Annotated in this window: 61 protein-coding genes, 1 tRNA gene, 5 pseudogenes and 1 riboswitch (2 of these 68 running past the window's edge); of the genes and pseudogenes, 24 read left to right on the forward strand and 43 right to left on the reverse strand. The window is 38.4% G+C overall.

The window, feature by feature from the left end; translation table 11 throughout:
- The 4 genes from D0466_RS21995 to D0466_RS00825 all read right to left on the reverse strand — a co-directional run.
- A protein-coding gene (locus D0466_RS21995; RefSeq protein ID WP_158555766.1) for a hypothetical protein crosses the window boundary here: on the reverse strand, positions 1-549 show its 5' portion. It extends 66 nt beyond the left edge of the window; 549 of the gene's 615 nt are visible here — the first part of the coding sequence; its start codon is at positions 547-549; its stop codon lies off the left edge, out of view.
- 866 nt (positions 550-1,415) lie between these two features.
- Positions 1,416-2,234 carry a histidinol-phosphatase gene (locus D0466_RS00820; RefSeq protein ID WP_117320661.1) on the reverse strand — a complete coding sequence of 273 codons (819 nt, stop codon included), beginning with the start codon at positions 2,232-2,234 and terminating at the stop codon, positions 1,416-1,418.
- A gap of 183 nt (positions 2,235-2,417) precedes the next feature.
- On the reverse strand, positions 2,418-2,591 hold the full coding sequence (locus D0466_RS22000; protein ID WP_158555767.1) for a hypothetical protein: 174 nt from the start codon (positions 2,589-2,591) through the stop codon (positions 2,418-2,420).
- 106 nt (positions 2,592-2,697) lie between these two features.
- Positions 2,698-3,939 carry an MFS transporter gene (locus D0466_RS00825; RefSeq protein WP_117320735.1) on the reverse strand — a complete coding sequence of 414 codons (1,242 nt, stop codon included), beginning with the start codon at positions 3,937-3,939 and terminating at the stop codon, positions 2,698-2,700.
- A 740-nt stretch (positions 3,940-4,679) separates the two neighbouring features.
- Here D0466_RS00825 and D0466_RS00830 point away from each other — a divergent pair.
- Entirely contained in the window at positions 4,680-6,308 is a 1,629-nt protein-coding gene (locus tag D0466_RS00830) for a right-handed parallel beta-helix repeat-containing protein (RefSeq protein WP_117320662.1), read from the forward strand.
- Between the two features lie 527 nt (positions 6,309-6,835).
- Here D0466_RS00830 and D0466_RS23240 read toward each other — a convergent pair.
- Positions 6,836-6,961: a hypothetical protein gene (locus tag D0466_RS23240; RefSeq protein WP_267897360.1), complete on the reverse strand. Its 126-nt coding sequence runs from the start codon at positions 6,959-6,961 to the stop codon at positions 6,836-6,838.
- 59 nt (positions 6,962-7,020) lie between these two features.
- A complete protein-coding gene (locus tag D0466_RS00835; protein ID WP_117320663.1) occupies positions 7,021-7,497 on the reverse strand; it encodes a hypothetical protein in 477 nt (158 codons plus the stop codon).
- A gap of 348 nt (positions 7,498-7,845) precedes the next feature.
- Between D0466_RS00835 and D0466_RS00840 the strand changes: the two genes are divergently transcribed.
- Positions 7,846-8,403, forward strand: a complete 558-nt coding sequence (locus D0466_RS00840; protein ID WP_407675592.1) for a DUF3231 family protein — start codon at positions 7,846-7,848, stop codon at positions 8,401-8,403.
- A 125-nt stretch (positions 8,404-8,528) separates the two neighbouring features.
- Here the strand turns inward: D0466_RS00840 and D0466_RS00845 are convergent, their stop codons facing one another.
- From D0466_RS00845 to D0466_RS00860, 4 genes are read right to left on the reverse strand one after another with little or no spacing between them, the layout of a single operon-like run.
- Complete coding sequence (locus D0466_RS00845; protein ID WP_117320664.1) at positions 8,529-8,732, reverse strand: CLC_0170 family protein; 204 nt, start codon at positions 8,730-8,732, stop codon at positions 8,529-8,531.
- 35 nt (positions 8,733-8,767) lie between these two features.
- On the reverse strand, positions 8,768-9,997 hold the full coding sequence (locus tag D0466_RS00850) for a Ger(x)C family spore germination protein (RefSeq protein WP_142919863.1): 1,230 nt from the start codon (positions 9,995-9,997) through the stop codon (positions 8,768-8,770).
- A complete protein-coding gene (locus tag D0466_RS00855) occupies positions 9,978-11,087 on the reverse strand; it encodes a GerAB/ArcD/ProY family transporter (RefSeq protein WP_117320666.1) in 1,110 nt (369 codons plus the stop codon). The genes D0466_RS00850 and D0466_RS00855 overlap by 20 nt, the downstream gene beginning before the upstream one ends.
- An 18-nt stretch (positions 11,088-11,105) precedes the next feature.
- Positions 11,106-12,671 carry a spore germination protein gene (locus D0466_RS00860; protein WP_117320737.1) on the reverse strand — a complete coding sequence of 522 codons (1,566 nt, stop codon included), beginning with the start codon at positions 12,669-12,671 and terminating at the stop codon, positions 11,106-11,108.
- Between the two features lie 407 nt (positions 12,672-13,078).
- Between D0466_RS00860 and D0466_RS00865 the strand changes: the two genes are divergently transcribed.
- From D0466_RS00865 to D0466_RS00875, 3 genes are all read left to right on the forward strand, one after another.
- Positions 13,079-13,645 carry a CBO0543 family protein gene (locus D0466_RS00865; protein ID WP_233522484.1) on the forward strand — a complete coding sequence of 189 codons (567 nt, stop codon included), beginning with the start codon at positions 13,079-13,081 and terminating at the stop codon, positions 13,643-13,645.
- 85 nt (positions 13,646-13,730) lie between these two features.
- Positions 13,731-14,162, forward strand: a complete 432-nt coding sequence (locus D0466_RS23530) for a CBO0543 family protein (RefSeq protein ID WP_407675590.1) — start codon at positions 13,731-13,733, stop codon at positions 14,160-14,162.
- A 236-nt stretch (positions 14,163-14,398) separates the two neighbouring features.
- Positions 14,399-14,497, forward strand: a riboswitch (SAM riboswitch).
- 100 nt (positions 14,498-14,597) lie between these two features.
- The gene (locus D0466_RS00875) at positions 14,598-15,707 is read left to right on the forward strand and encodes a 5-methyltetrahydropteroyltriglutamate--homocysteine S-methyltransferase (protein WP_117320668.1); all 1,110 of its coding nucleotides are present in this window, start codon (positions 14,598-14,600) and stop codon (positions 15,705-15,707) included.
- A gap of 310 nt (positions 15,708-16,017) precedes the next feature.
- On the opposite strand, the gene D0466_RS00880 is transcribed toward D0466_RS00875, so the two are convergent.
- A complete protein-coding gene (locus D0466_RS00880) occupies positions 16,018-16,266 on the reverse strand; it encodes a hypothetical protein (protein ID WP_158555768.1) in 249 nt (82 codons plus the stop codon).
- A gap of 285 nt (positions 16,267-16,551) precedes the next feature.
- Between D0466_RS00880 and D0466_RS00885 the strand changes: the two genes are divergently transcribed.
- Both D0466_RS00885 and D0466_RS00890 read left to right on the forward strand, forming a co-directional pair.
- Positions 16,552-17,100: a YndM family protein gene (locus D0466_RS00885; RefSeq protein WP_117320670.1), complete on the forward strand. Its 549-nt coding sequence runs from the start codon at positions 16,552-16,554 to the stop codon at positions 17,098-17,100.
- Between the two features lie 664 nt (positions 17,101-17,764).
- Positions 17,765-19,375: a S8 family peptidase gene (locus D0466_RS00890; RefSeq protein ID WP_117320671.1), complete on the forward strand. Its 1,611-nt coding sequence runs from the start codon at positions 17,765-17,767 to the stop codon at positions 19,373-19,375.
- A 203-nt stretch (positions 19,376-19,578) separates the two neighbouring features.
- On the opposite strand, the gene D0466_RS00895 is transcribed toward D0466_RS00890, so the two are convergent.
- Complete coding sequence (locus D0466_RS00895) at positions 19,579-22,149, reverse strand: DEAD/DEAH box helicase (protein ID WP_117320739.1); 2,571 nt, start codon at positions 22,147-22,149, stop codon at positions 19,579-19,581.
- A 387-nt stretch (positions 22,150-22,536) separates the two neighbouring features.
- On the reverse strand, positions 22,537-23,127 hold the full coding sequence (locus D0466_RS00900) for a CBO0543 family protein (RefSeq protein ID WP_199484477.1): 591 nt from the start codon (positions 23,125-23,127) through the stop codon (positions 22,537-22,539).
- A gap of 614 nt (positions 23,128-23,741) precedes the next feature.
- On the opposite strand from D0466_RS00900, the gene D0466_RS21835 reads away from it, so the two are divergent.
- Positions 23,742-23,990, forward strand: a complete 249-nt coding sequence (locus D0466_RS21835; RefSeq protein WP_142919864.1) for a hypothetical protein — start codon at positions 23,742-23,744, stop codon at positions 23,988-23,990.
- Positions 23,991-24,309: 319 nt separating this feature from the next.
- On the opposite strand, the gene D0466_RS00905 is transcribed toward D0466_RS21835, so the two are convergent.
- Together D0466_RS00905 and D0466_RS00910 are read right to left on the reverse strand one after the other, a co-directional pair.
- Positions 24,310-24,654 (reverse strand): DUF2512 family protein, encoded by a 345-nt coding sequence (locus D0466_RS00905; RefSeq protein ID WP_117320673.1) that lies wholly within the window; start codon positions 24,652-24,654, stop codon positions 24,310-24,312.
- 128 nt (positions 24,655-24,782) lie between these two features.
- Positions 24,783-25,619, reverse strand: a complete 837-nt coding sequence (locus tag D0466_RS00910; RefSeq protein ID WP_117320674.1) for a manganese catalase family protein — start codon at positions 25,617-25,619, stop codon at positions 24,783-24,785.
- Positions 25,620-26,029: 410 nt separating this feature from the next.
- Between D0466_RS00910 and D0466_RS00915 the strand changes: the two genes are divergently transcribed.
- Positions 26,030-26,323 carry a KGG domain-containing protein gene (locus D0466_RS00915; protein WP_117320675.1) on the forward strand — a complete coding sequence of 98 codons (294 nt, stop codon included), beginning with the start codon at positions 26,030-26,032 and terminating at the stop codon, positions 26,321-26,323.
- Between the two features lie 555 nt (positions 26,324-26,878).
- Here the strand turns inward: D0466_RS00915 and D0466_RS00920 are convergent.
- The 5 genes and pseudogenes from D0466_RS00920 to D0466_RS00940 all read right to left on the reverse strand — a co-directional run bounded on the left by D0466_RS00920 (position 26,879) and on the right by D0466_RS00940 (position 31,451).
- On the reverse strand, positions 26,879-27,748 hold the full coding sequence (locus D0466_RS00920) for an Ig-like domain-containing protein (RefSeq protein WP_117320676.1): 870 nt from the start codon (positions 27,746-27,748) through the stop codon (positions 26,879-26,881).
- Positions 27,732-28,808, reverse strand: a pseudogene (locus D0466_RS00925) (leucine-rich repeat domain-containing protein); the annotation flags it as partial. The pseudogene D0466_RS00925 and the gene D0466_RS00920, both read right to left, overlap by 17 nt.
- A gap of 637 nt (positions 28,809-29,445) precedes the next feature.
- On the reverse strand, positions 29,446-30,693 hold the full coding sequence (locus tag D0466_RS00930; RefSeq protein WP_117320678.1) for a DUF4153 domain-containing protein: 1,248 nt from the start codon (positions 30,691-30,693) through the stop codon (positions 29,446-29,448).
- 48 nt (positions 30,694-30,741) lie between these two features.
- Entirely contained in the window at positions 30,742-30,957 is a 216-nt protein-coding gene (locus tag D0466_RS00935) for a helix-turn-helix domain-containing protein (RefSeq protein WP_117320679.1), read from the reverse strand.
- 11 nt (positions 30,958-30,968) lie between these two features.
- Positions 30,969-31,451 carry a DUF2975 domain-containing protein gene (locus D0466_RS00940; RefSeq protein WP_117320680.1) on the reverse strand — a complete coding sequence of 161 codons (483 nt, stop codon included), beginning with the start codon at positions 31,449-31,451 and terminating at the stop codon, positions 30,969-30,971.
- A 478-nt stretch (positions 31,452-31,929) separates the two neighbouring features.
- Between D0466_RS00940 and D0466_RS00945 the strand changes: the two genes are divergently transcribed.
- The gene (locus D0466_RS00945; RefSeq protein ID WP_117320681.1) at positions 31,930-32,166 is read left to right on the forward strand and encodes a hypothetical protein; all 237 of its coding nucleotides are present in this window, start codon (positions 31,930-31,932) and stop codon (positions 32,164-32,166) included.
- A 167-nt stretch (positions 32,167-32,333) separates the two neighbouring features.
- On the opposite strand, the gene D0466_RS00950 is transcribed toward D0466_RS00945, so the two are convergent.
- From D0466_RS00950 to D0466_RS21840, 3 genes are all read right to left on the reverse strand, one after another.
- A complete protein-coding gene (locus tag D0466_RS00950) occupies positions 32,334-32,876 on the reverse strand; it encodes a GNAT family N-acetyltransferase (protein ID WP_117320682.1) in 543 nt (180 codons plus the stop codon).
- 156 nt (positions 32,877-33,032) lie between these two features.
- Positions 33,033-33,362: a hypothetical protein gene (locus D0466_RS00955; protein WP_117320683.1), complete on the reverse strand. Its 330-nt coding sequence runs from the start codon at positions 33,360-33,362 to the stop codon at positions 33,033-33,035.
- Positions 33,363-33,846: 484 nt separating this feature from the next.
- Entirely contained in the window at positions 33,847-33,993 is a 147-nt protein-coding gene (locus D0466_RS21840) for a hypothetical protein (RefSeq protein ID WP_158555770.1), read from the reverse strand.
- Between the two features lie 175 nt (positions 33,994-34,168).
- On the opposite strand from D0466_RS21840, the gene D0466_RS00960 reads away from it, so the two are divergent.
- Positions 34,169-35,458 (forward strand): sensor histidine kinase, encoded by a 1,290-nt coding sequence (locus D0466_RS00960; protein WP_117320684.1) that lies wholly within the window; start codon positions 34,169-34,171, stop codon positions 35,456-35,458.
- Between the two features lie 287 nt (positions 35,459-35,745).
- Here the strand turns inward: D0466_RS00960 and D0466_RS23245 are convergent, their stop codons facing one another.
- Positions 35,746-35,880 (reverse strand): hypothetical protein, encoded by a 135-nt coding sequence (locus D0466_RS23245; RefSeq protein WP_267897362.1) that lies wholly within the window; start codon positions 35,878-35,880, stop codon positions 35,746-35,748.
- Positions 35,881-35,928: 48 nt separating this feature from the next.
- On the opposite strand from D0466_RS23245, the gene D0466_RS00965 reads away from it, so the two are divergent.
- A complete protein-coding gene (locus D0466_RS00965) occupies positions 35,929-36,510 on the forward strand; it encodes a site-specific integrase (RefSeq protein WP_233522486.1) in 582 nt (193 codons plus the stop codon).
- Between the two features lie 116 nt (positions 36,511-36,626).
- Here the strand turns inward: D0466_RS00965 and D0466_RS00970 are convergent.
- Positions 36,627-36,699: transfer RNA gene (locus D0466_RS00970), tRNA-Val, on the reverse strand.
- A 224-nt stretch (positions 36,700-36,923) separates the two neighbouring features.
- Between D0466_RS00970 and D0466_RS00975 the strand changes: the two are divergent.
- Positions 36,924-37,484, forward strand: a pseudogene (locus tag D0466_RS00975) (DsbA family oxidoreductase); the annotation flags it as partial.
- Positions 37,485-37,737: 253 nt separating this feature from the next.
- On the forward strand, positions 37,738-37,947 hold the full coding sequence (locus tag D0466_RS00980) for a hypothetical protein (protein ID WP_117320687.1): 210 nt from the start codon (positions 37,738-37,740) through the stop codon (positions 37,945-37,947).
- Positions 37,948-38,028: 81 nt separating this feature from the next.
- On the opposite strand, the gene D0466_RS23250 is transcribed toward D0466_RS00980, so the two are convergent.
- The 9 genes and pseudogenes from D0466_RS23250 to D0466_RS01025 form a co-directional block, all read right to left on the reverse strand.
- On the reverse strand, positions 38,029-38,160 hold the full coding sequence (locus D0466_RS23250) for a hypothetical protein (protein ID WP_267897363.1): 132 nt from the start codon (positions 38,158-38,160) through the stop codon (positions 38,029-38,031).
- 96 nt (positions 38,161-38,256) lie between these two features.
- Entirely contained in the window at positions 38,257-39,024 is a 768-nt protein-coding gene (locus tag D0466_RS00985; protein WP_117320688.1) for an HAD family hydrolase, read from the reverse strand.
- A 148-nt stretch (positions 39,025-39,172) separates the two neighbouring features.
- Positions 39,173-39,709 (reverse strand): tetratricopeptide repeat protein, encoded by a 537-nt coding sequence (locus tag D0466_RS00990; RefSeq protein ID WP_117320689.1) that lies wholly within the window; start codon positions 39,707-39,709, stop codon positions 39,173-39,175.
- A gap of 280 nt (positions 39,710-39,989) precedes the next feature.
- Complete coding sequence (locus D0466_RS00995; RefSeq protein WP_117320690.1) at positions 39,990-40,433, reverse strand: VOC family protein; 444 nt, start codon at positions 40,431-40,433, stop codon at positions 39,990-39,992.
- A 95-nt stretch (positions 40,434-40,528) separates the two neighbouring features.
- Positions 40,529-40,811 (reverse strand): annotated as a pseudogene (locus D0466_RS01000) (IS1595 family transposase); the annotation flags it as partial.
- A gap of 751 nt (positions 40,812-41,562) precedes the next feature.
- Entirely contained in the window at positions 41,563-41,874 is a 312-nt protein-coding gene (locus tag D0466_RS01005) for an ABC transporter permease (protein WP_117320691.1), read from the reverse strand.
- Between the two features lie 667 nt (positions 41,875-42,541).
- A complete protein-coding gene (locus tag D0466_RS01015; protein ID WP_158555771.1) occupies positions 42,542-42,886 on the reverse strand; it encodes a YolD-like family protein in 345 nt (114 codons plus the stop codon).
- Between the two features lie 82 nt (positions 42,887-42,968).
- Positions 42,969-43,706, reverse strand: a complete 738-nt coding sequence (locus tag D0466_RS01020) for an ATP-dependent DNA ligase (protein WP_117320693.1) — start codon at positions 43,704-43,706, stop codon at positions 42,969-42,971.
- Positions 43,707-43,719: 13 nt separating this feature from the next.
- A pseudogene (locus D0466_RS01025) lies at positions 43,720-44,015 on the reverse strand (GNAT family N-acetyltransferase); the annotation flags it as partial.
- A gap of 598 nt (positions 44,016-44,613) precedes the next feature.
- Between D0466_RS01025 and D0466_RS01035 the strand changes: the two are divergent.
- The 3 genes from D0466_RS01035 (at position 44,614) to D0466_RS01045 (ending at position 47,502) form a co-directional block, all read left to right on the forward strand.
- On the forward strand, positions 44,614-45,192 hold the full coding sequence (locus D0466_RS01035) for an RNA polymerase sigma factor (RefSeq protein WP_117320695.1): 579 nt from the start codon (positions 44,614-44,616) through the stop codon (positions 45,190-45,192).
- Positions 45,182-46,306, forward strand: a complete 1,125-nt coding sequence (locus D0466_RS01040) for a DUF4179 domain-containing protein (protein WP_117320696.1) — start codon at positions 45,182-45,184, stop codon at positions 46,304-46,306. Before D0466_RS01035 ends, D0466_RS01040 begins: the two co-directional genes overlap by 11 nt.
- A gap of 320 nt (positions 46,307-46,626) precedes the next feature.
- Complete coding sequence (locus D0466_RS01045; RefSeq protein ID WP_117320697.1) at positions 46,627-47,502, forward strand: DMT family transporter; 876 nt, start codon at positions 46,627-46,629, stop codon at positions 47,500-47,502.
- A gap of 277 nt (positions 47,503-47,779) precedes the next feature.
- On the opposite strand, the gene D0466_RS23535 is transcribed toward D0466_RS01045, so the two are convergent.
- The 4 genes from D0466_RS23535 to D0466_RS01065 form a co-directional block, all read right to left on the reverse strand.
- Positions 47,780-47,965 carry an STAS domain-containing protein gene (locus D0466_RS23535; RefSeq protein ID WP_407675591.1) on the reverse strand — a complete coding sequence of 62 codons (186 nt, stop codon included), beginning with the start codon at positions 47,963-47,965 and terminating at the stop codon, positions 47,780-47,782.
- A 44-nt stretch (positions 47,966-48,009) separates the two neighbouring features.
- Complete coding sequence (locus tag D0466_RS01055) at positions 48,010-48,306, reverse strand: PAS domain S-box protein (RefSeq protein WP_117320699.1); 297 nt, start codon at positions 48,304-48,306, stop codon at positions 48,010-48,012.
- Complete coding sequence (locus D0466_RS01060) at positions 48,279-48,470, reverse strand: PAS domain-containing protein (RefSeq protein ID WP_158555772.1); 192 nt, start codon at positions 48,468-48,470, stop codon at positions 48,279-48,281. Before D0466_RS01060 ends, D0466_RS01055 begins: the two co-directional genes overlap by 28 nt.
- Before the next feature lie 358 nt (positions 48,471-48,828).
- Positions 48,829-49,338: a YfiT family bacillithiol transferase gene (locus D0466_RS01065; RefSeq protein ID WP_117320701.1), complete on the reverse strand. Its 510-nt coding sequence runs from the start codon at positions 49,336-49,338 to the stop codon at positions 48,829-48,831.
- A gap of 608 nt (positions 49,339-49,946) precedes the next feature.
- Between D0466_RS01065 and D0466_RS22710 the strand changes: the two genes are divergently transcribed.
- Complete coding sequence (locus D0466_RS22710; protein WP_233522487.1) at positions 49,947-50,168, forward strand: hypothetical protein; 222 nt, start codon at positions 49,947-49,949, stop codon at positions 50,166-50,168.
- 163 nt (positions 50,169-50,331) lie between these two features.
- Here the strand turns inward: D0466_RS22710 and D0466_RS01070 are convergent.
- Positions 50,332-50,775, reverse strand: a pseudogene (locus D0466_RS01070) (phosphatidylglycerophosphatase A family protein); the annotation flags it as partial.
- A 179-nt stretch (positions 50,776-50,954) separates the two neighbouring features.
- Between D0466_RS01070 and D0466_RS01075 the strand changes: the two are divergent.
- From D0466_RS01075 to D0466_RS01095, 5 genes are all read left to right on the forward strand, one after another.
- Positions 50,955-51,680: an alpha/beta hydrolase gene (locus D0466_RS01075; protein WP_117320703.1), complete on the forward strand. Its 726-nt coding sequence runs from the start codon at positions 50,955-50,957 to the stop codon at positions 51,678-51,680.
- Positions 51,681-51,803: 123 nt separating this feature from the next.
- A complete protein-coding gene (locus D0466_RS01080; RefSeq protein ID WP_117320704.1) occupies positions 51,804-52,319 on the forward strand; it encodes a YjcG family protein in 516 nt (171 codons plus the stop codon).
- A 5-nt stretch (positions 52,320-52,324) separates the two neighbouring features.
- Positions 52,325-52,753, forward strand: coding sequence for a GNAT family N-acetyltransferase (locus D0466_RS01085; protein WP_117320705.1), 429 nt, complete (start codon positions 52,325-52,327; stop codon positions 52,751-52,753).
- A gap of 169 nt (positions 52,754-52,922) precedes the next feature.
- On the forward strand, positions 52,923-53,258 hold the full coding sequence (locus tag D0466_RS01090) for a hypothetical protein (RefSeq protein WP_142919867.1): 336 nt from the start codon (positions 52,923-52,925) through the stop codon (positions 53,256-53,258).
- Positions 53,259-53,327: 69 nt separating this feature from the next.
- Complete coding sequence (locus D0466_RS01095) at positions 53,328-53,819, forward strand: spore coat protein (protein ID WP_117320707.1); 492 nt, start codon at positions 53,328-53,330, stop codon at positions 53,817-53,819.
- 38 nt (positions 53,820-53,857) lie between these two features.
- Here the strand turns inward: D0466_RS01095 and D0466_RS01100 are convergent, their stop codons facing one another.
- Complete coding sequence (locus tag D0466_RS01100; RefSeq protein WP_142919868.1) at positions 53,858-54,172, reverse strand: hypothetical protein; 315 nt, start codon at positions 54,170-54,172, stop codon at positions 53,858-53,860.
- A 240-nt stretch (positions 54,173-54,412) separates the two neighbouring features.
- Between D0466_RS01100 and D0466_RS01105 the strand changes: the two genes are divergently transcribed.
- Positions 54,413-56,701, forward strand: a complete 2,289-nt coding sequence (locus D0466_RS01105) for a UvrD-helicase domain-containing protein (protein WP_117320709.1) — start codon at positions 54,413-54,415, stop codon at positions 56,699-56,701.
- A gap of 47 nt (positions 56,702-56,748) precedes the next feature.
- Here the strand turns inward: D0466_RS01105 and D0466_RS01110 are convergent, their stop codons facing one another.
- The 3 genes from D0466_RS01110 to spoVAE form a co-directional block, all read right to left on the reverse strand.
- Positions 56,749-57,003 carry a stage VI sporulation protein F gene (locus tag D0466_RS01110; RefSeq protein WP_117320710.1) on the reverse strand — a complete coding sequence of 85 codons (255 nt, stop codon included), beginning with the start codon at positions 57,001-57,003 and terminating at the stop codon, positions 56,749-56,751.
- 104 nt (positions 57,004-57,107) lie between these two features.
- A complete protein-coding gene (locus D0466_RS01115; RefSeq protein WP_117320711.1) occupies positions 57,108-57,248 on the reverse strand; it encodes a YjcZ family sporulation protein in 141 nt (46 codons plus the stop codon).
- A 263-nt stretch (positions 57,249-57,511) separates the two neighbouring features.
- Positions 57,512-57,671, reverse strand: the 3' end of a protein-coding gene (spoVAE, locus tag D0466_RS01120; RefSeq protein ID WP_117320712.1) for a stage V sporulation protein AE. The gene runs 197 nt beyond the window's last position; 160 of the gene's 357 nt are visible here — the last part of the coding sequence; the start codon falls outside the window, past its right edge — the gene reads right to left on this strand; the stop codon is at positions 57,512-57,514.

The raw sequence follows: 57,671 nt of genomic DNA on the forward strand, positions 1-57,671 counted from the left end.
GATCTCTGTCACGTTCCCTGTCTCGGTCTCTGTCTCGATCTCTGTCTCGGTCCCTGTCTCGATCTTGGTCTCGATCTCTGTCTCGATCTCTGTCTTGATCTCTGTCTCGGTCCCTGTCTCGATCTTGGTCTCGATCTCTGTCTCGATCTCTGTCTTGATCTCTGTCTCGGTCCCTGTCTCGGTCCCTGTCTCGGTCCCTGTCTCGGTCCCTGTCTCGGTCTCTGTCTCGATCTCTGTCTCGGTCTCTGTCTCGATCTCTGTCTCGATCTCTGTCTCGATCTCTGTCTCGATCTTTGTCTCGATCTCTGTCTCGATCTCTGTCTCGATCTCTGTCTCGATCTCTGTTTCGATCTCGGTCTCTACGGTCTTCTTCCCGTTCACGTCTACGCTCTCTACGGTCTTCTTCCCGTTCGCGTTCACGCTCCCTACGGTCTTCTTCCCGTTCACGTTCACGCTCTCTACGGTCTTCTTCCCGCTCGCGTTCACGCTCTCTGCGGTCCTCTTCCCGTTCGCGTTCACGCTCTCTACGGTCACGATCTCTGTTTCCATTGTCGCTCATATTTCCACCTCCTGAAATTTATATAGCATTATATTCATGAGTTTATTTGCAGGATTGGACAAGTAAAAAAATAGGGAGCCTATTTTATGCAAGATGAAGAAATGCTGCTTACACAATCCTTAGCGTGATTAGTTCAAGTTTTTACTTTTCGAGCTGCAGCCGCAAAAAAATCCCCTTTTAAATAGGGGATTAAATAAATGCACGCACACTACTATTTACTCTACTGTAAAGGAATTGATATCCGTTTTTGCTGTACATATGTTGAGTTGATTAAGATCAATCTGGTACCATGCCATATAATTTCCGATAACAGTAGCACCGGAATTCAAGTTGACGGCCCCAGCAGTTCCCAATGCAACACTGTTAACACAAAACTGCCTGCTATTCCATTGTCCTGTCCTTGTCCACCATTATTCCAACCATTCTCTCCCCTCTTTTCTTACTTTTGCGAGATATCAATTTACGAAAGGCAGGAAACGGTGTGGGGCTTGTACACTATTTTTTATAATTCTTTCGTCTTGACGCAGTAAACGAACAATCCCCACAGGTTTTGGGATATATATACGAAACACTTTTTGGGTTCATGTATGGACTGCTGCCTGGAACTTTCGGCTCGTCAGGATAATAGCATCCCTGTAGAAGTATCTTCTCGGTTTAAAACCTGATGTGCCTGGCTTTCCGCAAAACATTTTAGTCTTCAACACCTTTTTACAATAATCACCAATAAAGCAGTCCTGCTTATTGATTAACATATGATGAGGCGGGGACTGTGCTTAAACACTTATCCAAACACAACACAATAAAGAAGAAAAATATAAAAACAGCGGATTTACAAATACCATGGACTATTTCTTTTTTAAAGAGGGCAAAAAAACATGTTCTTTTCTTTAAAATATGCCCACTCTTTGTATCCGATCTCTTTTAGGAGCAGCCTAACCTTTTCGAAATCATCACCTACCCGGTCTGGGTCATGGGCATCTGAACCAAATGTGACATGCACTCCGTAAAACAATGCCTTTTCAAGGATATCATCGGCAGGGTACCAGCCGCCGGATTGTTTCGTTTTTCCGGACGTGTTGACTTCAATTGTAACCTCAAACTCTGCAATGATTTTTAAAGTATGCTCTACCGCTTCCGTTTCAATAGAGGAAAAAGCAGGGTAAAAGCCCTTCATTGCATCGATATGGCCGAGAATCTGATACATCCCGCTGCGGGCGGATTCTTCTATGAGTTTATAATATGTTTCTTTCGTTTTTTGTTTTTCCTTATTTGAAAGGCCCTCCCATCGGCCCTTTTTAAATATGCTGATACCATCGACATGATGTACGGAGCCTATGATGTAATCAAACGGATAACGGTCAAAATAGCGGCGGTAAATACCGACATGTTGCGGAAAAAAATCAGACTCAATTCCAAGGAGCACTTCGATTTTCCCTTTATACTCTTCTTTGAGCTGTAAAACCTCTGACACGTATTCTGCAAACTGGCTTTTACCCATGGCGATGTGAGGATACGGCTGGTCTTCTTCACTTGAAAAATATGGGGTATGATCAGCAATCCCAATCATATCCAGGCCATTGTCTATCGCCTTTTCAATATAATCCCGAATATTCCCCCTGGCATGCCCGCAGCGCTGATGATGGGTATGGAAATCAAATCTTAAGTTTGGATTCATTTGCATTCCGCCTTTTTCAAGATTTCTAATCCTTTACTAACATATTCCCTATAAAATGAATTATCCAGAAACTATGCGAAATGCAACAGGATTCCTCCCTGAAATGTCCCCAAAAAAACTGAATGGATGCTGGCACCAATTCAGTTTTTGCAATTTTGGTTTTGTTTTAATTTTCATATTTCACTAATTGGTTATATTCTTTCTTAATATCAGAGCCAGCGATTCATTGAACATCTCGCCCCACTGTTCATTCTCGGCCTGAAAAACAACGTTTCCGTTTGGGTCCATCATCCCATAGCCTCTATTGGCAATATCACCATTTCTCCCTCTCATTGCATCGATTATGTTTAAATCCAAAACGCCATACAGTTAGTTTTCATACAAGAAAAGCTCCCAATCAGCAAACAGATTTCATCTGTTCATCTGATTGAGAGCTTTAATAATTTATATCGCGGCCGTTATTCTACATTTCTTCTCTTACTTCCTGCACCTTTCCTTTTCTTATTAAAGGCACCATCGCAAGGATTCCGATCACCATGAGAAGGGCAGAAGCCTCATATATAGCCACAAGTGAAAAACTTTCCTTCAGCCAACCGGCCAAGCTCATTGTAATGACCATCGCGCCCATAAAGAGCGGATTTAAAATACCATTCACCCTCCCAATGAAGGCCTGATCGGTATTCTGCAGGATCATCGTATTGATCCCGATATGAATACAAGGCATGAATAATCCTGAGAAAAATTGGGCAGTAAGCGTGAGCCAGAACTCGGTTGAGAGGCCCATTACTAGTAAACCTGCGGAACTTGCTGCAAAACCGAGAGCGAGCAGCACCTGCGGCAGTGCCTTTTTCGCCAATGCCATGGTAAGCCCCCCACCGAGAATCATGCCGATTCCAAACGCAGCCATCAGCCATTGAAGCTGCTCTTTGGGCAATCCAAGCCTCTCTGTTATGATAAATACTCCAAGCGGCTGTGTGAGACCGATGCCGAGGCCTGCCGTTGCAAAGCAACCGCCGAGAAGGGATAATGTTCTGCTATTCCATACATATCGGAAACCATCCTTCATTTCCTGCAATAAAGTAGTTTCCAGTTTATCTTGGGCAGCCTCCCAGTCTGGTGGAAGCAGCAGCAACACTGCTGCAGAACATAAGAATGCGATCCCCATAATTCCAATCGCCGTATTGATTCCAAATTGCTGAAAAACAAAGGTTCCAATGACCGGCCCCAAAATCATGAAAAGTGCGAACATCATTTGATACATGGACATCCCAAGCTGTATCAATTCTTCAGAAACATGAAGTTTGAACAGCTTCATGCCGGACGGCTGTGAGAACTGAGAGAGAATCGAAGAAACAAGTGTCGCAAAGAAAATGACCTCCCAGCTTCCAAATATAAGCGTCAATAATACAATAAAAATGGATACAGCACTAAAAAGGTCACACCAGATCATCGTCCGCTTTGGACGCCAACGGTCCGCAAATGTTCCCCCGATAAAAGAGAACAAGAAAATCGGTCCAAATTCGGCGACTGATATTAACGATACAGCTACCGGGTTCCCATTGGTCTGTTCTATTACGTACAGCAATATGGAATAGTTCCTCACCCATATGCCAATCTGCAGGAAAAACACAGATAGCATAATGGTGCGAATGACGCGGTTCCGGAACAGCGCTCCCATTGATACCTTTTCTGTTGATTTACTCATCTCGGTCATAAAAATGCCTCCTTATCCACTTTCTGGACAGGAGGCTTGATAATCACAAAAAGACAGGGCATATCTGAGGTACCCTCAATTTTTTTGGTTACCAAAAGGCCGCATTCATCCTATCCAGAAAAAATCGTACTTATACGAATGTTTTTCTTAGAAACAGGATTAAAAAATCATCACCCTTTGGTCACCCTTTCGCTGAATGATGCGTTCATACTAACCCATTATACCCTGACATTTCATAATTATTCCAGATATTAGTAATTTATCAACACTTAAACCCGCTTATTTTGGGACGATATTGATAATAGAATAGTTACAAATCTCGGCAGTTATGGAAGTAAAATGAATAGAATGTATCTCAACGTCTTTTTCATCTTGAATACTTTGTAACTACAATAGCTTTTAAAATGCTAAAAAACGGTTTTTATTCAAAAAATCATCTGGAAATGAATTCAAGAATTCTTCCATATTTTATCTCTTTTATAAAATTATTCTGGTAAGATAAATATATGCTTATTCTTAGTCTCATCCCAAAAAGCGTATTTGAACATTTTTAAAAACCTGTAGAAATATTTAAAACTAATGATATTTCTTACCTGCATAAAACAGAACACAGGCTAAATGCGCTATATCTGCATTTGAGTGACCCGGATCCTGCAACCTGACAACGCCTCTGTCTTTTGCCTTTACAAGACTCGTTAATTGGCGAGTTTCTAACAATAGGAGGAAATTAAATGTTCTTTAAAAAAAATAAATGGATACCAATTGTATCATTTTTTTTATTTTTTACATTGTTTGGTTCAAACGTAAAAGCGGATACAGCCAAAACGTTATTAGATAAAAAATATAACGAAATACATGTTGAAATAAATAATGAAAAAGATCATACGAAAAAAATTCAAGAAGCATTAAATCAAGCATTGAATTCTAACAGTCCTATAAAAGTAATGGTTCCAGAAGGGACATTCCATCTTGATAAACCTTTGTATATCTATAAAGATACATATTTAAGGCTATCTCCTAAAACAACTTTTATTAGAGAACATAAAACTTCGTTAATAAGAAATGGGAACAAGTCGAATAAATCAGGCGGATACGAAGGCAATTCCAATATAGTAATAGATGGCGGAACTTGGGTGTTAAATGAAGAAGATAGCTTCCATGATGGGAATGGGCTATCACTTGGACATGGGCAAAACATGTTAATACAAAACACAATCATCAAAAATGTTGCAAACAGCCATGCCATCGATCTTGCGGGCGTCAAAGATATAATAATTAAAGACAATAAATTTTTGGGATATAAGGATAGCACTGTTCAAGGTTACCGTTTTTTTTCCGAGGCTGTACAAGTCGATGTGCTGAAATCGGAAACTTCCTTTCCCAGTTTCGGCCCTTACGACAAAACGCAAACAGTGAACCTCAAGGTATATAATAATTATTTCGGGTCTTCTGACACAGAAGGATTCGGAGCTTGGCCCAGAGGTGTGGGAAGTCATACCTATGTGATACAAAGGCCATATGCTAACATTGAAATCGTCGGAAATATCTTTGATAACATGGCACTGACTGGAATAAGAGCGTATGGCTGGAACAATGTAGAGATAAAGTCCAATAAGTTTATAAAGAATAAAAAGGCAATCGTGATTGACACACCTGCTATCGGCAATAATACGGAAGATGTCAATGACATACAAACAAACAAATCGGAAGCCGCTGAAAAGTTCACCATTGAAAATAATGAATTTGATGCAACCATACTTGGTTCAATCAATGTAAAAGGGCAAAGTACAGGACTTATTTCGGACGTAAAAATTCTCAACAACAAATTCCTTAATAGTTCCCTGGAAAACTTTATAATAAAAAATAGCCATACAGAAAATATAGAAACGGACGTTAAGTATTATCAAATTATTAGTTTAGACTATGAGGATTACGCAAGGGCCGCAAAGGTTGCAAAAGAAATTCAACTGAAAGAAAACTTGGAAGCCAACGTTCAAGAACAAGATAAAAAAGATACCGTATACAAAATTAAAACAGCGGTCTTCAAGAACAAAAAAGAAGCCGGCATTGCGGAGAAAAAATTAGAAAAAATCGGAAATGTGAAAGCTACGATAAAAAAGAATTACAATAAAAGATACTATTTAGAAACGGCAGAAATAAAAGGCAAAGAGAAAACAACCACCCTATACAACAAAATAAAAAAGGAAACAAAATGGACATTGTACAGAGTGGATACAAAAAAACAAATTACTTACTATAAAATAATAGTAAAGCCTTTTACTAGTGTATCAGAAGCAAAAAAGAGATATGAAAACCTAAGGAAATATGGATTGACACTGGAAAAAGCAGAAATGGAATAACAAGTATCCACGAATCTTTCATGATTCGTGGATTTTTATTTTTTGCCATTTTATGCATGTGCCTAATTCACTTCAGTTAAGTACGATTCATCCAAAAAATGTTAATTACCCAAAATAACAAGCAGTGAGCAACAGTTTTTACCCATCAAGCTAAACCCTTACAGAAGGCATACATAACCTTAACGAAACCTTGAACAAAATCTATATATATAAACCTCATGACTATACAACGCTAACACCTCTTTTCATGTCATAAAAAGAGTACGCCTGTTTATTAAATTCCAATAGTATCTGGATTTTATTATTCCGCATGCATGAATACACAGCTTGTTCATGGCAGCAATGAAGAGAATCAGTGTCGTACGAATGTAGATTTAGGATACGAAGCAGCTGAAGTTTGAAACGGAAGTCCAAAAAAGTAATGGAGTTCTACATATAGATAGGACGGGTTGCGAATTGAATCAGTAAATGTAAGTCATTTGGGACTCCATGCAAAAATACCACAAAAGGCGGTTCGTTCAAATGGCTTACAGCATTTTATCCATTAGTTTTCTTACCAATGCAAAGAAAAAAACTCCCCCGAAGCAGATAAATATTCCAACGCCCGATCCAATCAAAAAGTTGAATACAAACCACGATGTATTGTGCTCCATAAAAGAGTTCCCTCCTTGTTAAAAACCTTAATTATAAAAGCGGCCTGTTTTAAACAGCCTTACGTACTATTTATAAACCTCTCTACTATTTTTTTGATCATCACTCCCAATGCCAACCCTATTGGCAGGGATAACATAGGCAGCCACATAGGACCCAATAAGACTCCAAACACTTTTAAACATGGGGAATAAATCAGGCCCAAGGTAACAAAATATGCTCCGAAAACAAAGGGCAGAAATGAATACCGGTCTTTCCCGCCACCAGCATCTTTATATGCATCCCAGATTGCAAACATATAAATACAAGGATAAAACATAAGCCATTGGTAGTTGGTTTGTTCTATCGATTCACGTATTTTTCGGTTAAAACTTAAAATAATGATTTGATTGAAATTGGCTTGGACATTGACTAAAATCTCTAATGCGATAAAAAGGAACCCTTTGAAGAGCTTTCCATTTAAGAGTTGGCCAAAGCCAGGTAACGCTATACTCCAAAAAACTTTCTCTGCAACTTCATGCCGATTTGCATGTTTCATAATAATGTCTATTTACCTGAACGAAGACTGCAGCAGGCCCAATTGATTATCCCTGAAACTTTGAATGTATGATTGCATAAAGAATTACCTCCATTGTTTTTAGCGCCACTCCAGAGTTGGCAAAACGGTAATTCTAGTTTAACCAAAATTCAAGCGAGATATTTTATTTTTTCAGTGCGGTCTTCACTTTAAGTCATTTGGGTATAAAACCTTACTGAAATGGCAACACTCCATTATTAGAAAACTCACCGATTGCAAGCATTTGTAACGGTAAGACAAAGACCAACCGGCTTCGGCCAGGGTAAAGAAAGTTTATGCAATTTTTTGCCCGCCAAAAAAAAATGGGAGATGGAAGCCTTGTCAAATATTTTTGAAGCCCTGATGCATACCCTTAAAACGGCTATGGACAATGAACCTCAATCAAGATTGCATACAGGAGAAGTGATGATCTGCTGGCTATACTACACCGCCATGACCGAAGCCCTTCATTACGAAGAAGATGCGCTTAACATGACAACAGACGATGAAGTGATAGAAATGTTAAAAGATGCGATCAAAACTTGCGGTTCACAAGCCAGTAGACTTGAACAATTTTTAACGAAAGAAGGGGTTCCCCTTCCTACAATGCCAGCCAGCAAGCCAAAAAGCGATCCTGAGGAGGTCCCTCTTGGTGTAAAGCTAACCGACAATGAAATAGCAAACGGCGTTTCAGTTAAGATCGCTTATATGAATGTACAATGTGCAACGGCACAATCACAATCGGTAAGAACAGATGTCGGATACATGTTCATGGAATTCCAGGCAGAGTTACTTATCTTTGGGGCTATTTTAAAACCGTTAATGAAGAAAAGAGGATGGCTGCGAGTCCCGCCATATTACTATCCTCCTGGTTCACCGGATAATTAAATTATCCGGTATTTTTCATTAAAAAATTGTGCCATTAACATACTCACGCATTTGATATATACTAATCCCCAAAATATAAGATGGATTTCATTTGACACTAAAGTCAACCCGTTATAACAAACTTCTTACCAAAAAAAGTTCTCATAAACCCAGTTGGCACCAAAAGTGACAATACCGAGAACAATATTGGACCATCCTGCAAAACGTGCCCATTTTAATTCTCTTTTCATTTTTGCCACCCTATATGTGCCCGTATCATAGCGTAATAGAAAAATTCCGCTTAAAATAAAAGTACCGACAAGGTAATTTATATAACCGATTTGAGCCAATGCCCATCCTTCCTTCCTAAGTACTAAACCAAGATTTACTTTGACTTCATGCCTACCAGTCTTATATTTGTTTTACAGTCCACCTGTACCGTCATATTTTTGTATTGTTCATGCCAATCCTCCAATTTCCTCACCTTGCTTTTCCAATATTCTGGATGCTTGGCACGGAAGTGGTCCCCAAAACCGTATATATCGGATTCGTCTTTTTGGGTTTTCTTGATTAGCTGTTTTACTTTTTTCTCAACTCCCTTGCTAAATTTGCCTTCGACAGAGTTAATAGCCTTTGGATTTAGAGGTTTTTTGGCGTTTTTATCTACTTCATTTTCTGAAATCATAGCCTCGTAATGGAGAATAATCCGAACATGGGGACGGCCATTCTTTAAAGAGGTTTTTATTTTAGCGTCTCTTTTCATCGCCCTGACAAGGAGAAATCCGTCTATTTCAGGTGAGTCCACAAAAGTTCCATAGCCTCCTCTTTCCTCCCCAATAATACCCATGAACAGTCCAATTTCCAAAGGGTTGGTTGTGCCGATCATCTTATTCCCCTTGAAATAGGCCAACCCTTTAATTTGCACGTTTTCTTTATTCTTTATATCTAAATAAGGTAAAAAGGCGTCCTGGGCATTGCTCGATAGGATTGACCAGAATTTACCAATAAAATCACTCGGAAATTTCCCAAGATCAATCGCATCGTCCAATACTGTCGAAAGATAGAGAGCTGGGACCCTTTCCAGCTTTGGTGCCATTTGCATAAATCTGTCCGCCTTGCCTTTACTTACAACCATCCATGCGGTTCTTCGTATTTCCGGGTTTCGCTTAAGATAATCCGTGAATCGGTTGACTCCTATACGGGCTATTTCTTCGCTTACGACTATCACGCGCAAATGGCCAAGAAAAATCTCGTCTGCCACTTCCTGCTGTAAATTCAGCATCGCCTCGTCAATTGTATGACCAGTTACACTGACTACCCAAACGGGCGATTGCTCTGAACCTCCGCCTCCGCCTGTTTCCGGTCCAAGCGGAATCCTTCCGGGCAATGCTATTTGGGCACTTAAGCGAATGACAGGCTGATCGGCGAGATCTGACATTTTCCCTTTATGTGCTATTTTTATTTCTTCTTTTTCGCCCACTGCTTTATCTATCGAAATCGCCAAAACAACTGCCCGTTCATCTATTTCATCACTGTCCCAACACCCTGTCAAAACGATGCATATCATTACGGAAGTAAAAAAAAGTAACAACTGTCTACATGTTGGTAGGAGCACTCCTCTTCCCCCTCTTGTTGCGTATTAAATCAATTGCAAGGAGTATACATGGATAACCGATCGTGACAATCAACCCAAATCTGCCAACAAATTCTATAACTTTGTACATCTGGAGCAAGTTTCCTGGAAGCATGGACAAAACAAAAATAATCGGCAGCAGGGAAAAAGAAAATATCTTATGATCCCTTAACCGAAACAGTCCACTCAATGCATGGCAGATAAAGGTATATCCCGAAAGCAGAGTAGTGAAAACCGCTGTGACCCAAACGGTTAAGAAAACAACATCCATTCTTTGGAGCAAATCGCCCGGCAAAGTAGTGGTTCTCGCCAATTCCAATGTCGGCCAGAGCAGTTTTTTCGTTTCTTCAGCCCCAAATACAGCCACACTTGCCACGACAAGCATTAATAAAATGCCGCCTGCAATCAATAGACCTGTCATTCCTGTCCTCATGGCCCGTTTTGGATTTAACATCAACGGGATGATAATTGTCAGAACAAATGACCATTGGCATAGCGATGCTATCGTTAAAGATCCCTTAAACATATCGCCGATGTCATTTCCGAGTAACGGCTGCAAATATAGGGCGTTGGCATTTTGCAGGGACAAAACTACTATAATGACTACTGGCGATATTATGACAGGGAGATAAAAAGTATGGATATAAGCGAAAGTATTTAAATCATTTCGTGACGTGATAGCGGCTAATAAGAGCATAACAAGAACTGTCACTTCTATTGGTGTTTCCCTCAAAATAGCTGTAGTAACGACGGCACCAAATTCCCTTGATCCTAATGCAGTTAATAGTGCAAAGAAGAGAATAACAAATATGTTACAAAACCTTCCAAGCCACTTTCCAAGAATTTCTTCACTATAACCAAAAATAGTCTTATTTGGGTGCCTCATTCCCAGCACGGTTATGATAAATAGCGCAAAAAGTGAGATGGCAATGCCTATTAATGTAACAATGGGTGCTGCAGTATTCCCAGCCCTGACAGCAAAAAGCGGGAGTGGAAGAACACCTACGCCAATAATTGAACTGATCACAATCGAAGCCGTTTGTATGTCTGTTATTTTTTTGGGAGTATCCATTGTGATATCCTCCTAATGTTAATTACTGTCGTCAAATGGGCCTGGAACACGTCTGCGATCCCTTAAATCTTGTGTTTTTGCTCCCACACGGTCTATGTCTTGTGGTTGTAAAAACCTCGGCCTGCTCTTCATCTTCCAAAGAGGACTTCGGACTACTACATCCTTCATCCCTTCCTTATCAGGGGGGGAAACAGGACTCATATATGGTACTCCAAATGATTTTAACGATAGCATATGATTAAAAATCAAAATGGCGCCGATAACCACACCATACAAACCAAATGTACCTGCCAATATCAAGATAGGAAATCTAAGCATCCTGAGTGCAAATGCAGCCGTATATACGGGAGTAGCAAACGACCCAATTGTCGCGATGGCGATAACGACGACGGTAACCGGGCTTGCAAACCCTGCTTCAACCGCAGCTTGTCCAATAATGAGAACACCGACTATCGATAGAGCCCCGCCTACTTGCTGGGGCAAACGAACAGTTGCTTCCCGCAAAATCTCCATGGCCACTTCTATTACCAGCACTTCTATTACAGCCGGAAAAGGCACCCCAGCCCGTCCTCCTGAAACAGCTACAGCAAATTCCGTCGGCAAAAGTTCCGGGTTGAAAGCAATAAAAGATACATACATGGAAGGAAAAATCAACGAAAACACAAGGGCCAGAATGCGGATCATCCTTATAAAGTTGCCCATCAAAAACCGATTTGTATAGTCTTCAGTGGTTTGATAAAACTGGTTAAAAACGGTGGGCAAAATAAGAGCAAATGGAGAGCCTTGGGTTAAAATGGCTACCCTTCCTTCGATTAGGTTGCCTACAGTTCTGTCAGGTCTCTCTGTAGTTTGAATCTGCGGAAAGGGAGAATAAGGATTATCCTCGATAAACTGTTCAATAATCCCCGAATCTAAAACAGAATCAAATTCAATCTTAGAAAGTCGATCTTCGACTTCCTTTATAAGTTCAGGATCGGTTACGCTCTTTATGTAACATACCGCTACTTTCGTTTTAGTAAATTTACCAATCTTCATCGTTTTAATCACAAGATCGGAAGTAGGCAGCCGATATCGCAAAAGACCTATGTTGGTGCCTAATTGTTCAATAAATCCTTCTCTTGGCCCAAGAACAACCAGCTCGGTACGTGGTTCGTCAATACTTCTTTCCTTCAATTTACGGGTACCTATTTTTAACCCGGAATTTACGCCATCAATCAACATAATAGTGTCACCCTGAAAGAGACCTTCGATCAAAACCTCCCAATCTGTAATGGTTTTAACCTTACTTTGATAAAGAACCTCCTTGATCATGACTTCAACCAAATTAGATATATCAGGCGGGTTTTTCTCAATATGTTCTGGGGGATACATTAATGGCTTAAGAATATCCGTATTAATTTCAGATGGATTGGCATGTTCGGAAAAATAACACAAGAAAGCAGAAAAATTTCCGAAGATCCGAAAATGACGAAAAACTATATCTTCATTTTGTCCAAGAAACTTTTCCAAATAAGTAACGGAATCTTGTAAGTCATCTCTTAGCGTTATTGTTTCTTTACCGTTTTGTGCCGCTTTTTGTTCCATGGGTTTTGTCTTCAGTTTTTTTCTGTTTTTCCTAAATAAAAACAAGCCTGCACCACCTTTCCATTAGATATGGAAATATAATGAATATCTAATGGAATAGCATACCTTCTTTTGACTAATTTATTCTGCCTTTCTCTGCCTTTTAAAAAGTTTGAAGGCAGCCAAAAGTCCTTATGTATCTAGGTTATTTAACTGGGCATATTAATCATAAAAAGGAAAATTTGTTTACCAGGATTACTTTGTTGACATTGATGTTTTTAATTTTTACCGCCTTCACTTCTTGTTGTTTTACCCATGTATTACAAGACCGTTTACAACCAAAAAAAGCTTGTATAAAAGTGGAAGATGTTAGCTGACTGGGATTTTTATAATGTACTGCTACTTTTCTAACAAAGGATGATTAACCGTTGAATACGATAAACGAAAATCATTTGGTGGAAATGAGAAAAATTGAGGATCAGTTGTTTTTTTATGACATGAATCATTGGCTCGAATACGAAATATTAACATGGCAATGGTGGATGCTGGCAGTTTTTTTGATTTTACCGTGGATAATATGGTTCTTGCTTGTTAAAAGGGATAATATCATTCAAGCATTATTATTTGGAATGTTCATTATTATCATTACGAAATTACTTGATGTGGTTGGTTTACAATATGGCGTGTGGGAGTATCCAATCCAGCTGTTTCCAGTTATTCCACGTGGATTGCCATTTGACATCTCCATGGTTCCCGTAGCCTATATGCTCTTGTATCAGTATTTCAACACATGGAAGACCTTTTTCATTGCTCAGGTACTTATGGCATTACTATATGCTTTTATTGGTGAACCCTTTAGCGAGTGGGCGCATGTTGTACAATATATGAAATGGCATTATATTTTGTCTTTCTTCTATTACATACTGGTTGGTGCCGGAACAAGGTTTTTGCTTCTCAAGCTTATTTCCATGCAGAAAATCAGCTCTATAAATTAGCACTTCATAAAAAAATCAATTGGAAAGCGAGAGAACACATGCTATTTTTGATTCCAGCTGTGATTGCTATGAATCTGATTGTGTTTTGCATGCCAGAAAAAATAACAAAAATCGAAATGTACACATCAGCCTTATTTGCAACTTTATTCGCTACACTTTAGACCTCTACATGGACACTAAATACCATTTCTATTGGTACTTTGATAAAGATATTGATTGGAGGTGGCTGATTGTACTCTTAGGCGGGAAGCCGTCTTTTACTCTGATCTATTTAAATTTCTTTCCTTTTTATTCAAAAACTCAAAAAAAAGTGTTATACATCCTTGTATGGTCAATAGTTGTTACGATAATGGAGATCGGTGCAGTTTATATAGGTAAAGTGCTCCATTATGATGAATGGAAATTATTGTATTCAGCAGCCTTATACCCGCTCTTGTTATATATCCTCTATCTCAATGGTTTATTTGTCAAAAAACTGCTAAAAGCAGCAACAGCAGAAACAGATAAACTTTCTTAAAACCAAGAACGGGTTAGGATGTTTTATTGAGAGGATTTCTCCTCCTATCCTTCACCTTCGATTGAAATTAACCAACGCCCTTAGGGGATTTTCATAACTGCAAAGCGATTATGCCGAAACGTAGGTATCGTACATAGCTGCAAAATATAAAAAATATTCTCCTTTTTTAAAATTTTCTAAATTCCTCCTTGACCGCGGATACTATTAAAGGTAGAGTTATAAAAAAGTGAATATGATTCTTATCCAGAGAGGTGGAGGGACTGGCCCTTTGATGCCTCAGCAGCAGACTTTATAGTACTGTGCTAAATCCAGAAGCTTAGAGCTGAAGATAAGAAGAGATATGGAACAAGCCGCCAACAACCTCTTCTGCTTCAAGAAGGGGTTTTATTTTTTGGCTCACACTTTAGAAAACGAAAAGGAAAGAAGGTATTTGTTATGGCTATTACTTTGACAAAGGCACCATTCAGGGCAGATCATGTAGGGAGTTTATTGAGGCCCAAACACTTGCTGGAAGCAAGAGAAAGCTTTAGGAACGGTGAGATTAGCGCCGAACAACTCAGAGAGATCGAACTGGCGGAAGTAAAAAGAATTGTCGATAAGCAAATTGAGATTGGCCTAAAAGCCGTAACGGATGGTGAATTCAGACGTCATTGGTGGCATACGGATTTCATGGAGAACCTGCTGGGCATGGAAGGTTACACCCCCGAGAAAGGGTACAAATTCAGCAAGATGGAGACTGAAAAGCATGATGTTCGTGCCATAGCGAAAGTAGCATTCAACCCCGTTCACCCCTTCATTCAACATGCAAAGGAGCTTGTTGAAATTGTTGGTGACAGGGCGGTTGCCAAAGTGACGATACCAAGCCCTAACCAGTTCTTCAATGCCGGCGTAATCAACCCAGAAATCTATTCTGATTGGGAAGAGTTTGCCAAGGATATCATTGAAGCATACAAACAAACAATTAAAGCCTTCTATGAGGTGGGAGTACGCTACCTGCAGCTGGATGATGTATATATTGCCGGCCTTTCCGCCCCTGATATCCCTTTTAGTGATGCTAAATACTCACGTGAATACTTAATTGATTTGGCTTTACGTGTTGTCAATGGTGTTCTGGAAGATAAGCCAGAAGATCTATTCGTAACTACCCATTTATGCAGAGGTAACTATAAGTCTGACTATGCCTTTTCCGGAAGCTATGAAATTATTGCGCCTACCTTGCTTAATAAGGAAAAAGTAAATGGATTTTTCCTTGAGTTCGATGATGAGCGTTCAGGAACGTTTGAACCTCTAAAATATATACCGAATGGACACAACGCACCACGAGTAGTCCTAGGGGTATTTACTTCCAAGTTTCCTGAGCTGGAAGACAAGGAATCCATCAAAAAAAGAATCAAAGAAGCTTCCCATTACGTGCCATTGGAACAGCTTTGCATCAGTCCTCAATGCGGATTCGCTTCAACGCACCATGGAAACAACCTTACAGAAGAAGAGCAATGGAACAAGTTGAAGTTAGTTGTCGATGTCGCAAAAGAAATTTGGGGGTAATTGTCCGGATTTAAATCTTTTACCTGAAAGACAAAAGGATACTTTGGCATCCTTTTGTCTTTTATATAACTTTTCTCAAATGCGCACTACCCATTTGCATTGTTTGCGGGAAAGTGAAAATAATAAAAGAAACTCAACGAAGATGGGCAGTGGATTTCCGAACTGGAAACCCCACTGCTTTTTTATGGGGAATTTTTTTCAGTGAGTGAAGAACCTATCATGTAAAGAAAAAGTGTGCGGGCAATTATTACCCGCGCCTTTCATATTATAAGCACCTAAATTCCGGCATTCCATATTGAAGTTTTTTCATTTAGTCATTTTGATGTTTCCTGACCGGAAGCTCCAAACCTTGTTCCTCTAATTGGGTTTCCATTTTATCCATGATAGCCTCGGCTTTCTTCTTCGTGGCGTGATCGAGGTTGGCAAACATGTTATGCCCTCCAACGTTATTTGGAAACGTTACTCCAATCTTTGCTAATTCAGCCTTTGCATCCTCCATGATCGCATCCTTTTTTTGTTGTGGCGCTATCCAGGCTCTGACCAGTTGAAGACCAATCAAGTGCTTCGCGTAGCGGAGAAAGCAGAAATGCCTGATCCTCCCAGAATCCCGATGGATAAAACTCCTGTTAACACAAATCCATTACCTTTTTACTTTTACTAAGGAACACTTTACCTGCCAATAGTGAAAAAACGATGAAAACCAGAATCGATTATAAAAAAATTGGCTTGACTGAAAACAATTTGCCATGTTTGTAACGGGGGCTCCCTTTTCATATCGTGATTTTATGCTAAGCATATTTAAACCGCAGTGCCACACAATATATCTGAAAGGAGCAGAAAAAACATGAGAAAACATACTATGGCAATACTGGTCAAGTTTATTTCACTTTTAGTTGTTCTGGGAGTCATTCTTTGGCTGAATTTCGATTATCGTTTAACCGATGTTGTCCTGATAACCCTGATTTTAACTGCAGTAGGTTATTTATTGGGTGATTTATTCATTCTTAGAAAAACGAATAACATCGCGGCAACAATCGCCGATTTCGGCCTCACCTTCGCAGTGGTTTGGATAATGAGCAGAATGTTAGGATACGATGATGATATCATAGCTGCTTCTACACTTTCGTCAGCCGCTGTGTCTGTTGTTGAATACCTCTATCATAAAATTGTACCTGGGGTTTCATCCAGAACTGAAAATAGGCAGGAATCCAATGGAGGACAGCAAAGGAACGAAACTCATAAAATATCCTGGAACCGTACTCCCGGCCATGAACGATTACAGACAGAAGCTGGGGAAGAATTGACACCGGTCCGCCCGGGTGCCCCGTCTCCCGAAATTCAAAGAGCTAACAAAAAATCGGTAAAATTGCATATACAAAACAGGGATAAATAAACTGCAGCAGCCATCAATGAATCATTGGTAATTCACAAGAAAATACACATTGATCTTCCAATTAAGCCGCTAGTTCCAAAGCGGAAAAGGCCAGGCTAACTTCGTCAAGTTGGCCTGGTTTTTTTCTGCCAGCGCCACGACCGTATAATTTCTCCATGAGTGCTTCTCGTTGATTAATCTCTCAAAAACAAAAACTTCATACACAAATAAGAAACGCCGGCCTTTCATAATAGCACTCCGTTTGGGATTATTTTCATAAGAAATTAAAGCAGGAGTTTTGTTATCTTTTTCCTTTTTGTTTGTGAAGCTTGAATCACGTTTAATTCATATTTCAATATGGCAATACGGGCATTTATTCGTAGAGATGACCAATAGAAACGGTTCATTAAAATTTCATGCTTTCAGAAATCACAGTGCTAAATAACTATACATAAAATTGTATTTGATTTTTTTTTGCAAGGCTTTTCTTAGCTCCGTCTCTTTCTATGTATTAAAAGAAGAGTTTACTAGGTAATCATGTTTATGTCATAAGCCCGTCAAATTGAGAATAAAGTTTCAAGGAATATTTTTACAAAAAATAGAAAGGTATAAGCTGAGTAATGTTGGATATTTTTTTACTCTTTCCTGAATTGACAGAACAACAAAAAAAGATAGGAGAGAAAGTATGAAGAAATTAACCAGGTTTGCTGCGGTGATTGCCGTTTCTGCCCTTGTGCTCTCTTCCATGCCACACAGTTCAAAGGCAGATGAACTTGAAAGAAGAAAAGCAAGCAGCATCAATGCAGCTGGGACGCCAAGCCTGCTATCAAAAATTGGTTTAAAAACAGTAAAAGATCGCCAAATTCTTCTCAAAGCCGTCAAAAATGTGGAGTCTGTGGCAAAACTTTTTGGCCTTCAGCTGGAACATACACCACAAATATTGAGTGATAACAACATATTCATTGTAAGGGTTCCCGAAGCAATTGATTATGATGCGATAATCGCCAAGCTGAAAAATTCAGCGCTTGTAAAATATGCAGAGCCCAACTATATAAAAGATCAGCATGGATTCGGCTATACCCATCCGAATGACTATTATTATCCAAACCAGTGGCATTTAACAAAAATCGGTATGCCGGCGGTTTGGAGGGACGTGGAGCCTAAAAATAAATCAATTAAAGTGGCCGTAGTCGATTCCGGAGTGGCAAAGAGCCATCCGGATTTAAACGGCCAGCTGTTGAATGGCTATGATACATACGCCGAAGATAATGACCCAGAGGACACCGTAGGCCATGGTACGGCCGTATCAGGCGTAATAGCTGCAAAGACGAATAATGGCATTGGTGTTGCCGGGATTAGTCCTTTCACTAAGATTATCCCCGTCCGGGCAGCAGACTCTCAAAATATTAGTCTGGCAGATTCGGTAGCCGGCATTTATTATGCGATAAGAAGAGGTGCCAATATTATTAATCTGAGTTATGGTTCCTATCAACCGAGTGAAATGGAATTTGATGCTGTCTATGAAGCTTTCAGAAAAAAAATTATCGTAGTAGCTGCTTCCGGAAATGATAAAGGGAAATTAACGTATCCGGCTGCCTATCCGACTGTCATCAGTGTAGGTTCAACTGGAACTAGCGATAAAGTCAGTGAATTCTCCGGTTATGGCGAGTTGCTTGATTTGGTAGCTCCAGGTGAAAATATCGGAACCACCCTCCGTTCCGGCGAATATGGTCCATTGACCGGTACCTCGTTTGCAGCACCGGTTGTTTCGGGACTTGCGGCCGTAATCTTATCGGTGGCGGCAAACTTAAACCCGCTTGAAGTCCAATATCTGCTGGAAAAAGGAGCAAAAAAGCTTAGCAAAAGCGACAACGGCTGGAATACAACAGCGGGATTTGGCCGGGTGGATGCAATAGGCACCTTCAAAACGCCATTGCCAAGTCTAAAAAACGATTCGGGAAATTCAAGGTCCAAGGCAAGAACCCTGTCATTGAATAAAAAATATACCGATAAACATGATTACTCCGGAGATACAGACTGGTACAAATTGACCGTGACGAAGAAGATGAAGGTCAGAGTAGATGTGTCAGCAGTCGAAAATATTGATAGCACGATATGGATTGATAAATATAAAAACGGCAAAGCAACCGGCGAAAAGCAGTTCAATCGATCGAAACGCAGCGGAAAAGAGACCTTTACCTATTCTTTGACACCAGGTAAATACTATTTTGAAATATATGACCGGAATTATCATTGGTCACCGAAGCCTTATTCACTGAAGATAACTAAGCAATAGATTGTAAGGAGATCTTGCTCCTTAATCACCAGAGGCGGTTCCCCAGAAAAAAGGAACCACCCTCTATGTGACAGATGTCGACTATGGTGGGAACAGAGAAAGAGCTTCATAAGATTATTGCTAAAATTCCGCGGTTAGTTGCGGTATCTTTATTTTTTGAAATTCTAATAATATTCAGCCTGATTACATTGCAGGTGCGATTTTTATCTCCATCGTCTCCGGGAACTCTGCCGGCTATGAAAGCAAGCATCACAAATTGGAAACCTTGAATCATCCGGCAGTTTTTTCCCACAGCGCTTGCATTTTTTCTGATAGTTGATCACTTCATCTTTGAGATGATCATGTACATTATCACTGATTTCTTCACGGACCCTTTCCCAATAAACCGCCTCGGTCCTTCTTCCCAAACGGTATAAAAATAACAGATGAAGGCCTATGGCTTTATATGAAAGCTCCAGCTCCTCCAGATTCCCCGATTTAATGATTGGTTCCGGAAGCTCGCTCCCCTCCGCAATAGCCTCTACAGTGTCAAGCCACTGGCGAATGAGCCCGGGTTCTTTTGCAGAGAACGGGAGATGGAGAAACCCATATAAATCCATTAAAGAAAAACGAGCTTCGATTTTTGTATCACGGACCAGTTCATAAAGCTCCCGTTCCTCTGATAAGGAAGCTTTTTTCGTCCCCTTTGGGGGCTCAAATTTCTCCCACAGTTCAAAGAAAGTCCCCAGGTTGCGGTAATATCTCTGAAAGCGTTCAAATACGGCAGATGTAGGTGCAATGGCAAAAGTCTGGACAGGATCATCTGGCTGTTCCAGCAGCCTGTTCATCATTTTAATGTTGGAAGAAAATGCAACTTTCCCTATATCATAAATCCCTTTACGGCCCGCACGCCCGGCGATTTGCTTTACTTCCTGGGATGTCAATATCCTCCTTCGCGTTCCGTCAAATTTCTCATTCTCAAGAAAAACGATACGGCGGATCGGCAGGTTCAACCCCATTCCAATCGCATCTGTCGCAACTATTACGGTAGTCTCGCCACGATTGAACATTTCGATTTGCCTTTTTCTGGTCTCTGGCGGCATACTTCCATAAATCATGCTGACGGTATGCCCGTTCCGTTGCAGCCTGGAGGCTGTTTCAAGAACCTGCCGCCGTGAAAAGCATACAAGGGCATCCCCTTGCTTTGTGTACTTCAGGCTGAATTCTCTTGATTCCACCTCCAGCGGGATTTCCCGGCTATATTCATGGAGTTCAATATCGGCCTCCCCTACCAGGTTAAAAAGCATCATTCTGATATTGCGGCTGCCGATAATATGCACTTCCTTTGCATTCGCCTTCGTGATCGCCCGATACCAGGAGAAACCACGGTCCTTATCGGCTATCATTTGGGCTTCATCAATGATGATCACCTCATAATAGTCTTTTTCATGGAACATTTCGATCGTACAGGCAATATGCGCAGCACCCTCAACATTTTTTTCTTCTTCACCTGTCTTTAAAGAGCAAGAAACCCCTTCCCTATTCAGCTTTTCATAAACTTCAAGGGCGAGTAGCCTGAGCGGGGCAAGATAAATGCCACTTTCAGCATTTTTCATTTTTTGCAATGCGTGATGTGTCTTTCCCGTATTTGTGTCACCAATATGGAACACATATTTGATTCCTTTACCTGGCGAAGAGGTATAGGCTTTGCCAAAAATATCGTCAATGATCCTTTCCTCTTCTGCCTTCCTTCTCTCTTGCTCAGCCAATGCTTCCGCTTTTCTCAGTTCCCTCTCCGCTTCATCCTTTTCAAAGATTTCCTTATGCACCCCTTCATCAAAAGGAAGTTCCGATAATTTCAGCAGATCGGAAAGGTATTCCTCTTGAAGCTCTTCAAAACAGGCTTCCGAGAAATCAGCCAATTCATCCCGAATCAATTCTTTAAGCAGTCCCGCACTCATTTCTTCCCCATAAGCGTTGGAATAATCTAGAACAAGATTGTCAGGCAAAAGTTCCATGAATATTGCAGGAACACTATCAGAAATAAATTCTAAAACAAGTGTTTCATATCGATGATAATAAGTTTCATATTCATAATGGTTTTTACCCCAATCAAACAGGGAGTGTATGTCTCCTGTCAGTTCCTCAAAGAAATCCGCCAACATCACGTATTCTGTCGGTTTAAATGAACCCTGCTCCTCCAACGGTTCTTCGAGCCTATAGAGATCTGTCTTTCGGAACTTTAGCTTAGTTTCAAGATCATTTTTCAGCACCTTCGAAATATGATGGCGGACACGTAAATATAAAGGAAGAGTATTCCCTTCCAAAAAGCCGTGGGCCGCCTCTTCAAGACTGTCCCTGACTTTCCAACGCTCAACAGCCAGTCGTTGCTCTTTCTGTCTTTTAAAAAAGCTGTCCCTTGCTTTTACATATCTGTCTTCCCAATCATGCTTATTTGCAGAGAAAAAGCCCTTTAGCCAAGGAAGAACCTCAAAAGGATGGTAGTTCCTTAATTCGTTCCTGAAAAGGCTGTTGATCAGCTTTTTATCTATCCCTTCGGTAACATATCCCTTTTCATCCAGGAATTCCTTTTTTTCTTTTCTTGGAACTGCATTTGAGGCTTTATTCAACCATACATTGATCCAAATCTGTTCGATATACGATATCCTGTCTGATATATATGTATCAAAAGCGGGGAGATTATCCTGATATTCCAAGTAGCGGTCAATATCCTGAAAAATCTTTTGTTTTGTATCCTCAATTGCAATTGGGTAAATAGCTTCCAATTTGCCCATGATGCACTCCTTCATTTTACAGTGTAAATAAATAGTTGCTTTTTCCTTTATTTCTTCTATAATCTCCAAAAAGTATTTTTAAATGAGCTGTTGACCTCCTCTGTTCCTGGAGGTTGATTATTTTTATTTTATTACATGCAGAGGGGTTGTACATCTAATAATTTTTTCGAAAATGGGAAAAGGAGAACGGCTCTTTCTGATTAATGCGAAAAGAGCCGTTGTTATAAAGATGCATCAACTGCAACAGAGTAGAACAGAAGTTGAGCAAATTATTCAAGCGAAGATCCATTGGTTTGTAGAACTTTAAACCCTTCATTGAGGCTGGTTTTCTTGATTAATAAAGAGAAATTCAAATTGTCTATATGAGCTAACGCAGCCATCAACTTTTTATTTATTCACTGTTATTCCTACATAAAATCCAGCTAAGAAAATAGTCGTAATCACAATAATATGGAATACAATCCATGCCCATCCACCATATCTAAATGAATCGGATTTGATGGGTTTTCTTAATTGATTCGGGACAATCTTACCTCCTATGAGTTCCAATAATATATAATTAATCCACCATAATGTGTAACTGTCCCATAAATCCCATTCTGGTTCAAACTTAAAAATAGTCGTATTTTTTAATATAACTTCACCTAAAACTCCTATATGCACAATAGCCCAATAAAAAGGAATTTTCCAAACCCATTTTTCAGGGCTATACCTTACTCCAAACAATGCTATAAAAGGAAACACGCTTGAAACTAATCCATATGGAATTAGTAAACTGTCGTGTAACACATTATTAGGGAATGTATAAAAACCAACCAAAGTAAACATATAACACAATAAATTTGCAGAAAAAAGACTGATTAAATAGAGAAAACCAAATCGTTTCCAGTCTAATTGAATGAAATAAAAGCAACCTCTGCCTGCTAAGATTATAATAAAAAGAATTATCCACGATTCAAGATTCATTGTCTCCACCATCAAGTTTCCTTAATTTTTCGCATTGTTTCATTAATTCACACTGCCGTTTAGATCAATAGCAAAAAAAGCCGCCCGCATAGTTCCTTGAATCTCAAGTAATCACCAGTTATTCAGAAAACTTGAAAGGCATTTGGAAGTTAGATAGAACAAGATTGTAAATAAGGTCAGAAGGCAATTGGAACAAGCTATTCCTCTTCGAGTGCTTTTTAAATAGTTTGCTCCAATTACTGCTATGTATGTTTGGAATTGTTGAATAAATAAATAAATTAGCTTGTCCAATAATAATTGTTGATATCATTCCCGGGAAAGCAAAAAATAGTATGGTTGGTAAAGCCTTCCCGATTGAAGGCTTTTTTGATTCACTTGAAGTTGTTTCCATAAACTAATACAATTATGGAGCTTAAAAAAAGGTACTTTACCTACTGATGAAGAGCTTAATCATCCATTTAGCTATTATGAACACTTAAGGATTCAGAAGATGACATAACAAAATCAGAAGGAATGAATAATCCGGCTTGAATTGTTCGGGTAATTGAAGCCTTTAAAGGAGAGCTTGATGTGATTCGCGTTGCCTTTTTGTTAAATGTTGCTATGCCAATATATATCGCTGATTTTTGGAAGATGGCAGTGTAGCCCGTACTCCCGATGGAAAGATTTTAGACCCTGAACTTCGAGAGGAAGTATTACAAACGACGTTCAAAGAGACAACCGTAATCTTGGCCATTAAACATTTTCAAGACGAAAAGGAATTATGGGATGAAAGGGAGCGATTAGCAAAAGAAAAACGTGTTTATGAAAGCCGCATCCAGCTTCTTTTTCTGGACACGAATCGTAAACCTGGATTTCCGCTAAAGAAGGATTGAATAAGTGATCTGTGTAAGTCCAGGACTTTGATCAATAAACAATTTCGATTTACAACCCTTGGTATGAATAAATCGTAGTTAGGCATTACACAATCCACAGAGACTGAAAACAATTAACTTCATGACAATAGGGACTGGAAATTTCCCAGTCCCTCATATGTTCTTCTTATTTAATCTTTACCAATTCAGTTTGTGTAGTAAAGTACTTTCCGTTTCGGTACTCTCAAAGCAAGATGATACCGACGACCTTGATACAATCACTTTTTTTGAGTTTACCCTTACATACCTATGAAAAAGGAACTCGCTATGATACCTTCACTTATGATGTTGCGCTATGATGGTCTGGTTTCTCGTCAAATACGTTGTTATCAAGATATTTATGAAAGAACCATTCCCCTATGCCGACAACAATAGCAGAGAGAAGTGCTGCAGTCATTATGTCGTTATCACCTGCAAAATTATCTTGTCCCATAAAATACACGATTGCAAAGGTTAAAATTGCATCGGATACGGTTGCAATTATACTTCTTTTTGTGTAATCTGAATCATCACCGATATTACGGAAAATAAACAAATCACCAAGAACATAAGCGAGAACAGTAAGCACTAAGCTGATCCACAGAGTATCACTAAATTCTCCATCAAAAACGCCAGTAAGAATGATACCTAATACCCTGCAATTTCATAAATTAATCCATATGTCTCATATTTTTGTTATATGTATTACTAATAACATAATAAGAAATTAAAAGCCCCATTCGACCATCAAGGGATGGCTAACGGGGCTTTCCATTAGAGTAATGAATTTTTATCCATTGGCAACGTATTATGTGTACTTGGCGGCGCTGGTCGCAACTGCGGCTTAGGTGCCTCGGGCTGAGGCCTGTTTTCGTATTTGAATTCGCTGTGGCCATCTATGCTTACACCATTTGCCCATCTTCCTGTACTGCTTTCTTCCCCCTGAGAGAAATTGTATAGTGTAAAGGCTACATCTAGACGTTCCTTCTCCCTCGGGAACGTACTTGGAACAAGCAGCCCCTCTTTCTCTTCCAGCTCAGCAATGGCTGCTGCCCACTGGTTTTGATGATAAGAATCCCGGGCTATTAACACGGATAGCAAATCCTTCACTCCCCGGTCGTCCGTCATTTCGTATATTCTGACTGCTTGAAGGCGGCCCTGTGATTCTGCATTCAGATTCGCACGGAAATCTGCTAAAAGATTTCCACTTGAAGTGATGTAACTGCCCATCCATGGATTACCTACACTGTCGCCTGGTCTGGCCCCCAGACCTGATACAATGGCATGCTGTGGATTCATCCCGCCTAATATTGCACCTATCATTGGGTCTTTTGCGGCTTCTTCCTGTGCTTCCACGGGCGTATTATCCAGTAATCTGGCTACCATGGTTGCCAGCATTTCAATATGTCCAATTTCTTCTGTTCCTATATCAAGTAACAAGTCACGGTACTTCTCATTGCCTCTAGTACTCCACCCCTGGAAAAGATATTGCATCGCAACCGACATTTCACCATACTGTCCTCCAATAAGTTCCTGCATTTTTTTTGCAAGGAGAGGGTCCGGCCTATCCGGTTTGGCTTCAAATTGCAGTTCCTTTACATGATAAAACATTCTTTTCGCCTCCTGAAAGTAGAATAGTGATTTGAGCCTGCCCTCTACTTAATACCCCATACAATTGGAGGAAAACTAATTTATATCGCTTTTCCAGGAAAAGGATAACCAACACTTTCTAACTTTTGTTTTGTGGGCACTGTTTTCTCAAACTTAATTAGGGGTAAAAAGTGTTCTTCTGTACAGGAAATATCTTTGTTATTAGTGGGGATAGCATGCGTGGCTATCACGGTATTTGGCGCAGGAGGAGCCTATACTAATTGATAATAAAATGTAAATTTGAGGTCTCTACTGTTTCTTCCCTTTTAATTTAAAAATGGAATATCATTGAAAAAAACATGTTTTAAATGCAATAGAAAGGGAAATCAACAACCAGAAAGACATAAAAAAACTTTAAGGAGGAATTTTTTATGGCTAACAATGATAGAGAAAAGAATGGAAAAATGACGGTAGAAGAAGCGGGACGTAAAGGCGGAGAGGCTACAGCCGAAACTCATGGCAAGGAATTTTACCAGGAAATCGGCCGTAAAGGCGGAGAAGCTACAGCCGAAAACCACGACAAAGAATTTTATCAGGAAATCGGCGAAAAAGGTGGCAATGCACGAGCGGAGCAACGGGACGATGACAGTGATGGGAAAATGAGCAGGGAAGAAGCAGGACGTAAAGGCGGAGAAGCAAGAGCAAGACAGCGTGATGACGATTAAATATAAATAATTGATCAAATAGAAATAGAAAAAAGAGAAGACATGTCTTCTCTTTTTTCTATTATTACGAGACATGATTACAAAGTATCAGGTAAAGCATTTCAAACTAACTTTCCAGGTCTGACGAATGAAAAGCAAAATGAAAAAGCCCCAAAACGTTGCCATTTCAACGTTTTAGAGGCTTTGGTTAGTGACCTGTGAGGGGCTCGAACCCCCGACCCCCACCCTGTCAATTTTCTAAACTATCTTTTATACAGTACTTTTGCATAAATAGATTCCATTAAGTCCAATCATTCAAGACCGTAATGTTTATTTATGCAAACAGATTCTCTTAATTCCATTGTTTCTAGAAATTCTGTGCAATTTCTGTGCAATCTTTATCAATGAATCCTAATTGAGATGATGGTAGGGTCGTTTTTTATTATTTAGTTCTGCTACTCACTCTACATGTGTGGAGTGTATGTGGCAACATATGAGGTGCTTGGTGAGTTATTTGCAAAAACATCCTACATCCCACTAACGTTTAGCTTCCGGTATTTCTTTTTAACAAGAATACTATCCAGCTGTGGCATTCTTTTCTGTTTTACCTGAAACAATCTTTGAAGTTGTTCTTACTGTGTAGACAGTCGGTTGCTCTTGTGCTGTTCTATCAAGCACAGTTGTCAATTTCGTACTCGTATTTCCAGCTTTATCAGTAGCCGTTACCTTTACTTTCACGCCTGCTTTTTGTTTGCTAATTTTAAAAGTATAGGCACCTTTTTCATTGGTAGTTGTTATTTTCTGCCATTTGTCTCCAAAATATAATTTAACGGTGGACATTACTTGTGCAGTTCCAGTTACTGAGATACTCTGATCACTTATCTGATTAACTGAAATTATTGGGGCAGTTTTGTCTAGTACGGTTGTTATTTTTTCAGTTGTGTTCCCAGCATCATCCTTAGCGATTACCTTTACTTTCACACCTGCTTTTTGCTTATTTATTGTAAAAGTAAAATTACCTTTCGAATCAGCTATTATTTCTTTCTGTTTTTTTTCATTTAAATATAATGTAACTTTCGCATTTTTTTCTGTGGTTCCTGAAATTGTCGTAGATTTATCGCTTACCTGGTTAATAAAAAGCGGCGGCGGAGTCACATCCATCCATTTAGCATATATGGTCACATCTCCGGTTAGATGATCCCATACAGTGTCAAAATTTTCATCTTCATACCAATTTTCAAATTGATAGCCTGATTTTTTCATGTTCGAAAATGCATTCTTCCCTATTTTCGTTACGTTGTATGGAATTTTAACAACCGATAATTGATTACCGGCAAACGCAGAAGCACCAATACTCGAAACTCGTTCTCCAATCGTCAAACTGGTAAGTTGATTGTTGGAAAACGCATACGCCCCGATACTTCCTAAACTAAAGGGAAGAGTCAAGCTTTCGAGCTGATTCTCCTATCGACGGTAAACTTTTAGGAAAATATAAACCCTTTATTTTATTCCCCAAAAAAGTAGATTTACCAATATCTACCAGATTTTCACGGAAGACTGCATTGGTCAATTTATTATTTTCAAACACACTTGTACCCAAATCCGTAACACCAGTTGGAATCGAAATACTGGTTAATAAATTATTAGCAAATGCTGATTTTCCAAGATCAGCGACACTATCAGCTATAACAGCCTTCGTTAACTTGTAATTTGAAAACGCTGATTTTCCAATGCTAGTAACACTGTATGGAATCGCGACACTGGACAATTGATTTTTGTAAAAAGCAAAATCCTCTATACTTTTTACACCATTCGATATGGTTACACTCGTTAACATGTTATTAGAAAATGCTGATTCTCCAATACTTGTTATATAGTCCGGTATGGTTAGACTTGTTAGCTGATTATTTGAAAAAGTATTAGATTTGATACTTGAAACAAAGGACGGAATGCGAACTCTATTTAATTGATTGTTGGAGAACGCCGATTCTCCTATATTCCTCACTGTATCCGGGAGTATAATACTCGTCAGTTGATTATCTGAAAATGCTAAATTCCCTATATCTCTCACGTTATTTGGAATTATTACAGTTGTAAGTTGATTGCCAGAAAAGGCTGAATCACCAATTTTATCCACCCTATCTGGTACTGTTACATTTATAAGCTTATTACTAGAAAACACATGATCTGCTAATCCATTAATACTATTCGAAATCGAAACATTTGTTAGTTGATTATTAGAAAATGCATAAGGGCCAATGCCTGTTACACTATTGGGAATTGTCACACTTTGCAATTCATTATTTGAAAATGCAGAATCTCCAATACTTGCAATGCTATTTGGGATCGTTACGCTTGTTAATAGATTATGCGAAAACATAGAATGCCCGATACTTGTCAAACTATCTGGCAAGGATACTCCTGTAAGTTTATTGTAAGCAAATGCAGCTTCCCCTAAGCTTGTTACACCTTCCGGTATTGAAACTCTTGTCAGTTGGTTGCCAGTAAATGCCCTATATCCTTATAAAACCAACCTCCTCCTGTCAATGCCGATAGGCGGAGGTGAAAATATTCGAAGACGTGTTCAAATACGGACAGTTTCAGAAAAAAATGAGGTGACTATCATTTGAATGCAGCATCTTGTAAATCGAATCAATGTAGAGCAGCTACACTTGCCACATCGTTTACGAGCAAAGCGTGTTGAGTCATTGTTGGCAATTAAAAAATGCTGCTTTTGGTAGTATGTTTTATGAATGTAAAAAAAGCCTAAACATACAAGTAGTGCATAATAACTTGCATAATTTAGGCTCTTTTGTTTTATTCCTTATTGTGTTAAAGCACCCTTTAGTGTAAGTACATCTTTTCACATTTAATCTAAATCAAACTCAAACTTAAAACCTGCAAGTTTAGCTTTATCAAATACGTTTCATGAAGTCCCTTTTCGTTGGGCAAATGAAACTGGATATCTTAAAAAATCCAGTTGCAACAATATATTATGTTTTCTAGTTTGAATACCCTCTTTTTAACTTTAGTAATGAAAATAAGCCAAAACTATGCAACTCTGTCTAAAAAGCTGCATAATATCGGCTCTAAGGATTTTATACGTTAGAAGATTAGCTTTTCGTTACATTAACAGAGGCTTTCTAATTAAAAATTATAGGAAAAGTAAATGTAACGAAAGCTGCCCAAAGTCCGTAGACCGGCAAATACTTAGTAATGGCATCTTGGATAGTTGAAGGTCCGGATTTGTTTTGTAGAAAACGCATATAGGAGAGCATAATCCAAATTAGATTTGCCCAGATAAGTATGTTTACTCCTAAAACAGCAAGTCTATTAGGCGTAATCCCATAAGAAGAAAGTCTGAACACGATGGCTGACAAAGCCACACTGTCAATGATAAGCGCAAGAACAATTAAGGCAAAATTTATATAATCTGAAATGTTCTTTTTCTCGTCTGAGTCGCTCTCGATAATGGAAAATATGGTAACGGCCAATACACCAAGGAGTATTCCGTTGAAGGCTATCAGGAAATTGCGGTCCAAGAATGGATTTTTTCCGACCCATATAACCGTTATAAGATAGACCAACAATGTGACCAGGACAAGAGGACTAAAAATTTTAGCTATATATGGTGTAATATTCACTGCAAGTTTAAGATTCATTGATACCATGTATGCAGCCACAATCGCGAGAGCGGCAGCACCAAATAAAACGACATTACTAAAATAGAAGTCTTCTATATCCAAGCCAACAAAGCTAAATAACTGCATGGTTAATGCTGCTAGTACCATTCCGCTAACTGCCATGCTGGCGTAGAGAATACAATATTCCAAATTAAATTTAATAAAGGCTAATCTTGTACTGCCTTTTGAATATTCATTTCCTGTAAATGCAAGTCCTACCAATACCCATAAGAATATGGGAAGGTGCAAATAAGCAAGGATAATACTGTCTTTATAATTTAATGGCAGCATGTTAAGATAAAACCCGGAAATTAGGAACAACGCTGCAAGGGAATAAATAACACTTTTTTTCGGAGTATTATTGTAAACAAAATAGGCAGCAATAAAGGGAATTATACCAAAAGCCAGGTTAATTGGAGCAATTGCTTCCTGTTCGACAAAATGGAAAATGATCCTGGTGCTTATCCCGGCCAGAATGGATAAAATGCCCATGAATAAGAAACCTTTTTGAAGCAAGGAAGATTTTTCTGTATTTGCCGTCTCCTTGAAATGCAATCTTTCATACCAAACACCAAGAACCTGAGAATCGGGATTTTGTTCCCATGCTTGTGAGAATGACTTTTTAAAAGCTTTCGGGTCTTTTCTATACATTCTCTCCAGCTCATGAGGGTTAGCAATATTTTCAATAATCAAATTGTTAATGTCCATAGTTATACCTCCCCTAATAATTGTTATACTAAGTTTCCTCCACAATGTTTAACTGTCTTCGTCACTTTTGTATTCTAAAATATCTCCAGGCTGACATTCTAAAGACTTACAAATTGCCTCTAAAGTGGATAATCGAATCGCTTTTGCCTTTCCATTTTTCAATATAGAAAGGTTCGCCATTGTTATTCCAACCTTCTCCGAAAGTTCTGTTACGCTCATTTTCCTTTTTGCTAACATCACATCAATATTGATTATAATTGCCATTGTTATTCACCTCAGACCGTTAAATCATTTTCTGATTTGATATTAATTGCTTCTTGTAAAAGTTTTTGGAGAACAGCCGCAAAGACTGCGATAACCATCGAAGCAAAAGGAACAACCAATCCGACAAAGATAACTCCTGGTGCGTCGTCTACTTCCGCAAAGATATAGAAGAGCGGCCAAACTAGCACATGCAAAATACTGATTGTGATGGCACAGTATTTGATTTTCTTTAAAGCTTTTACAGATAAATCGGAGAAAGCTTTATTTTTGTCAATATAGCGTAAGAGTTTGAAAGCCTGATACAAAGCAAAGTAAAAAGGTATCGCCGATGCATCAAAAGCGATGAAAACGAGATATTTTATAAAAGCAAACTCTGAAAGCAATTTTGCTGCAAGGTTCGCCATCTCAGGTACCAAAAAGATGCACAGAGCAAGAACTGGAACTCCTAAAAGAATAACAGCTATTTTTAAAAACAACGTTGTTATTTTTTCCATAAAAAGCACCTCACTTATTTATTCTGAATTTGATTTTAATATTTATTTTATCGTTTTACAATAAATTTTTATTAATTATAATAATATTTTTATTGTATATTTTTGTTTTAAGCAAAAATAAAAAGCATTCCTCATTCAAAGAAATGCTCTATAACTTTAAACCATTAAATTTATAACTTGTACAGCTAACCTGCCCCGTTAGTGGAACAAGAAAAAATGCTGCTGTAGCAGCCTTTTTATTTAACTAACGCCCCCGCTAGCTTAAGTACATTTCTTCACAATATGTTCGAAATGTGCATCAAATGAGCTGGAATTGCTCTTTTACTAAATTGATAAGCGAATTACTCATATAAATGATTCCATATCCTACTAAGGCTTTATATGTTACACTAGTATGTGAACACAAAATATAATACTTTGGGTTATACTCGACTTTCCTTAGTCCTCTCCCTCCGTATATGGAAGGAGACGAAACTAAATGTCTAAAGTTTACCTTGAAAAGATGTTAAAAGATCTCAGTTTCTACAGCGAAGTAGAAATTACTCATACGTTCTCAAAAAATAAAAGACCACTAGTCACAGTTGATTGCTACAAGAACACCTATAAGCTAACATTTATCGCAAATAAAAATACTGAAATTTACGATAATATTGAAGATGCAGCAACAGCTATTCACAATGTATTAAATGGCACATTAGAAGAATCCACTAATTAATTAGTGGTTTTTTTATTTGCCGACTATGTCGCAAAATGTGTCAAATACGCATTATGGGTTTTTACTTCTTCCACTAAACTGCTCCTATAGTGGAACAAGAAAAGCTGCTTCAAAAGCAGCTAGGATCTTATACTCAAGCACCCGTTAGTTCATTAAGGTATGAATTACTACTTATTCCAATCCTCAGCTAACATACCGTAAACAATATGGTCAACATAATGGTCATACACCCATTCTGCTTGTCTAATACAACCTTCATTAACAAAACCCAATCTTTCAGGAATTCCTCTACTTTTCTTATTCTCCACAGCAACCTTAATTTCAACTTTATCTAGTTTCAATTCATTAAATGCATAATCAGTCAATGCCCTGGCTACTCTTGTCATAATTCCATTTCCTTGATATTCTTCTTCGAGCCAATAACCAATATATGCAGTTTTATTTGACCAATTTATTTGGTTATAACCTGCTACACCAACAATTTGTCCCTTATACATAATAACTGTATTGACACTCTTGTTTTCAGCAAAACCTTTTAAAGACATATTAATGAACCCTTTTGTATCTTCAAGTTTTGTTGTATCATCCAGCCAAGGAAGCCATTCTCGTAGATATTCTCTGGATTGATTTGTTATTTCGAAAACTCTTTCTGAATCCTTTAATTCTAACAGTTTCAATGATAACTCCTCATCAATCTTATGTAAGAACATACTCATCCCCCTAATTTTTCTATTGGTTTATTTTGTATATTACCATATATGATTAATGGATAAATCACTTGTTTATTATGGAGCTAATCTGCCACGTTTGTTTAATAAGCAAATTCAACAAAAAATGCATTAATCCTTCACGGACTAATGCACTCGTTAGCTGAACATAAGGCTGTTCTTACCAAAATACTTTTTAACCTCTTCAGTAAACCCTGTATCTTCAATCCATTCAAAGACTTCATCCTCTAGTGCCTGAATTTGCTCATTTTCTTTTTCATCCTCTGAATAAAGGTAATAATCATTTATTCTGGCAATAGCAGCTGAAAGGTTTTGTCTCATTATCATAGCTTCTTTTATTTCAACATCAGTTTCCTTCTCACTATATTTGTCCTGCATTCTTCCTAATTGATGCAAACCTTTAAACAAAAAGTAAATTGACATTAATAACTTTGTTTTTTCTTCTTCTGTCATTTGATTAAATTTCAAGAAAATCACCTCTTTATAGTCATTCCCTAGGTTCATATGTGTCATAACCTAATTAAACTAAACTGCCCCTTTAATTGAAGAAGGAAAAGCTGGCCACAAAAATAGATCCGTATTAAGAAACAGGCTCGAACTGCTCAGTTTAGAAAGTCTGAATTTACATTGCTATAAAAATTCAACAGTGTTAATCTTGATACACATAGGAATATTTTTCCTATGTAAAGGAGAGTACGCTATGGTAAGTGCCAAAGCTGATCGCTTCCTACTTTCTCTAGAACTTGGACGATTACTAATTGATTTTAACAATTGTAGCGATGTCCTAGTCCGAGACAACATTTACCAAGACATTCTCTTGCTGAGAAATGCATTAGTTTTGACTGCTATAAAATAGCAGTCTTTTTTATGAACAATTTTGCTTGTGGTGTAGCTTCTTTTCTTCCACTTTATCTGTCTTATGCAACATAAACACACCAATTCTCTTCTTCAACTAAACTGCCCCGTTAGTGGAATAAGAAATGGCACCTGAATCTCGAGCACCTGTCAGTTTGAGAATAATTGCTTCAGTAATCATAACAGGTTGAATTGATACTATTGGTATTAAGTTTTTTTCAAATAAAGCCAGTGCTAAAATCATAAACAAATGAACCCTCTTTAGCTGTACTGTCATTTAGTTTAAAAAACAGTTATTTATTGATTCTTAACGTATTTATGAACTGTTTTTTTTTTTGCATTTTTCCGAAAATGGTTGTGAACATATCGCATTTAGTTTTAAACTATCAATAAAAAGAACTGTCGGACGGTGGATTGTTATGCTGGAATTGCTGAAACACCTGCTTTTTAATCTTTCACTTATCTTGCTATTTATGTTTATCTTCAAGCTTGCCGCTGAACGATACTATCCTGAACCATTTCCACCTGTTTTTTGTTTTCTCGGACTGTTTCTATCACTTATCGTATGCCTTTGGTTTTCGATTCCTATTGACGGGGTAATGTTGGATCTCAGGCAAATTCCTATTATTATTGGTGGGCTTTATTATGGATTAGGACCATTGTTGGCTATATTATCTTTAATCCTCAGAGGGTTGTTATTTGGCTTTAATAGTCAATTATTGGCGATAACACCAATATATCTTCTTTTAGCACTGGCTTTATTGCTCGCTCACCCATGGTTTCTAAAACTAAAATCCCGAAAACGCATTCAAGTTTCTGTTTTCATTGTTGCTGCAATAAGCGCGCTGACCTTTGGTGTTTTATTAATTAGTGATATAACTATTTCTGAACTTGAAATCGCCTTAGTAACTACCTTCATTCAATGTATTGGAATAGGAATAATGTCTTATCTTACCGAGGAAATGATTGAAAATGAGTTTTTTAGAAATCAAATGATGAAGTCACAAAAAATAGAGCTTGCGAACCATATGAGCGCTGCTATTTCTCATGAAGTCCGCAACCCTCTAACGGCAGCACTAGGATTTCTTCAACTTGCTACAGAAGACATTAGTATTCAGGGAAAAACGAAGGGGTACATTGAAACGGCTATTAATGAGTTGCACGAAGCTGAGCGTGTAATAAAGGATTACTTTACCTTCGCGCAGCCCTCATTAAACGAAGTAAATCCTTTTTGTGTAAATGAAGAGCTTAAAAAAGTGATTAAATCATTGCATCCTCTTGCCAATATGAATTCAGTAGAGGTAGTAACAGTAATAAATACTGAATGTTTTATCATTGGGGATCGCGGCCTCTTTCGTCAATGCTTACTAAATATCATAAAAAATAGTATTGAGGCAATGCCTAATGGGGGCAAACTTACCGTACATTCGAGTAACACAAAGGATGAGATTCGAATTAGAATATCCGATTCAGGAATAGGAATGTCAGTAGAACAAGTGCAACGCCTGGGTGAGCCATACTATTCTACAAAAGGGAACAAAGGGACGGGTCTAGGATTAATGGTATCTTTGAGTATTATACGTGCCTTAAAAGGCAACTTTCATATTAACAGTCGAATAGGCTTAGGTACAGAGTTTGTAGTTGCATTCCCTTCATATTTTTCGGATAATTTGAGCCCGAAATCCATTCACGAAGTGGCATCCGGTTAATTAGGATGGATTTGTAGACATAGCAGAAGGACTTCATGAGGAGTTTTGCTGCCTAAACGCCTATCAGTTTTAGTTGCCAACCTGCACTTTTAGTTAATGTTCTCGTTTTGAGATAAAGGAACAGTCCGCTGTCTCAAATTGTAAGAAACGCGGAACCATCTAGCGTTTCTTACAATTTCGATTATTAATATGTAATCCTTATTCAACTAACCTGCCCCGTTAGCACAATAAGGAATATCAAAGATTTAATCTCTGTAAGATTTGAGCCTCATTCTTTATCCTTGATATTACATTGCATTGTCTTCATTCAACACAAAAGATTTATCATCAAAATCAAGCCTATCAATCATTTCACTAATTTCAAACCAAACAGACAGGTCATCTGCACTATCTAACTCCGTAGCAACAATTTCAAAAATCATATGTGCCGAGTCAAATATCTTTGGGACGTCACTACAATAAAAGCATTCTTGAAAGTTGCCACTGAAAACAGGTTATATCCTGCCTTTCATCTAGCAATTACAACAGGAATGCGGCGGGGGGAAATCCTTGGACTTCGGTGGAAAGATATTGATCTTGAAAAAGGTATACTTTATGTACGTCAAACCTTAAGTAGAGATGGGAAGCACTTTTTAAATGGAGCCAAAACAGATGCTGGAGTGAGGAGTATACAGCTTGCTAACGAAAGCATAGTAATGCTAAAAAAGCAAAAGCGGCTAATAGCCAAAGAAAAGCTATCCTATGGTCCTGGGTATACCGATTACGATCTTGTGATTTGTACATCTAAAGGAACCCCGGTGATTCCTAGCAACTTAAAAAGAACGTACCAAAGGCTAATAAAAGAAGCGGATATACCTGTCATTCGTTTTCATGATTTAAGACATACTCATGCTACGATGCTTCTTGCGCAAGGTGTACATGCCAAAGTAATTTCAGAGCGGCTTGGTCATAGTAATATCAAAACAACTCTGGATATATATTCGCATATACTTCCAAACATGCAAGAGGACGCAGCTAATCAAATTGATGCTTTACTCTCTAATACAAAATAAAGCTCTGCGGCACCAAAATGGCACCAAACACATGAGTTGTGCCATTTGTGTGCGTGATAGCAAAATAAAAAAGCCCCAAAACGTTGCCATTTCAACGTTTTAGAGGCTTTGGTTAGTGACCTGTGAGGGGCTCGAACCCCCGACCCCCACCCTGTCAAGGTGGTGCTCTCCCAGCTGAGCTAACAGATCGTGTTATTCATTTGTTTCTCAAGCACAATATTAATTATATGTTTTCTGTGTAAAAAGTCAATACTTATTTTAAAATATTATTTTTGAATTGTTAACATCACTTTTACAAGCATTTCGTTCGTATTTACGTCCATCGAGTTGATAAACTACTAGTGAAAAAGGAGGAATAAAACATGGCAATAAAAATCCGCATTTATTCTGATTATGTTTGACCGTTTTGCTATTTAGCGGAGGCTCCGCTTAAAGAAGCAATAAAAGGAAGGGATGTTGAAGTCGAATGGATGCCATTCGAGCTCCGTCCTTATCCGAATGAAACCCTCTCTCCACAAGATGCCCGTTTCCAGCAGGGATGGAAGCAATCTATCGCTCCACTCGCAGATCGCTTAGGCGTGAAAATGGTGATGCCGCAGGTCGATCCGACACCGCATACCCACCTTGCCCATGAAGGTTTCCGGTTCGCCAAGGAACACGGCAAAGGAAATGAATATGTGGAGGCGGTCCTAAGGGAATTTTGGGAACAGAGTAAGGATATTGGCAGCACAGATGTTTTGGCTGAAATCGCTGCTTCGGTTGGATTGGACAAAGAGCGTTTTAACGAAGCGTTAGTTGAACGCAAATACGAAATGCACCACAAACAGGCGCTCAAACATGCCTATTATGATGCACAAATAACGGCAGTGCCTACATTTTTTATTGGAAACCGCCGTGTCCAGGGGTTGCATACAAAAGAAGCATTGGAAAGAATCCTGGATGAAGAAGAAACAGGCCCGGGAACTAATATGTAAAACGGGTCCAAGTTCTTTTCACTTAATGAATTCAATTAATGCTGAATAATTGATTTTTTTATGTGTCGTGATTTTCGCTTAAAAACGATTACTTTTCGCTTAATTCTTAATAAATCAAATTACTTCCTGAAAACGGCTGTTCTTCTGAGCCGTTTTCTTTTCTATAAAATAGAACATTCGTTCCTTTTTGTTTGCATAACGAACATACGTTTTCATATAATATATCTAACAAGAGAAAAGGAGGTATAAAGAAATGAAAACGATGCTGCTGAAAAATTTAGAGGAAGGTGCACCATTGGAAATTATTTATCTTTCAGACAAAGAAAAAATCTCACAGCGGCGAATATCCATTATTGCCATAAAAGACGGCTATATCCAGGCTTTTTGCTTTCTTCGCCACACAAAACGAACATTTAAGATTTCAAATATCCTTTCCGCCCGTTTGATTCCCTTCCCCTCTTAACCATTTAAATCATTTTTCGAATAGAAACAATCCTAAAAAAACAAATACCGGCTTTTTTCTTCGCAAGCCGGCAGCAATGGTCTATCCTATTAATTCTTCTTCTTGGCGGATGTCCTTTTCTTTATCCGTAAGAGATTCTTCATCATCCCTCATGCGATGGGCAAGCCTTGAAGCGGCACTCGCAGCAATGCTTGCGGCGATATTATTTATCACATGTCTCTTGGATATAAATGAAAACTCTGAATATAGCAGCATTATATAGATTTTTCACCAATAAAGAATAGATTAAAACTTCAGAGCATTGTCGTTTTAATCCTGAGACATTGTTTTTTGCATTGATTGTTCTCCAACACAACCATCATACTTTCGAAAAATCTCCGGAAGTTGTATTAAGGAATTTATTGTCAACAATTCACCCTTTGGTTCTATGTCTATTTTAATGTTGTTATAGCTCCACTCTAATTCTGATGGTATGTGAATAGCGTGTATACCATTTTCAAGAGCAGGCTTTATATCCGTCTTCAGGGAATTCCCAATCATCCAAGTGGTTTTAGGATCTGCTTTTATCATCTGAAGAACTTCTTTTAGTGCCTCAGTATTTTTGTGTTCGTAAATAAACACATTTTTTCCGAAATAAGCTTCTAATTCCAATTGAACAATTTTTCTAGTTTGGTTTTCCTTATCTCCACCCGTATACATATAAAGATTATGGCCCTCTTGTTGTAGGTCATTTAACACCTCATACATATATGGAAAAGGTTGTACCTCAATTTCAAATACTTGTTGACCAATCTTTCTAACTATATCGATTTTTTCTTGTTGAATTTTATGTTGATGTTTCTCACTATAAAAAATATATACAGATACAAGTGACTCTGGAAACCGAGAAGAATTAAGTCCATATTCAGAAATACTTTTTATATCAATTTCCAATTGTTTTTGTGTAATCTCTTCTCTGGTAATAAATGGAAACCAATCTTTGATTTGGTTTACAAAAGAGTTGATTGTAGCTCTAAAGTATTTATTACAATGAATGAGTGTATCATCTAAATCAAATATTAAATTCTGTTTTCCCATTTGCAACGTTCTCCTTGCTTTTTATAGAACTTAGTATTATTTTTTGTAATGAATAATATTTTTATGAACTTAACTTAATTGTATATTCTGATAGTTTTAAAAAACAGGCTTGTTGAAAAGGAATTAAATAAAAAAACTCAAGATTTAACTAATCTTTATCCGAGTCAGATTCTTTTCTCATCTTCCTTGTCAACCGTTCAATTCGTCCTTCATAACCACTCTTAGTTGTGTCTCGTTGACTATATTTTATTGCTAACTGTGATACTTCAATAGCAGCTTGATACTTGCCCTGTTTTTCGTAAATAATTGCTAATTGTTGAAATGCCGGAACCCTTGGCTCTACATTTGATTCTTTCATGTACTCCTGAATAAATTGAGGATATATCTCTATATCCTTCTTACAATATTCAATACACTTTTCTAGAGCATTAGGCCACTGTTCTCTACGCCTATAATATAATTTATAAAGGCCAAGGTATGTAAAATGTAAATCAACCATACTCTCAGTAATTTTCTCTGACTTTAAAAACAGGTTTTCCGCTTTCTCATCATCAACTTCATTCATAGCGTCCAGCCAAAGTTGGTTTCCATTCCGCTCATTGTTACCGGGATTAGGTATTGTTTTGTTAACATTTGTCGTGGCCTTTTTCTTGCTCTTTCCTAATAAAAAATCAAACAAACCCATTACCTATCATCCCTTTCATTTTTATAAAAAGAAGAAGGGTTCATCCCCTTCTTCTCGTCATTTTACACATTTGAATTAATAATATCCTCTATTTGTTCTTGATTTTGTTCAAAGCCGATTAACACTGTTTTCTTTAACGTAAGCAATCCCTTTTTCTCAAAGCTATGTTAAATAATATTGTTGAAAAACGAACATAAAACAAGGATCCTTGATGGGTCCTTGTTGAAATCCTTGTTGAAGGCTAAGATTCGTTTGTTTAAGTACATTTATTCACAAACTTTTATTGGTCGTTAATAACTAACATATTTGATTCATCGAATTCCCAGTCTTCGGCATAGGCAACTTCCCAATAGTAGCCATCTAGGTCAGTAAAATATCCTCCATAACCTCCCCAATCAGTTCTTTTAGGCTCTTTTTGTAGTTTTCCCCCTGCCAATACTGCCTTTTCTAAAACATCATCTACCTCTTCAACAGACTTAGCAACGTAAGCTAATGTTATTCCTGAAAACCCATTTGATATAGTAGGAGGATTGTCTTTATTTACATCTTTAGCAAGTTCATTTAAAGGGTACAAGGCTATTCTTGTCCCTTCATTTCTAAAGAAAATGATAAAAGGATTTGATTCTGAGCCCCTAATCGAGGTGTCAAAACCAAGTTCCTTAAAAAAATCATGAGATTTTACAATGTCCTTTGTACCAAGAGTTATTAGATTTAACCTATTCACATTTTCCCCTCCAAAAAATTATTAGGTATATTATTCTCCATCTTTATCCAACATCCTTTTTGCATTAATCTGACCCTTTAGTTGAACAAAGCTCATTAATATGTAAATGTAGATAACCTTAATTTACCATTAGTAGCAATGGTCGGGAATAAGCAGCTATTAACTATCATCTTACTAATAGTTGTAAAATCGTTTCGGAAACGGATTCCATCTAGAAACAGTAACCAGCTCAAATAATGGTCGAGGTATTTTGTTGCCACGCCATTAAACCGATTTATCCAGCCCTTAAAACGACTGTGATAACTAATTTACATTCTGAATATGATAAACCCCACGAACTCGTTCCTTACCATCTGATTTAGACCTATAATGCTCAAGTCTTTACAATCCAGTCAGGTTGGTCTTGAATAAATAGTGAGTGTAACTTTTTTCATTTCATCATTCCTGTCTCAATTTGCCAAGGATGCGAAAATAATACAAGGTACGTAGAAAGGTACACTTTCTCAAATTATTAATCACTATGGTTTTCAGTATGATTTCCACTCTTAACATCTGGTTCCGCAATGAACTGATCATAGATGATATATATGGCCATAACAACCAACATATATGCAATTGCAGCTGTTGCCCACTTTTTCAATGGGATATCTTCCTTTCAGCAGATTTAGTCATTTAATTTTACCCGTTGCAAACGAAGAGCATTCAACACTACAGATACAGAACTAAATCCATTGCTGCCCCAGCTACCACGGAGCAAGGAAACCTGCGGCCACATTATAGGATCTATTGAATGTGTTGATTGATTAACGAGAAGCTGGTTGTTTAATAAGGAAAATCCAAGAATAGCCCGAAACTCCACTAGCTGTTTAGGTTTTTAATTAAAGAATGCTTATTTCAGATGCTTCACAGCGTCAATCTCTATTTATATCCACCCGACTATATTATTTTCATAAAAAAACCGCAGTAAATGCGGTCAATGTGAAGGTGTCTGACTAGGCTCTCTTATAGAGTGCTTAATGCAATGAGGTGTATAAAAGCCATACTCCTGAAATACCATAAAGCTAACCCATTCCTTTATAGGTTAGTTTTTTCCTATGATGGCTAAGTGGATGCTTTTGTTAACAGGGTATTAGCTGCTTCTAGTAAATTTAACGATTGCTAATATAATACCAATTAGGAAAACAATAATACCGTTGCCTAAAATAACTAAACCTATAAAAGCAGCTCCCAGTGCCGCACCTTCTCCCGTTTCACCTGCGTTATGAGCCATCTTTACAAAAATAGAACCTGATAAAAACCCAATAACCGGTCCAAGTATTGATATACCCACACCACCTAACCATAAAGGTAATTTGTTTTTCTTGTACAATTGTATTGCTGCAACGTTTGAAATCAAAAGCACTGATAATAAGATTAACCAAATAAGTCCGTCTCCGCTCATATAGCACCTCTTAATTTAAGTATCACATAAATATTAGCATAATTTTACATATAAATATCCAAATTATGTATTTAATTTGCAACTGGTAAATATTATTTTAGGGAGTTTTTTTGTTGATAAACAAATTAAGGGTTGTACTTAAACTAATGGGTACTTAATTTAAAAAGAGGTATACCCGCCAGTGATATCCCCTCCAGATGAACCAATCAGAAAAACTGAAATTATGATGCCCCATGTGTAAACAGCGTTACCAAATGTTGGTGCTATTAGCCTTGTGGCTGTCATTTCTAAACCCATTATGAAAAAACTAATGACAAACAGTTTAAAAAACACTACTCTCTTCATACAATGCTCCACTCGTAGATTTTTCAGTTCACTTGTTAAGTGAAAATTATACAGTTTCTTTTTATACAAAAAGAACGCATTAAGTGATCTTTGCTTATCCGATCATTTGTTTCGCAGTGTCAAAAATAAGAAAAACAGCTCAAGGCTGGATTCTTTAGGGGGACAATCTTAAATGAATATTACAGTGCAAGAGGCGGTTTTTTCAAAATATACACAACGGGTACTTTTCTTGTAATATCCCATTTTTAAAAATTTTCACTATAAGATATTTTAAAACTCTGTATTAAATTATTCCCAATAACATTAATCCACCGGGGTTTTATTATTCCTTAACTTCAACTTTAACAATATCCTCAAACCTAATCTTTATTATGTAATAATCCTCTGTTTGCTTTTCCAAATATATTACTTTAAGTATCGGATCTAAACGATATACCAGCCCTTCGTAATGCCATTCATATCCATCTTCCCAAGTGGTTATCTTCACAATAAATGTGAATTCTATTGCGTAACATATCTTACTCTCAATTTTTTCAATCTGATACTCATCAAGAATCGGTTTAGTTTGTCGATAATAATCCTTTTTCAATTCATTTAGCATCTTCAAATGTTCAGGCATAATGAATGCTCCCTGCCATTTGATTTTCCCTCTGTCTTTTAGTCCCATAATATCACTCCTTATTTTATTATAGAACATTCGTTCTGTTTTATTCACAAAAAAAGAAAGTCCCAGTAGTGGAAACTTTTATTTAACTAATATATTCAACGAAAGATGGAATCCTCAATAAACCTGCCTTTGTATAGTTTCTGAATTTAACCCGACACTTTATTTGTGGTTCAATAAAAATGAATTTCTTGTCTTCATCCACAATGAAGTGTTGGTATTCCCGGTAGAATTGTTTCTTGGCATGAAGAGGCATAAACTCCAAAAGTCCGGCAGGCTTTAACCGATTCCCTTCTTCAATTGCCAATAGCAACCCGAATTCATCTTTCCTCAATCCGGTGATTACTGTGTCATTATACTGGTAATTGATGAACTTTAGCCAATCCTTTGAACGTTTATTAATTTGGTACTTGGAGTCAGCTCGTTTCTGAACAATACCTTCCAATCCATTCTGCTTCACTAATTCAAAATAGGCTGCCCCATTTCCATGAACCCATTGTACCTCAGCGATATGATTATCGTTTTCGATTAAGGATTGAAGCAGTGCTTTTCTTTCCAGCAAAGGAATATGTGTCACCTTCTTTCCTTCATGGTAAATCACATCAAATACACAATATTGAATATTATGTCCTGACTTCTTTGATAGGAATCTCTGCATCATAGCTTGAAAATCCGGCTTACCTTCTGTATCAGAAACGATAATCTCTCCATCCAAGATCGTGCCATCTGGGATATCCACTTTCTGCAATTCTGGGAACTTGGCTGTAACTTCATTGTTGTGCCGTGTATATAGCTTTACTTGATTATTAAACTTGGAAAGCATTAGTCGTATTCCGTTCAACTTTATGAGACATTCTTTTCAACAGATTGCCCTCACACCTTGAAAAACCAACAATCCTTCCATCTGTCTCGCAAACTGAAAAAGATTATGAACAGCTTTTGTATCTTCTTTGATTAGTTGTTTAAAACCAAATTCATCTATGTATGCTTCACCTTTTTCTCTATCCATATTTTCTGTTTCGCCATCAATTTGCAATCTTACTTCAGACAAGTTTTTCGCATCATTTTCGTTTGCTGACCTTATGATATAACGTAAATCGTGAACGTGAAATTCCTTTTCATTAACTCTCATTACAAACTCCTTCTTTCACTTATCTTCTTAAACAAACCTGCCCCTTTAGTTCAGTAAGAAAAGAGCCACTTCAATGGCCCGGCATAATTTAGGAATTATTCTTATTCATCTTATCTAAGGAGAAAAATAGTATAGAATTAAAAGCAAACAATACGGTTAAACCAATATTGAATCCTTGAAAGCTTCCTAAAATCCCCACTGTAAGAAAAGAAATTCCTGCTATAGCAAAACAAATTGCAGCAAATCTATAAAGTTTGTCATTATTAATTGGTATCAATCTCCTCATCGTTTTCATGGAAATTCCATATTATTCTAATTATTTGCATTGTAACATAAAATACTTGCAACTGAACTAACCTGCCCGTACGTTCAATAAGAAAAGCAGCCATAAATGAAAGATGGTCCGCAACCCTCTCCCCTGTTAGCTTAACAGAGTTGAGGAATATAGACTTACTACAGATTAGATTCAGCATTATTTCACTCCGGTACTCTGATAATGGTATTATAGCCTTTCTGAAAAAGATTTTTTAAAATGAAACCAAACTAGTGGCTAAAAACGACTTATTACTAGAAACAAAGAAAATGGAGGTACCCCATTTTGAAAAATGATATCAATTTGATGAACCGCATCCGCTTAGGGGATGAGAAGGCATTCAGCCAACTGGTTGAGGAATTTTTAGCATCTGCCTATAAAACTGCCTATTTGGTTCTACGGTCGAAAGAAATGGCAGAGGATGCCGTTCAAACTGCATTGGAAGACTGCTATATAAGTATTATGCGAAATAAAGAGATACGAAATTTTAAAGCTTGGTTTTATCGTCTTGTTTATCTTCGATCCATCGATCTCTATCGAAAAAACTCCCGGCAACAAGCGGGCAATATTGACGAAAATCCCGAAGCACTGGCGGCACTCAATTCTGCCTCCGCACAGCAGCAAGCCATCCAAAACGAGAATACTAAGGAGATGCTCGGTATGATTACCAGTTTAAATGAGGAGCAAAGTGTGCCGATGCTGCTTTACTATTATGAGGGGTTTTCGGTAAAGGAGATCAGTCTTATCCTAAATGAGAATCCAAACACAATTAAAACCCGACTTAGCCGTGGCAGGAAAAAGCTTGCCGAAATGATGCAAAAAAACAACGAATATCCCTTGGAGGTAAAAACCTATGGTGTCTAATAAAGAGAATATGCACAGGCACACCAATCTGGATCAGCTTCAGGTCCCAGTTTCTCTTGAAAACTTTACGAAAAAGCTGCCTCAACGTTATCAAAATGGTGAGTTTGATGACAGCCGCATCAATCAGGTTGACAGAGAATGGGGAGAGTATGAAAAAAGAACGAGGAAACAATGGAGTGCAGTGAAAAAATCAGCTGCAACCGTGTTGGCTGCCTCAGCCTGTTTTCTATTATTCATTGGTTCCGGCTTTGTATCGCCAACGATGGCCAAAATGGTCTCAAAGATTCCCCCGCTGAGTACTATTTATGATCGCTTTGATACACCAGTACAGCAGATTGAAAAGAACCTTAAAAAAGAAGGATTCCCGGTTAAACAAGTGGTCGAACATGTAGGTGGCAGCAAGGAAGGTGTTTATATTTTTCTTGATACTTCAAAAGAACAGGTAGAGGAAATGAAAGAAGGCGTTGAAAAAACTGCTTTCAACATAATTAACAGTAACCAATATAAGGGTACAATTTATGAAGATTATTATGTGGAGGTAAAACAACATAAAGAGCCTTCGCAGGAATGGAAAGAAGAAGATGCCCGTAATCAAAAGGAATGGGATGAACTAGCACAAATAGTTGAGCCGATCCTGAAATTTCACGATTACAAGCAATCATGGGGAGGCGGACAGAACACGGTTCATCTCGAATTCCCCAATACAGAAAGCCCCGAAAAAATTGCTGAAATTGAAAAAAACATAACCGATGCTTTGAAAGCAGCCGGCAAGGACAACGTAAAGATAGAACGTCGTATTTTTAACTTGGCAAAGGAACAGCAGTACCAGCGGTGGGGAAATGCAATTTCCGGTATAGCGGGCGAATTAAAAATGTACAAAAAATACAAAGTTTCTAGTGTCGGCTATAAGAGTCTAAAGGGAGAGATGATGCAAATCCACATTGGCATTAAACTCCCAAGTACCGACCCGAAAGCAGCAGTGCTGGCAGCTGACCTTCGAACCATGATTGAAGAGTTTATCCATACTGACGAGATCTGGAACCAAGTAAAGCAAGACGATGGCCATTATGAAATCATCATTAAGGGTAAGGATAAAAAAATCATTACTGAATAAACGGAAAAAATTAGGGACCAATTCTTTGAGTTGGTCTTTTTCTGTTGCATTCCAATCTTTGACTCTTGCACCCGTTACTTTAAGTACACTATTTCACAATCTACTCTAAGAAGTTTAATAAAAACATGCCTAATATTCTTTGCTATAATTAAACACAGATAATTGTGGTAGGACTGAGGTGAATCAAAATGTTTTGGGCTCCATTATTTGAAAATGATGTACCACCAGTAGCACTCTTCTGCTCTTAATGGCGTGAAGGTGACTACATCTCTCCGTTAGGGGCATTCTCGACCTAAACAAAATACGGAGGGTACAAAAAAGTGAAAAACACCTTATTGGGTTCTTTATATTTAATTTTAGCTTCAAGTATTTGGGGCGGCATGTACGTTGTTGTTAAAGTTGTAGTATCGGTCATACCTCCACTGGAACTTGTGTGGATGCGTTATTTAGTGGCGATTGTCTCACTTCTCGTAATAGGCTTTATAACAAGACAAAAATGGCGAATTGAAAAACGTTATGTCTTAATAATCATAGCCATAGGAATTATAGGTAATGCCATTTCAATTGTTGCTCAGGAAACTGGTACTATGCTATCCACAGCACAAATGGGAGCCATTATAACTTCTTCAACACCAACATTTATGGTTATTTTTGCTCGCCTAATCCTTAAAGAACGGATGACCTTAAAAAAGGGAATCTCAGTTTGTTTAGCGACAATTGGAGTGCTTCTCATTGTTGGTATTAGTGATGTGAATATGTCCAGTACACTTGGAGGTATTGCCCTACTTATTGCAGCTTTAACTTGGGCACTCATGTCTGTACTTGTAAAGCTTTTGCCGAGTGATTATTCACAAATTGTGGTAACGACCTATTCCATCTCGGTAGCATTAGTCGTGGTGACTCCTTTTGTATTGCCACGCTTGCACGAAATTAATATCTCTCAACTGACCCACCCGACCATTTGGGGAGGAATATTGTATTTGGGTATTGTCTCAACAGCAGGTGGATTTCTATTATGGAATCGTGGATTACAAATGCTTAACGCCTCAAGTGGAGGAATATTTTTCTTTTTTCAACCTATGGTTGGAACAATACTTGGATGGCTTATTCTGGGAGAGACCATAGGTATAACATTTTGGATAGGCTCTATTCTAATTCTCACAGGTGTTTTATTCGTTATCATAGAGAAAAAATAGTATTAAAAACCCCTTCACTGTATTTGAAGGGGTTTTGATTCATTTTTCCTAAAAAAAGTTCTCTGTTCTCTTGAGCTGACCTGCCCCATTAGCACAATAGAAAAAGCCGTTTCATGAAGGCTCTTACTCCAGAGAACGAACCTGTAGTGAAAAAGGATAACAATATAACGGAATATATTTGATATCCTATTCAAACACTTACGAAACTATCCTTTATCACCAAATCATGTACTGCCTGCTGTAAAGTACCAAAAATATGTATTAGAGATAAATCGGCTCAGAGCTGAACAACACTTTGGACAATTTCGGGTCTTATTCCTGTTACAATAGAACGAACACCAAGCAAACCAAGTATTGCACTAGTTTCAAACAGACATTGGATTACCATTGCATCAAGTTCATAGATGCCTGAAAAATCGCTAATTAAAGTATGGACATTCTGTTCCTGTACTTTTAAAGGCACATGTTTTAAAATATAATTCGCTCTTTCAGAATTAATAGAACCTACTAGGGTAACACAGCGACCCCTTCCAATATAGGGACGACTGGAGCTGATAGTGTGTTAATTTCTTTGGACACTTTTTCGAGTGTTCTTTCGATTTCTTTACGCTCTGTTATATCCCTGACGACAGATTGAATCGCTTTTTTATCCTCATACAAAACAGGAGTACAACTTGTTTCTACATCAACTAGTGAACTATCAAACCGTCTTAATTGTTTTTCGATAATTCCAGTTGGTTTATTTTCATCAAGGATCGATTTTGCGTGCCTTTCTGTCAGCTCTCTATACTCCTCGGGTACGATATCGAATACAGATTACCGATAGCTTCCTCACTGGAAGCAGCCCGTAAAAAGTCTACTCCTGCAGGGTTTATATACTTAAATTTCCCATCTTGTTGAATAATAATTGCCTCCGTGGACGATTCAACGATTTGACGATACAATTTTTCATCCGTATTATTTCCCACGAAAAATCCTTCACTCCTTACCAAAAACTATAAGTTTCAACTAAGAACATTAAACAATAAGTGAATAATTATTGTATTTGTCTCCCTTATCTGTGCTTATTAGTTGAAAAATCCGTCTTCAACTAACCTGCCCGTTACTTTAAGTACATTTTTTCACAATCTCTTCTAAAATGTAACATAGATATCCAATATTTCTTTTATAGGTGTTGTTCCACAATCTGGCCCTAAAATGAAATAAGCGCTGATCCTTGTTTTAGGAAAGCGCCCTTTAGTTGAATAAAACTTCTGTAATTATTCCTTATTTTAATTTTTAAAATGGCTTATCAAGGTTCGATAAGCCACTTTTATACATATTGTATTATTTTGATAATGCGGTTTTTATATGAGCTAAGTGATGCTCTTCGTGCCAAGCTAATTTTGCAACTTTTGTTGCAACTGTTATTATACCGTTTATCTGGTGAGTAAAAGCTCGATTTAATTGCTCTTCAGTTAAACTATGTCCTAAAGATACAATGCGCTCATTTATACCTTCTAACATTATAATAGAACTTTCTACAGGAAGCTTTGTATCCGGTTGAATAGCCCACTTTTCTTCATTAAAAGCTGGTACTGTTGGATTCTCATCTGTTAAAGCCAGCTTCAAACGTTGATACATGTTCAACTGAGAATCTGCAATGTGATGAACAAGTTGACGAACTGTCCAGCTACCTTCACGGTAAGTTCTGCTTAATTCCTCATCACTTAATGAGTCGACAGTTTCTCTTAATCGAATCGTGTAAGTTTCGATTTCCTTTAGCCATTCATGAATATTTTCTAATGTTACTTTTTCAGGAACTTGTAGTTTCCCAATTGGGTATCTTACATCCATTTTCAGTCCCCTTTTCCCTATTCGTTATTTCTTTTACTTATTTATTATTACATAATGATTGTGTACGAATCACTCCATAAATCTGTTCAAAATGATTTAAATCATGATCCGCAAAATTCTTCATATATTCATATCCTAAAGATATTGTTCCATACTATTATGTATTTCGGTATTAACGTTTAAAAACCCTGTCTTTTTCTATATCTTTTCTAGCCCTCTTTATTAATAACTATTTCCATTCTCTGTTTTACCACTACCTTATGATATGGTTCACCGAAATTAATATAACCCTGTTTATAATATAGGGACAATCCATTGTTCAACAATCTCGCCCGTTTGCGGAAGACTGAACTTATTGAAAATCAATCTAATTTTGATTCCAAAAAAATATGTTTTTTTATCTTTGATCATCTAGAAGGTATGAAGTGGTAAACAGTCTGTCATTCATTGGTACACTTTTTGTCATTCATTGGTAAAAACCATGTCAAGGATGGTACATTTCATTGGCTGTAATCAGCCTTAATTTTATTAATCTACTTAAACCAAACCAAAGAATATCACTCATGAAATAAAAAGTTAACTAGAAATTAAAATCATCTAAAATACTTTTGTTCTTTTCTTGTCCTGTATTAGATGCAAGCTCTGATAAAGACACTCCACTTATTAATATAATTTCAACTGGTAAAACAAGAACATCAGTGGTGGATGAATTCTTTTTAAAGACTTTTAACGACCCAGCTGATGGCTACAAAAAATTTGACGAATATAGTGCGGAAAGAGTTCACGCAAATGAAAAGGTTATTCCTCAAGGCTCCCCCTCCCCCTCTTAACTAAAAATTGTATTGATTACCATAATTTTATATTATTTATAAATTTTATCCAAGAATTACGTCTTTTTGGACAAAAATAAAAACACCTTATTAACTTGGTGTCATCAAGATAGTTCTATTGTTAATCCCTACATATGCATTAATATCCCTACATTAATATATAAACCATATCATCTAGAAATGTGTGGACCTTGTCCGATTTTTTTGTATCGAGATCCCTGATGATCCCGATCTTATATTTATCGAGGTGTCCGAATGTTGTGACGGCAATGCTTCCATATCCTAACACGGCCCCGAACGCAATCGTTTCATCGACACCGAACAACCCTTCATCTGATTCAACAATACTTTGAAGAGGCTCGGATAGTTTCTTTTGTTCCGCCAGCCTGTCTAATTCCACCCCGACTAGAATGGCATGCTGGATTTCCCTTTTCACCAGGACCTTTTCTACACTGACTATGCAATCATCCAATGTGAGTCCCTCGTTATATGGAAATTGCATTTCATAAACGATTTCCGCAATCGATTCAATACTGACGCCCCTGTCTTCCAAAGCATGCTTTGCTGCCTTTGTAACTTCCCTGCTGTGAACTCGGTTATGTGACATTTCTACAACTCCTTTAGAAGAAACTACCTGTGTTCTTCCATATTATAACACGGCTCTTCCTTCGCACCTTCCAAAAAAACAGTCTTTTTTCAAAATTCAAAATCCAAGGACAAGAAAAACAGTCCTTAGTATGCTAGAATAAGCGGGTAAACCGATATTTTGATAGTTGAGGTGGTTCGATGAACAGCATACCTAAGGGCACCATAAAGGAATATAAATTAGACAGCCTGGAACTAGAGGAAGAAATGGAGTTATTGGTTTATCTGCCTGCCAATTTTTCGCCTTTGAATAAACATACGGTCTTAATCGCCCAGGATGGGCGTGATTATTTTCAGCTTGGCCGGATCGGGAGGGTTGCCGATCAGCTTGCAAATGAGGGGCAAATCGGCAACTTAATCATTGTCGGCATTCCGTATCGAGATGTTCATGACCGGCGCAGCAAGTATCATCCGTCGGGCGAAAAGCATACTTCTTACATACGCTTTCTGGCCCATGAGCTTGTGCCATTCATTGATCAAGAATTCCCTACATACCATATGGGTTTGGGCCGTGCCTTAATTGGAGATTCCTTAGGGGCAACGGTATCTCTGCTGGCCGCTGTGCAATATCCGAATACATTTGGAAAATGTATTATGCAATCCCCGCTTGTCAATGAAGCAGTAGAGAAAGCAGTAAAGGACTTCGAACACCCACAACTGCTCGAGATATACCATATCGTTGGCAAAGAGGAGACTGAGGTCCCGACTACAGACGGAGGAATAGCGAATTTCATTGAGCCGAACCGCGGGTTAAGCAATTTGTTCAAGGAAAAAGGGTTTTCCTATTTTTATGATGAATTTGATGGAAATCACACATGGAAATATTGGCAGCCGGATTTGAAACGGGCATTAAAGCATATCTTTTAAAGAGTTACGCCTATATTGTGATAGGAATAAGTTCCATAAAATTACTTGTTTTCCATGAAACTTTGTTATAATTTAATTGATCGCTTTTTTTAGCAATGACTTTTTTACATAGGAGGCAGGAAGATGAAATATGGTGTGGCAATTTTTCCATCTAAAACGCTTCAAGATAAAGCTAATTCTTACCGGAAACGGTATGATCCGCATTATGCACTAATTCCTCCCCATATTACGCTAAAGGGGCCATTTGAAGCCAGTGATTCAGAAATCAAAACAATTTCAGAAAAGCTGGAACAAATAGCTTTGGATTGTAAACCTTTTACATTGAATGTATTAAAAGTAAGCTCCTTCAAGCCGGCTAATAATACAATCTACTTTAAACTGGAATTGACGCCAGAAATCGAAAGACTCCATCATGCGCTCAACAGTAAGGACTTCTTTGAGGATAAATCTGAATATGCTTTTGTTCCTCATATTACGATCGGGCAAAAGCTTTCAAATGATGAACACTCGGATGTTTTTGGACAGCTGGCGATGGTGGATGTGGCACATGAAGAGCAAGTGGACCGGATCCATTTATTGTACCAGCTGGAAAATGGTTCATGGACCGTATATGACACATTTACATTAGGAGAGGAATAAATAGAGTGAACGTAAAAATCGCAGCCTCTAAAGAAGAACGTGAAGATGCCTATTCCGTACGGACCAAAGTATTCATTGATGAACAAAATGTGCCTGAAGAAGAAGAAATCGACCGGTTTGAAGATGAGTCCACCCATTTTGTTTTATATGATGATTCCCATTCTCCGATCGGAGCCGGCCGTTTTCGCCTGTTAGACGGCCTCGGAAAAGTTGAACGCATTTGTGTTCTTTCTTCCGCACGGCAAAACGGGGCAGGTGCTGCCATAATGGAAGCCATTCATGATTTCGCAGCATCCAAAGGCATAAAGAAATTCAAACTAAATGCACAAGTCCATGCAATCCCTTTTTATGAAAAGTTAGGTTACGAGGCTATTTCGGATGAATTCCTCGATGCGGGCATTCCCCACAAAACAATGGTAAAAGAAACCGAATAGACTTATTTGTCCAAGAGTCCTGAATCAGTGTGAACACGTCTCCCGCTGACTCGGGGCTTTTTGTATATATGGGCATGACCAACTGCTCCGCTCCCTAAATTCCACACCTGCCCCAAACCATTTCACCTTTGGTTACATAGTCTAATATAAGAAAAATGAAGGAGGGATAATGATGGACCACAAGGGATCCGACATGGAGGAAACCCAGAAAAAGATGATGGAATTGTTAGTTTCCCGCACCTTGCGGAAGCATGGCGTCAAAAAAGGAAAAGCCAATCTTACCGAAGAAGAAAAAGAGCACCTTAGAAGCACAATCGAATTATTACGAAAACAAGTCAACGAATTTACCGGTAAAACAAACGTGACAGAACATGATGTAAACCCGCACACAAATGTGTACGAAGATAATAGGACCGAGCCTGAGATCGAGCCTGAGATTGAGCAGCCTAAAGCCCCGCGCATTAACAGACTGGCACAGAGAAGGAAAAATAGGCGATTGGAGTGATATTTTCGTCCAAACATAGTTACCCGGCCAGCATAGCTTAATAGTGAATAAACTTAAAGGAGGATAATTATGAATCAAGAGGTTTATAATAGCAAGTTTGATCACCACTGTGATCACCATGAAAAAAGATGGTCTGCCCTAGATCCGCATTCCCACCACCCAATGTCCCATTTCTGTAATGACGATGACATTAGAATAGAGCAGGAAGCAATTCAAAAAACTTCAGAATTTCAGCTGTCTGAAGAACTGATCTATATCAAGGATTCCTGTGAAGTAAATGTTAACTCCGTTGACATTAAAGCAGCCCTTTCCTTGCAGGCAGCTCTGCAAGCAGCAATCGCCATTGTCATCAGCGTTTCCATCCTGGATGGCGACCGGGCCGAAAAAATCACCCAAGAATTGCTTCAGACTACTAAAATCACCCAAATTACGCGGCAAAAAACAATCATTGAAAACTCTAGGGGCATTGATGTCCACACTACTGACGGACAATTTGCCGCAAGCATCCAGGCATTGTTCCAGCTACTGGTTGCACTGATTGTAGACATCGATATCCTGTAATCAGAAAAGGACACGGAAAGTGTCCTTTTCTTTTTAACTTATATCGTCTGATTAAAGTATCCGCCCTTGCCTGTCAATTCGGCCTTCATTTTGGAAATAAGGTGTTCAGGGATTCTGTTTTTCATAGAGTGATTCATAAATATTGCTGGCAAAGCTTTTGAAGCCTTTTTGGTCTCAACCGGTTCTTTCATTTCAATTGCAGCCGTTTGCCTGTCAAGTTCCTCCATGAAAGTGATGGGCATAATGGGATTTACCCCTTGTACAACTTTTTGCGGCTGTTTTTCGGCACTTACTGTGCGGTTCGCATATTGAATATACTCAAATTGATTGGCTGGAAGTATGTATCCCATCATAATCCCCCTCTTTTCTCTTCAAGGTTCATCATTTTCCCTATACCCAATTTGTTAATTGCCTAAACACGGAATTTATACTCTTTTTGTTTAGTATATGTTCTGTTATCATGAAGATTGCCTAATTGTAAAGAAAGCTCGATTGGCGATCCTTGAAAAGACAAGGAAAGAGGGGCAGTTGCCCTTAACTGAATCCCCAAGTTATATATTTTCTTAAGTGTAATTAGAATTGAGGTAATTTTAATGAATGCAGCAAAAACAGCAAACGGAATCGTCCGCCTTGACGCTATGCCAGAAGATCAGCTGCAAGCTATATATGAGAAAGGGAGGCGCGGGGAACTATCCTGCCCTTATTGCACCAACGCCGTAAAACTGTATATCGGGATTCATGAACCACCCCATTTTAGGCATACATCCCCATCAGCTGTTTGTGGGCCGTCCTTGCAGGAGGAAGTTGTGCAGGACGATACAAAAACTGAAAACCAAGAGGCTTATAAAGGCCAAAATGGGTTCAGGCTCCCGGTACGAAAAAGTATTACCGTGCCATCCGAAAAAACGGTACCTTATATCAAAAGCAGGCCGATCAAGGGAAATCCCCCCTTTTCGGAAAAACTTCCGGTATCCCACACCAAAGACGATACATACTTTTCGTTACTCCGTGAAAACGGCATTATTCTTGATGAACAGCAATTGGCAGCGGCCGCCTCAATCCATGGACCACTGCTTGTTCTGTCAGGTGCCGGCAGCGGCAAAACCAGGGTGTTGACTGTAAGGACCGCTTATATGCTTACTGAGGAAAAAATCGCCCCGAAATCCATCATGCTGGTTACCTTTACGGCGAAGGCCGCGAAAGAAATGCAGGACCGGCTGCTTTCATACCCAAAAATCACAGCGTCTGACGTAAATCAATTGGTAAGCGGGACTTTCCACAGCATTTTCTATAAAATCCTGATTTTCCACGAGCCAGAGAAGTGGCAGCGGAACCTGTTGTTAAAATGGGATTGGGAAAAAGAGAAGATCATTAAGGCTGCCGGGCGCGAATATGGGCTTGACGAAAAGGAGTTTGCCTATGACAACGCCCTGCAGCAGATTGGGCTATGGAAAAATTCGCTGGTTTTTCCCGATGATATTAAACCGGCCGCCGATGAATGGGAGTCTGCCTGCGCCTATTTGTACAAAAAATATGAAGAATATAAGCGGGATTCGATGATGTACGATTTCGATGATATGCTCGTGGGCTGTTATACCCTTTTCAAGGAGCAGCCAACATTGCTTGAAAAATACAGGAAGAGGTTTCAATACTTTTTGGTCGATGAGTTCCAGGATATTAATAAAGTTCAATATGAATTGATTAAAATCCTTTCTTCTGGAACAAAAAATGTGTGTGTGGTCGGTGACGATGATCAGGCCATCTATTCATTTCGCGGCAGCGACCCAGCTTTCATTTTAAATTTCAAAAAGGATTTTCCTGAGACAAAAGTGGTCAAGCTTACGGAAAATTATCGGTCGGCACATGAGATTGTAGCAACAGCAAACCGCATAATAAGACAGAACAAGAGCAGGATGGACAAAACCATGGCCGCGCAGCACAATTTCAGCGATCCACCCGTTTTATTTTATCCTTATGACGAGGAATTGGAAGCCACGATGATTGTTACGGATATACAGGAGAAAATCGCCCAGGGGGCCAGTCCTGGTAATTTCGCGGTGCTTTACCGGACCCATTCTATGTCACGCTCGATTTTTGAACGGCTAGCTTCCTCTTCTTTGCCTTTCGTGATTGAACGTGATGCCGAATCCTTTTATGAGCGCCGTATTGTAAGAGGAATGCTTGCTTTTTTGCGGTTAAGCATGCATCCCGAAGACCCAAAAGCCGCTACAGAAATATTGGCTTCACTGTTTTTAAGGCAAACTGTCCTTCAGGAAATGAAAGCCCAGACAATTTTGCAGGATTGTGATTTTATCGATGCCTTTTCCTATATAAAAACTGGCCATTCCTTCCAGGAGAGAAAGCTTAAAGCTCTGCCGAATAAAATTCGCGCGTTGAAGAATGTCGACCCGCTTGTCGCCCTTGAAAGGATCGAGAAAGACCTGGGGTACCATGATTTCGTGAAAAAACGGGGAAATGAAGGAAATATCGAGAAGGGCTCCGATGATATCCGCGATCTTAAAGTTGCGGCAAGAAGATTCGAAACGGTAAGGGAATTTCTTGAACATGCCGACCATATGATTGCCATGAACAAGGAAGTGAAACAGTTGTCCAAGCATTTTGCAGATGCCATTCATCTGACAACCATCCATCGTTCAAAAGGGCTGGAATACAAAAATGTGTATGTATTGGCCGCTGTGGAGGGAAGCCTTCCTCATGATTTTGCCCTCGATGCCTTTCGAAATGGGGAACTTGCCCCATTGGAAGAAGAGCGCAGGCTGATGTATGTGGCTGCTACCCGGGCGAGCCATGGCCTGTATTTTTCTGTTTTGAGGACAAGAAGGGGAAGAACCGCCTATCCCTCACGTTTTTTAAAAATATAGAAAAAAAGAAACGGGGCATTCTCCTCCCCCGTTTCTTTTCTGCTGTTTTATTTATTATTCAGCATTTTTGAGAGGGTCCCGAAATCCAGCTGCTTGCCATCTTTGATGATCGATTGGACAATCTGGTCTTCCGTCTCCTTGCTTACAGGTTTATTCGCCATTTTTGAAACGCTTTTGATCACATTTCGGACAGTTGCTTCGTCTTTAAAATTTGCTCCCTGCAGAGAGTTCGCCAATTCGAAAATATCCTTCATGTTAACGCCGGTTTTTTTTTCCATATTTTTAAAGAAGTGATTATCCATGCTAAGCCCTCCTTCTCTGTATTCCTATCTTATGTCAAAGGAACCGATTGGTGAAAAATTGCCCGCACAAAAAAATGGAATGGGTTTACCCATTCCATCCTTTATTAGCAGAAGGAAGCACCAACAATGATTAACAAGATGAACAATACAACAATCAAAACAAAACCGTGGCCGCCATATCCTGCACCAGCTACAGGAGCGCCATAACCATATCCGCCGTAGCCACCGCATCCGCATCCGAACATAACATTTCACCTCGCTTTTCGCTTAGGTTACTTTAACATATGTGAGTGTGCGGACATGTGTATAGGCTTCTTGCCTATACACATGTACCTTTTTATTTGGCAAGCTGGTCCATTGCCGTTACCAATCAGCCGCATGGGAATATAAAGTAAGCTAAAAAACCATGACATGATTAAATATCCTCATTCTGATCCCAGGAAGTAAGCCACATCAGCTCGATCTGTTAGCTGAAGCAATTGGAGAAGATTATTCGGCCTTGCTGTGATCAGCCCTTAGGCCTGAAAACAAGTGCACCGATAAATCCGAAAATGATTGCAGCGGAAATGCCTGCACTGGTTACCTCAAACATTCCTGTGACGACACCGACGATGCCGTGCTTTTCTGCTTCCTGCATGGCCCCGTGTACAAGGGAATTCCCAAAAGAA

The organism is Peribacillus glennii, assembly GCF_003429105.1.
Lineage (GTDB): Bacteria > Bacillota > Bacilli > Bacillales > DSM-1321 > Peribacillus > Peribacillus glennii.

What these genes read in the sequence shown, in the direction of transcription:
- D0466_RS00825 (WP_117320735.1), bottom strand. Translation starts at nt 3,939, where the DNA reads ATGAGTAAATCAACAGAAAAGGTATCAATGGGAGCGCTGTTCCGGAAC.
- D0466_RS00910 (WP_117320674.1), bottom strand. Translation starts at nt 25,619, where the DNA reads ATGTTTTATCATGTAAAGGAACTGCAATTTGAAGCCAAACCGGATAGG.
- D0466_RS23240 (WP_267897360.1), bottom strand. Translation starts at nt 6,961, where the DNA reads ATGGAGCACAATACATCGTGGTTTGTATTCAACTTTTTGATTGGATCG.
- D0466_RS21840 (WP_158555770.1), bottom strand. Translation starts at nt 33,993, where the DNA reads ATGATTTTAGCACTGGCTTTATTTGAAAAAAACTTAATACCAATAGTA.
- D0466_RS23245 (WP_267897362.1), bottom strand. Translation starts at nt 35,880, where the DNA reads ATGATTTTTGAAATTGTTGCTACGGAGTTAGATAGTGCAGATGACCTG.
- D0466_RS01115 (WP_117320711.1), bottom strand. Translation starts at nt 57,248, where the DNA reads ATGTTCGGATGCGGATGCGGTGGCTACGGCGGATATGGTTATGGCGCT.
- D0466_RS00890 (WP_117320671.1), top strand. Translation starts at nt 17,765, where the DNA reads ATGAAGAAATTAACCAGGTTTGCTGCGGTGATTGCCGTTTCTGCCCTT.
- D0466_RS00960 (WP_117320684.1), top strand. Translation starts at nt 34,169, where the DNA reads ATGCTGGAATTGCTGAAACACCTGCTTTTTAATCTTTCACTTATCTTG.
- D0466_RS00935 (WP_117320679.1), bottom strand. Translation starts at nt 30,957, where the DNA reads ATGGCAATTATAATCAATATTGATGTGATGTTAGCAAAAAGGAAAATG.
- D0466_RS01075 (WP_117320703.1), top strand. Translation starts at nt 50,955, where the DNA reads ATGAACAGCATACCTAAGGGCACCATAAAGGAATATAAATTAGACAGC.
- D0466_RS00930 (WP_117320678.1), bottom strand. Translation starts at nt 30,693, where the DNA reads ATGGACATTAACAATTTGATTATTGAAAATATTGCTAACCCTCATGAG.
- D0466_RS00950 (WP_117320682.1), bottom strand. Translation starts at nt 32,876, where the DNA reads ATGTTCTTACATAAGATTGATGAGGAGTTATCATTGAAACTGTTAGAA.
- D0466_RS01095 (WP_117320707.1), top strand. Translation starts at nt 53,328, where the DNA reads ATGAATCAAGAGGTTTATAATAGCAAGTTTGATCACCACTGTGATCAC.
- D0466_RS01080 (WP_117320704.1), top strand. Translation starts at nt 51,804, where the DNA reads ATGAAATATGGTGTGGCAATTTTTCCATCTAAAACGCTTCAAGATAAA.
- D0466_RS01040 (WP_117320696.1), top strand. Translation starts at nt 45,182, where the DNA reads ATGGTGTCTAATAAAGAGAATATGCACAGGCACACCAATCTGGATCAG.
- D0466_RS00980 (WP_117320687.1), top strand. Translation starts at nt 37,738, where the DNA reads ATGAAAACGATGCTGCTGAAAAATTTAGAGGAAGGTGCACCATTGGAA.
- D0466_RS00990 (WP_117320689.1), bottom strand. Translation starts at nt 39,709, where the DNA reads ATGGGTTTGTTTGATTTTTTATTAGGAAAGAGCAAGAAAAAGGCCACG.
- D0466_RS00820 (WP_117320661.1), bottom strand. Translation starts at nt 2,234, where the DNA reads ATGAATCCAAACTTAAGATTTGATTTCCATACCCATCATCAGCGCTGC.
- D0466_RS01105 (WP_117320709.1), top strand. Translation starts at nt 54,413, where the DNA reads ATGAATGCAGCAAAAACAGCAAACGGAATCGTCCGCCTTGACGCTATG.
- D0466_RS00860 (WP_117320737.1), bottom strand. Translation starts at nt 12,671, where the DNA reads ATGGAACAAAAAGCGGCACAAAACGGTAAAGAAACAATAACGCTAAGA.
- D0466_RS00915 (WP_117320675.1), top strand. Translation starts at nt 26,030, where the DNA reads ATGGCTAACAATGATAGAGAAAAGAATGGAAAAATGACGGTAGAAGAA.
- D0466_RS00855 (WP_117320666.1), bottom strand. Translation starts at nt 11,087, where the DNA reads ATGGATACTCCCAAAAAAATAACAGACATACAAACGGCTTCGATTGTG.
- D0466_RS01110 (WP_117320710.1), bottom strand. Translation starts at nt 57,003, where the DNA reads ATGGATAATCACTTCTTTAAAAATATGGAAAAAAAAACCGGCGTTAAC.
- D0466_RS00985 (WP_117320688.1), bottom strand. Translation starts at nt 39,024, where the DNA reads ATGGGAAAACAGAATTTAATATTTGATTTAGATGATACACTCATTCAT.
- D0466_RS00945 (WP_117320681.1), top strand. Translation starts at nt 31,930, where the DNA reads ATGTCTAAAGTTTACCTTGAAAAGATGTTAAAAGATCTCAGTTTCTAC.
- D0466_RS01005 (WP_117320691.1), bottom strand. Translation starts at nt 41,874, where the DNA reads ATGAGCGGAGACGGACTTATTTGGTTAATCTTATTATCAGTGCTTTTG.
- D0466_RS00875 (WP_117320668.1), top strand. Translation starts at nt 14,598, where the DNA reads ATGGCTATTACTTTGACAAAGGCACCATTCAGGGCAGATCATGTAGGG.
- D0466_RS01015 (WP_158555771.1), bottom strand. Translation starts at nt 42,886, where the DNA reads ATGGGACTAAAAGACAGAGGGAAAATCAAATGGCAGGGAGCATTCATT.
- D0466_RS00885 (WP_117320670.1), top strand. Translation starts at nt 16,552, where the DNA reads ATGAGAAAACATACTATGGCAATACTGGTCAAGTTTATTTCACTTTTA.
- D0466_RS00895 (WP_117320739.1), bottom strand. Translation starts at nt 22,149, where the DNA reads ATGGGCAAATTGGAAGCTATTTACCCAATTGCAATTGAGGATACAAAA.
- D0466_RS00830 (WP_117320662.1), top strand. Translation starts at nt 4,680, where the DNA reads ATGTTCTTTAAAAAAAATAAATGGATACCAATTGTATCATTTTTTTTA.
- D0466_RS00900 (WP_199484477.1), bottom strand. Translation starts at nt 23,127, where the DNA reads ATGGTGGAGACAATGAATCTTGAATCGTGGATAATTCTTTTTATTATA.
- D0466_RS01100 (WP_142919868.1), bottom strand. Translation starts at nt 54,172, where the DNA reads ATGATGGGATACATACTTCCAGCCAATCAATTTGAGTATATTCAATAT.
- D0466_RS00835 (WP_117320663.1), bottom strand. Translation starts at nt 7,497, where the DNA reads ATGAAACATGCAAATCGGCATGAAGTTGCAGAGAAAGTTTTTTGGAGT.
- D0466_RS01090 (WP_142919867.1), top strand. Translation starts at nt 52,923, where the DNA reads ATGATGGACCACAAGGGATCCGACATGGAGGAAACCCAGAAAAAGATG.
- D0466_RS01065 (WP_117320701.1), bottom strand. Translation starts at nt 49,338, where the DNA reads ATGGATGTAAGATACCCAATTGGGAAACTACAAGTTCCTGAAAAAGTA.
- D0466_RS00840 (WP_407675592.1), top strand. Translation starts at nt 7,846, where the DNA reads ATGGAAGCCTTGTCAAATATTTTTGAAGCCCTGATGCATACCCTTAAA.
- D0466_RS01020 (WP_117320693.1), bottom strand. Translation starts at nt 43,706, where the DNA reads ATGCTTTCCAAGTTTAATAATCAAGTAAAGCTATATACACGGCACAAC.
- D0466_RS00940 (WP_117320680.1), bottom strand. Translation starts at nt 31,451, where the DNA reads ATGGAAAAAATAACAACGTTGTTTTTAAAAATAGCTGTTATTCTTTTA.